The organism is Ruegeria sp. CG11, assembly GCF_056537245.1.
Window position 1 is genome coordinate 164,528 of record NZ_JBQFRE010000003.1, and the last position, 56,363, is coordinate 220,890.

A 56,363-nucleotide genomic window follows, 5' to 3' on the forward strand; every position below is an offset into this window, starting at 1 on the left:
TCCCGATCCTGCTGGGTGCGGCCTTTGTGATCGGCGGCATGTCGAACCCACTCTATTCGCTGCTGATCGCCCACGCGAATGACTTTCTCAACCACGAAGACATGGCTGCCGCCTCGGGTGGTTTGTTGTTCATCAACGGACTTGGCGCCATTGCGGGGCCGCTGATCACCGGTTGGCTGATGGGGGATGCCGTCTTTGGTCCTTCGGGGTTCTTCCTGTTTATCGCCAGCTTGCTGGTCATCATGGCGGCCTATGCGCTCTACCGTACGACACAGCGTGCCGCGATCCCGGTTGATGAGACCGGAACGATGTCGCCGTTCTATCCGACGGCCTCTCCGGTCGCGCTTGAGGTAGCCCAAGAAGTGGCCATCGAAGCCGCCGAAGCCGAGCAGGAAACGCAAGATGTTGCCTAAGACACAAGATTATGACGCAAGTGTTGCAATTTTTTACTGTTACAAATCTGTAAAACGTCCTTAAATGACCTTACGTCCCTGGGGAGGGCAACACGACGGAGTAAGGGCAATGGTAGGGCCTGAAGACGTATTGAGTTTTTGGTTGGATGAGGTCGGCCCCGAGGGGTGGTATCTGCAAGACGACGCCTTGGATGCTAAAATTCGCGAACGGTTTTTGACCACCTGGGAAGCCGCGAATGAAGGCAGGTTTTCTCTTTGGCTGACCTATCCCAGCGGGGCACTGGCTTACATCATTCTGATGGATCAGTTCCCGCGAAACATGTTCCGCGGCAGCGCCAAAGCGTTCTCGTCGGACCGCGCGGCCCTGTCAGCCGCCAAATGCGCGGTGGACAAGGGGTGGGACCTCAAGATCGACGAACCGGCGCGGCAGTTTTTTTACCTGCCGATGATGCACTCAGAAAACCTGTGCGATCAGGAGCGCTGTGTCCGTCTGATGTGTCAGAACATGGCGCACAGCGATCCAAGCAACCTGTTGCACGCACGGGCGCATCGCGAAGTTATCCGCAAATTCGGACGGTTCCCTTATCGCAACGAGGCGCTTGAGCGCCCGATGACCGCGCACGAAGCGGCCTATGTCGACATGGGCGGGTACGGTGTGACGGTGCGGGAACTGCAAGCCGCCGGCTAGGACGACGGCACACATCCCCGAACAGCAATAATTCGGTCGGCAATCACGTCGGCCGATTTTTCTATTGCTGTGTTGACCAGAGTTTCCGGTGCCTCGGTGATTTCCGCGATGCGGGCCTGCGAGTCCTGCATCCGCGCTTCCAGATTGTCCAAGGTGACCAACGCCGTGGAAATCCGAACTTTCTCGGCGATATCTGTCACGGAGCCATCTGTTTGAAGGTTGGTCAGGTCGCTACGCAGGGCGGCAAGCTCCCCCCGAACACCGCGAATTTCGTCCTTAAGAGGGGCAACGATCTGAAGTTTTTCCTCAAAAACCGTGGTGACGCCTTCGACTGTCGATGCCAGCTTCCACCCTAGAAACAAACAGAGTGCCACCAGAATAAGAGTGGCGTTGAGCATAGCAAGCAGTAGATCCTTAAGTGTTTTGGCCATGGTAACCCTTTCTAATGACTTGGGTTAAGGAGAGAGCGGGCAGGCCCGACCCCTATGTTCTAGCCATTGAGACGTGCCCGGTATAGGCTGAATTCCGTAGAAACTGGTGCCGTTGACCCTGCGTCGCTTTTGTCGCGGGAGAGGTGTGTTGATGCGTTGCGGGATTTAGTTTAATGGTAAACTAATTTTCATTCGACCTGTGCCGAGAGGAAAACATGGCTGCACAATCTTTTGATCTGATCGTAATCGGCGCCGGTCCGGGCGGCTATGTGGCGGCTATCCGCGCAGCACAGCTGGGCCTGAAAACAGCCGTGGTTGAGCGGGAGCATCTGGGCGGTATCTGCCTGAACTGGGGCTGTATCCCGACCAAGGCATTGCTGCGGTCCTCCGAAGTGTTCCACCTGATGGAGCGCGCCAAGGATTTCGGTCTGAAAGCGGACAAGATCGGCTATGATCTTGATGCTGTGGTCAAGCGCTCGCGTGGTGTGGCGGCGCAGCTGTCGGGCGGTATCGGCCATCTGCTGAAGAAAAACAAAGTGACCGTGGTGATGGGTGAGGCCACGATCCCCGCCAAGGGCAAGGTTTCGGTCAAGACCGAAAAGGGCACCGAAGAGCTGACCGCCAAGAACATCGTTCTGGCCACTGGCGCGCGGGCGCGGGAACTGCCGGGGCTTGAAGCCGATGGCGATCTGGTCTGGACCTATAAGCACGCGCTGCAGCCGCCCCGGATGCCCAAGAAACTGCTGGTTATCGGCTCGGGCGCGATCGGCATCGAGTTCGCCAGCTTCTACAACACGCTGGGCGCCGATACTACCGTGGTCGAAGTGATGGACCGCGTTCTGCCGGTCGAAGACGCCGAAATCAGCGGTTTGGCCAAGAAGGCGTTCACCAAACAGGGCATGACCATCATGGAAAAGGCGATGGTCAAGCAACTGGACCGTGCCAAGGGCAAAGTCACTGCGCATATTGAGGTCAAAGGCAAGGTCGAGAAACACGACTTTGACACCGTCATCTCGGCCGTTGGCATTGTGGGCAATGTCGAAAACCTGGGGCTTGAAGCACTGGGCGTGAAGATCGACCGCACCCATGTGGTCACCGATGAGTTCTGCCGGACCGGAGTTGAAGGTCTTTACGCGATTGGCGACATCGCCGGTGCGCCGTGGCTGGCCCACAAAGCGAGCCACGAAGGCGTTATGGTCGCCGAACTGATTGCAGGCAAGCACGCGCATCCGGTGAAGCCCGAAAGTATCGCAGGCTGCACCTATTGCCAGCCGCAGGTGGCCTCGGTCGGATACTCAGAAGCGAAAGCCAAAGAGCTGGGTTATGACATCAAAGTGGGCCGCTTCCCCTTCATCGGTAACGGCAAAGCCATTGCTCTGGGTGAGCCTGAAGGTCTGATCAAGACAGTGTTTGACGCCAAGACGGGTGAACTGTTGGGTGCCCACATGATTGGCGCCGAAGTGACTGAATTGATTCAGGGGTACGTGGTCGGACGTCAGTTGGAGACCACGGAGGAAGACCTGATGAACACGGTCTTCCCGCACCCGACTCTGTCGGAAATGATGCACGAAAGCGTTCTGGACGCTTACGGCAAGGTCATTCACATGTGATGACCGCGGTTGGGGGGCTCTGCCCCCCGCCGTCCTTTGGGCGACTGCCCCAAGATACTATTAGCCAGATGAAGCAGGTGATCCGCGCTTCATCTGGCCGAAAATACCTCGGAGCGCGAGGCAGAGCCTCGCAAACCGCTTACTTCTTCGTCAGCGCATCCAGGATGCGGGCCCAAGACCGGATGCCCTTGTGAAAGCTCTTCACGTCGTATTTTTCGTTCGGTGAGTGGATGGCGTCGTCGTCATTGGCAAAGCCGACCAGCATCGAATCCAGTCCGAGTTCTGTGTTGAAATACCCCACGACCGGGATTGATCCGCCCATACCAGTGAACACGGCCTCGCGGCCCCATTCGTCCGACAGCGCACCACGGGCGGCTTCGAACTCGGGCCGATCAAGATTCATGACCGAGGCAGGGGACCCTTCCAGATCATTGTCCCATTCAACATTCGCGTCGGGCGACAGGCGCTCTTCCACATGTTTGCGGATCTTGCCGCGCAGCGCGTCCGGGTCCATGTCGCCGACCAGGCGGCAGGTGATCTTGCAATGCGCCTGCGACGGGATCACCGTTTTCGAGCCAGCGCCGTTATAACCGCCCCACAGGCCATTGACCTCAAGCGTCGGGCGGGCCCATTGCTGTTCCAGTGTCGAGTAGCCCTTTTCGCCGTGCGGCTGAGAATAGCCGACCGAGTTCAGGTACTCAGCCTCGTCGAACCCGCAGTTTTCCCATTGGCGCAGCTGGTCGGCGGGCACTTCGTGGACACCTTCATAGAAGCCTTCGACCGCGACGCGCCCGGTGTCGTCGTCATAGAACGAGGCGACGATCTTGGACAATTCGCGCAGCGGGTTCAGGCCCGGGCCGCCATAATGGCCCGAGTGCAGGTCGATGCGCGGACCGATGACGGTAAATTCGTCCTTGAGCATCCCACGCAGCTGCGAGGCAATCGAGGGCACACCGCGCGACACCATAGAGGTGTCGCAGACCAGTGCCAGATCTGCTTTCAACTCGGCCGCATTCTCGCGCAGGAATGGCACAAGGGACGGAGAGCCCGATTCCTCTTCGCCCTCGAAGAAAAAGGTGATGCGGCAGGGCAGGGTGCCGTTTACCGCTTTCCACGCACGGCAGGCTTCGACAAAGGTCATCAACTGGCCTTTGTCATCCGATGAACCACGGCCGCGAATGACCGGGCCGTTGTCGGTGTCTTCGATGGCCGGGTCGAAGGGATCGCGGTTCCACAGCTCCAAAGGGTCGACAGGTTGCACGTCATAATGCCCGTAGAACAGAACATGCGGCGCGTCGCTGTCTTCTCCGACATGGCCGACAACCATCGGGTGGCCGGTTGTTTTTCGTTTTTCGGCCGCGATGCCAATGCTTTGTAGATCGGCCACCAGCCAGTCGGCTGCCTGATCCACTTGCGTGTTATAGGCCGGGTCGGTGGAAATCGACGGAATGCGCAGCAGTTCCATCAGGCGGTCGATCGAGGTTTGCAGATCGTCGTCAATGCGGTTCAGAACAGCGTCCAGCGACATGGGGGTCTCCTGCTTTTGAGATTTGCCGGAACCCTACCAGCGCCACCGGCGCCGTCCAGTGCGCTTTGAAGGGAATGTGGTATAATATCGGAAACGCTGGCACGGGCCTGCGTCGTTTCCTCGCGTCCGATAGCCGTAACTTTACTTGTCGGAACCCGTGCGACGGGATATTTGATGCAAATCAAATATGTGATCCCAATGTTGTTTATACGTGATGGGCACAAGGGAACGCATCGGCGCTCACTCGGATTCGTCCGATGCAGGCGTCAGAACAGGATGTCCGGTCGATGGCGGCATTGGTCGGGCAGGTAAGGAGACACCGGTGGACTATACTGCTCAGCTCGATTCAGCGATTGCCAAGCTGCATGATGAAGGACGTTACCGGACCTTTATCGATATCGAACGCCGGAATGGCCATTTCCCACATGCGGTGCGGACGCGCCCGGACGGGTCGCAGCAAAACATCACCGTGTGGTGTGGCAACGACTATCTGGGTATGGGGCAAAACCCGGTTGTTCTGAACGCGATGCACGATGCGGTTGACGCAGCCGGTGCGGGGTCGGGCGGTACACGCAATATCTCGGGCACCACGGTCTATCACAAACAGCTTGAGGCCGAACTGGCGGATCTGCACGGCAAAGAGGCGGCGCTGCTGTTCACCAGCGCGTATATTGCCAATGACGCGACGTTGAGCACGTTGCCGAAACTGTTCCCCGGTCTGATCATTTACTCCGACGCGCTGAACCATGCCTCGATGATCGAAGGCGTGCGTCGCAACGGTGGCGCCAAGCGCATCTTCCGTCACAATGACGTTGAACATCTGCGCGAGCTGCTGGAGGCGGACGATCCCAAAGCACCCAAGCTGATCGCGTTTGAATCGGTTTACTCGATGGATGGCGACTTTGGCCCGATCGAGGCGATTTGCGATCTGGCAGACGAATTTGGTGCCCTGACCTATATCGACGAGGTTCACGCGGTTGGCATGTACGGCCCGCGCGGTGGTGGCGTAACCGAGCGTGATAATCTGGCGCATCGCATCGACATCATCAACGGCACGCTGGCCAAGGCTTATGGCGTGATGGGCGGCTATATCGCGGCCAGCGCGAAAATGTGTGATGCCGTGCGCTCTTATGCGCCGGGCTTCATCTTTACCACCTCGCTGCCGCCTGCAGTTGCGGCGGGGGCAGCGGCTTCTGTTGCGCACCTCAAGACAGCGCCAGAACTGCGCGAACAGCACCAGACACAGGCGAAGATTCTCAAGCTGCGGCTCAAGGGTCTGGGCCTGCCTCTGATCGACCACGGCAGCCACATTGTTCCGGTGATCGTGGGGAACCCGGTGCACACCAAAATCCTCAGCGACCGGCTGCTGGATGATTTCGGCATCTACGTACAGCCTATCAATTTCCCGACTGTGCCCCGCGGGACCGAGCGCCTGCGCTTTACCCCTTCACCTGTGCATGGACCGGACGAAATGAACCGTCTGGTGCAAGCGATGGACGAACTTTGGTCACATTGTGCGCTAAATCGCGCCGAACTTGCCGGATAACCTCACACCAAAGTGTGCAATTTGTTTGCCGCGTGTTAAGCTTAGGCTAACAAAATAAGCGGACGAATCGCTAATGGGGCGATTCGCCGTTGGCGCGAAACACGCGCAGGCAGAATGGGGCAGCAGGGATGATTGGGCGCAGATTTCAGCGCGATTCCGAAGGTGATACCGACGTCAGGCCGAAGGGCTATGACGACTATGAGGTACGGCTAGGCGACAGGATGCGCGGCGAACGCGCAACCATGGGCAAGTCTCTTCTGGATGTGCAGCGGGAATTGCGGATCAAGGCCAACTACATTGCTGCCATAGAAGACGCTGATCCAGATGCGTTCGACACACCCGGCTTTATCGCCGGGTATGTGCGTTCTTATGCCCGTTATCTGGGGATGAACCCGGATGAAACCTTTGCCGCCTTTTGCAAGGAAAGTGGGTTCGAGGTTGCGCATGGCATGTCGGCCGAGGCGTCGGTTGTTCGCAAACCTTCGGGCGGCGTAGCCGCGCGGGGGCCGATGGGGCGCGATCCCTTCATCTCGCCCAACACCCCCTTTGTTCCGGGCAAGGAATCCCTTGTCAGTCAGATTGAGCCGCGGGCGATTGGCTCGTCTCTGGTCCTGATCGCCGTGATCTGCGGTATTGGTTATGGCGGCTGGTCGGTTTTGAACAGGATTCAGCAAGTGCAGGTCAGCCCGGTTGAGCAAGCCCCGGTGGTTCTGTCAGACCTTGATCCGCTGGACGCCGCTGGCACCGCCACGACCGTGGTTGCCGTCACCGATACCCCGAGCGCCGAGGCGCTCGACCGCCTGTATCGCCCGCAAGCCCTGGACGTTCCAGTGTTGGTCGCTCGCGACGCGCCGATTTCCACACTTGATCCACGCACGGTTGGAACCTTCCAGCCACAGGAGCTGCCCAAGGTCGAAGTGGTCGAGGTTCACACCGTTGAGCGCCCGGCCTTGCCACAGGTGGTCGAACAGATCGACACAACGCTCAAGATCGTTGCGGTCAACCCGGCTTGGATGCGCGTCACCGCCGCTGATGGCAGTGTGATTTTCGAAGGTACTCTGGGTACGGTCGAGCAGGGCAATGTCTTCGAAGTGCCTCTGACCGAAGAGCCGCCGCTGTTGCGTGCGGGGGCTTCGGGGTCTGTGTTCTTTTCGATGAATGGAGAACACTACGGACCCGCCGGCGCACCGGGAACCGTCGCCAAAGGTGTGGTCCTGTCCAAGGATGCGGTCTCCGAGACCTATGCGGTTGCCGATCTGGAAGCAGACCAGAACAGCGCGCTCAAGCAGTTGGTGGCCGAACTTCAGGCGCAGGCAGACGAAACTCCTGCCGAGTGATCTAGCCATTGCGATGCCCCTTTAGGCGGACTATTTAAAACGCAACTCAGGCTGTCTTGGACCCGTCCCCATGTCGCTCAATCACGTTCGTCCGTGGCGCAATATTTACCGCCGCAAATCCCGTCAGGTCATGGTTGGTGACGTTGCCGTCGGGGGTGATGCCCCGATTGCGGTCCAGACGATGACCAACACGCTGACAACCGACGTGGCGGCGACCGTGGCGCAGGTGCAGGCGGCCGCAGAGGCGGGCGCGGATATCGTGCGGGTCTCGGTCCCGGATGAGGCATCGTCGAAGGCCCTGAAAGAAATCGTCCGCGAAAGCCCGGTCCCGATCGTTGCCGACATCCATTTCCACTACAAACGCGGGATCGAAGCCGCCGAGGCCGGGGCCGCATGTTTGCGGATCAACCCAGGCAATATCGGTGATGAAAAGCGCGTCAAAGAAGTGATCAATGCCGCGCGCGACCACAATTGTTCGATCCGGATTGGTGTGAATGCGGGCTCTCTGGAAAAGCACCTGCTTGAGAAATACGGCGAGCCGTGCCCCGAAGCGATGGTCGAAAGCGGGTTGGAGCATATCCGCATTCTGGAAGACAACGACTTTCACGACTTCAAGATCAGCGTAAAAGCCAGCGACGTGTTCCTATCGGCTGCGGCCTATCAGGGCATTGCCGAGGCCACCGACGCGCCCATCCATCTGGGCATTACCGAGGCTGGTGGGCTGGTGTCCGGCACGATCAAATCGGCCATCGGCCTGGGCAACCTGCTGTGGATGGGGATCGGCGACACGATCCGCGTCAGCCTATCCGCCGATCCGGTCGAAGAGGTCAAGGTCGGTTATGAAATTCTGAAATCCCTGGGCCTGCGCCATCGCGGCGTCAACATCATCTCATGCCCGTCCTGCGCGCGGCAGGGGTTCGACGTGATCAAGACGGTCGAGGCACTGGAACAACGGCTGGAACACATCAAGACGCCGATGAGCCTGTCGATCATCGGCTGCGTGGTGAACGGCCCGGGTGAGGCGCTGATGACCGATGTGGGCTTTACCGGCGGTGGGGCTGGGTCTGGCATGGTCTACTTGGCGGGCAAGGCCAGCCACAAGATGTCTAACGACCAGATGATCGATCACATCGTCGAAGAGGTCGAGAAAAAGGCGGCTGAGCTGGACGCGACGCAGGAAGCGGCCGAATAGGCGCGTGGCGCGCCTGCGGTTCCCCCCCTCGGCGAACAACATTGCAGTGAATTCAGCAGCACCCGCCCAAAGGGCGGGGCTGAAATCCTTACTTGGCGGATGAATGCTTTGCGTGCAGGTCGAACCAGCCGATGACGACCGCAAACAGGTTGTCCGGCGCGCTCTGCGATGCAAAGTTCAAGCCCTTTTGAACCTTCAGTGCATCCTCGTACGAAATCCATTCGCCCGGCAGGTCTTCTCCGAACAGGCCGGATGCGCCCGATGCGAACTAATGATCGGACACTTTCCCATGCGGCGAGTTCGCCGGGATGGTCTGGTACTTGACATATTTCTGGTTGGAAAACTTGAATCTGTCATACCCGTTCTCGTAGAGCGTATGGAGCATCTCCGAGCTTCCGTTCTCGACCGAGATATACGGCGGCCGGGTGTCCAGCGACATGATCTGCGACAGGGCAACGCTGTCAAAGCCTTCATTGTCGATCTTGGCATAGCGGATCTGTTTCGAAACGTCCCGCAGCTCGTCCGAAAGATCAACCGCCTGAACGACGATCTTTTCGGACCCTTCCGCGCGACTTCCGATTTCCTCGTCGACGGAACTCCAGGCGGTGTTGAACTTGTTCACATAGAACGTAACCTCGTCCGTGCTGCCGTCGGTGACAGCGAAGTTCCTGATATCGACGCCATCGACACCCAGTTCGTCAAACTTCTGAGACACCGCGGCACAAAGATCGGGAATGGCCTCAACGGCAATGACGTAGAATCCCCTTTTGCGATAGTAGAACGTGTCCATCCCGTCATTCATGCCGATATCGACGATGATGCCCTGATCCGCGGCGGGAAACGACGGTTCAGCGGCCGTTTCGGATTGGGGCACTTTGCTCAGTGGTACCGTTTTGCGAGCGGTCTTGTTTTTTTCCGCGAAGAGCGCGACCGGACTCACGCACCTTGGCGGCTGCACGGGACAAACCTGATTTTGTGTTATTGCTAATTCGTGCCTCTGGCTTTGGATCAATCACTTTGGTGCGTTCAATGCCCGAGACCAAACTAGCGTTCAACACAAAAAAAGTGAACTTGAAGCTTAGTCAGCAGGCCGTTCAGAAAATGCGCTGATTACTGCTGCTGATGATTATCGCCGGGCACGCGGCCTTGCGGACTTGGTTGCCGAATCCGGAACATGCCATTTGCCAGAGCATTGGCCTTTTGCCCGTCAAACTCGCGCCGCAATTGCGGATCAAGAACACGCTATAATAGACTGGAGTGTTGTATGATTTCATTGAGACGTCGCCTTTACCGTGAAAGACGTAGGCTGGTCGCTATTGCATTAATGATGTTCATCGCGGGGCTTGTTGCCGGTATCAACCAAGACCGTGTTGTGTTTGGAATTCCCTTTCAGTTGGCTTGCGCAGTAGCATTCCTTTTGCTCTTGACGCCTGTGCTGATGGCTATCGCGCTATTGTTCCCGAATGTTCGCACAGCAACAGAGTCCGTGGCATTTTCGTTGCCGGTAATTTGTATATTCTTGGTCATCGAAAAATCGGACAGCAGCTTTTCCGAGTTCTTCTTTTTTGTCGTCGTCATTATGATCTGTCAGTTGACGTTCGCTGTTTACGGTGGCGGTTGGGTCGATCGGTTCTTTCCGACCCGCAGCAGGACATTTTACAGTAAAGTCAGAACTCGTCTCTCACCCGAAGAGCTTTGGCCATTCCTCGTTGTGACACCTGATACAGTGGACACTTACGGAGACGAAAAAACGGTTTCGATCGATTGGGTGGAACCCGGCGCGAGTTTTGTGGAAGTGTCGCAGGTCGACGACCTGACCCGCGTTGAAGAGTTGCAACTATAGAACAGTTTGAACCTGCGGTGAAATTCGGAGTGCGTTTTAAGGCACTGAGCGCCAAAGAGGGTACGAAGGGCTCAAGCGGAACATTGGCACGGGCGTTCGAAGAAACACCTACGGGCACCGATCTGCAGACCACGCGCAGTTTTGACCGCATGTCGCCAATGGCCAGTTTTCGGTTTTGGTTGGATGATGGGTTTGCTCGGTTTGACGACAAATACGTCACCCGAGCCGAACAGATGTCAGGCCTCTGAGAGGGGAAGGGGCGGTCAGACCGCCCCAATTCATCAGCTCTGATCCGCGCGGACACCATTGGCGATCTGCTGCATTTGTGCAGCCGGCAGGAAGCCGCGCAGCATTTCGGTGCCCAGAACAAAGGATGGCGTACCAGAGATCTTCATCCGTTGTGCCAAGGCACGGGTCTGCGCAATTTCCTCGGTGACCTCGTCGCTGTTCATCGCTGTGATGATTGCGTCGCTGTCCAGCCCGAGGCCATCGGAGATGCGGCGCAGGGTGACCTCGGTCGGTTCTCCGGTGAATTCCAGTAGCGCGTCGTGGACCTGTTTATAGGCATCGTCACCGGCGACTTGTTTCGTGGCGACGGCAAAGCGCGACGACATGACCGAGGCTTCGCCCAGAATCGGCAGCTCTTTAATCACCAGACGGATATTGCCATCCTCGGCCAGCAGGCTGGCCACTTCGGGCACGGCCCGGCGACAGTAGCCGCAGCGATAGTCCATGAACTCGACCAAGGTAATGTCACCGTCCGGATTGCCGCCAACCCAGCTGTACCCATCATTGAACAACTCATCGGCATTGGCCTGAACCATTTCCTTGTCGGCCGCGGCTTCGGCAACGGCGTTGCGCTGTTCAAGGACGTCGATCGCCTCAATGATCACCTCGGGGTTTTCCAGCAGATATTCGCGGACCTGTTTGCCGAATTCGGCTTTCTCGGCCTCGCTGAGCGCATTCAGGTCCAGCGCCTGTGCCGGTCCGGTGATCATGGAAAGCCCCAGAAGGGCGGGTGCTGCATGTCTGAGGATCATTTCCGTTTCCTTTTTGCTTTCGTAGCGCGTTCTGAGGCAATCAACACATCTTGTGCCCGTTGCCAACCCGGTGAACCTTCAGGCAGTTGCCTGATGGCGCGTTTTGCGTGGATGCCTGCATCGGCCATCCGGCCCTGCAAGGCATATCGCTCTGCGGTCACGGCCGAGGCCATGCCATTGTTCCCGACCTTTGCGTAGGCGACCCCAAGGTCTTGCATCAGGCGGGCGTTCCGGTAATCTCTGTTTCTTGCTTTTTCAAGTACTTGCAGGGCGCTCTTCGTCTGACCTTGCGCCAGCATGGCCCGTCCATAGCCAGCAAGGATCAAAGCATTGTTCGGGGCCATTTCAACCGCTTGGCCATAGGCCACAACCGCCTCCTGTACCTGCCGATTTTCCAGCAGAATCTGGCCCTTGAGTTCGTAATAGAACGGGTCCTCCGGACGTATGGCCAGCGCAGCGTCTATCGCCGCGCGCGCTTTGGCCAGATCGCGGTTTTGGTGATGGGCTGCGGCCTCGCGCATCAGGCGGATATCCTCTGCGCTTTCTTCCTTTGCCCGACGCAGGGTCCAGCCGGGCGACCGCAAGAAGGCCGACAATTTGCCTTTGACGCGTGCGAACCAGTAATCGGCGTTCGGGTTCGGCTGCGCCTTGTCGGCGAACTGCTCCATAAACGCTTCGGCAGCGCGCAGACGTTCGCGGCTGGTGGGGTGAGACCGCATATATGGGTCCTGATTGATTGTGCTCAGCAATTCCTGACCGGCGAATTTACGGTGCAGGGCCACCATGCCACTGGGCGAGATACCGGCCCATCTGAGATAGCTGGCGGCGCTCTGGTCAGCCGAGGATTCCTCGGCCCGGGTATGCCCCAGAAAGCTGCGCAACGCGGCGCTTTGGGTTCCCGCAGCAATGCCCACTGCGGCCTCGCCGCCGCCGGCAGCCGCTGCGATCAGGGCAAGTGCGGTGCCCAAGCCTGCATTTCGCTGTGCTGCGCGCAGGTTTTCCACCCTTCGGGCCAGGTGACCATTGGCGATATGGGCGGCCTCGTGGGCGATGACGGCCTGCAGCATCTCGGGGCTTTCAACGGTCAGAATCAGGCCGTAATTCACATAGATCGCGCCATAGTCGATCACGAAGGCGTTGAACGTGCTGTCATTGACCACCAGTATCCGGACCCGGTTGGTGTTCAGCCCGGCCGCGCGCAGGACAGGAAAAGCCAGTTCACGCAGCCCATATTCGATATCGGGGTCCCGGATCAGGCTTTGCGCTGTCGATGGCACAGCACTTGAAATCCATGTCGCTGCAACCAGCAACAGGGCCGGGATTGACGCCACCCTGGATAAGCGTTCAAAAGCCATGGCTGCAACATGGGAGATGGGCATGAGAAACTCAACCCGATCCGGGGTCGATCCCTTTATCGTGATGGATGTGATGGAGGCCGCGCGCAAGGCTGAAGAGGCCGGGCGCCACATCATCCATATGGAGGTCGGACAGCCCGGAACCGGTGCACCTAAAGGGGCAACCGACGCGCTGGCCAAGGCGATGGAGCAAGCCCCACTGGGCTATACGGTCGCTCTGGGCCTGCCCGCGCTGCGGCAACGGATCGCACGGCTGTATGGTGAGTGGTACAATGTCGATCTGAACCCCGAACGCGTGGTGATCACGCCGGGCTCGTCAGGCGGGTTTTTGCTGACCTTTACGGCGTTGTTCGACAGCGGAGATCGTGTTGGCATCGGCGCGCCGGGCTATCCGTCATACCGGCAGATCCTCAAGGCGTTGGGTCTGGTGCCGGTCGATCTGCCCACCGCGCCGGAAAACCGCCTTCAGCCCGTGCCTGCAGATTTCGCAGGGCTGGACCTGCAAGGGCTGATGGTTGCCTCGCCCGCCAACCCCACCGGAACGATGCTGAACCACGCCGCAATGGGGTCGTTGATCGAGGCTGCGCACGGGCAAGGTGCCTCGTTCATCAGCGACGAGATTTACCACGGGTTGGAATACGAGGCCAAAGCCGTCACCGCGTTGGAGCTGACGGATGAGTGCTACGTGATCAACTCATTCTCCAAGTATTTCTCGATGACCGGATGGCGCGTAGGTTGGATGGTCGTACCCGAGGATCAGGTGCGCGTGGTCGAGCGTATCGCCCAGAACATGTTCATCTGCGCGCCTCACGCCAGCCAGGTGGCCGCACTGGCGGCAATGGACTGCGAAGAGGAGTTGCAGGCCAATCTGACCGTCTACCGCCGTAACCGTGCGCTGATGCTGGATGGGCTGCCCAAGGCCGGGTTCACCAATATCGCGCCGCCGGACGGGGCCTTTTACGTCTATGCGGACGTGTCCGACCTGACCGATGACAGCCGTGCTTTTGCGGCTGAGATTCTGGACAAGGCCGGGGTCGCTGTCACGCCAGGGCTGGATTTCGACCCGGCGCGCGGGCACCACACCCTGCGGTTCTCTTACGCTCGGTCATCGGAGGATATTGAGGAAGGCCTGTTGCGGCTGCGTCGTTTCATGGCTGAGCGCGGTGCGATCACCGAGCAGGCCTAGGGCGTTCACAAAATTGCGCTGGTCGGGTAGGCTGGCGGTCAAACGATCTCGGGAAAACTTGAGGCCATGAGCAGGATTTTCTACGCCATCGCGCTGATCTGGGCGCTGACCGGTGCTGCGCTTGCGCACGACTTCAGTGCGCTTGCACGCGTGTTGCCGGATCAAAGCCGCATTACCGATGACGGTCGCGCCGGTGTTCGCTTGGACCTTGGCCTCAGCCAGGGGGTGCCGTATCGGGTCTTTACCCTCCGCGATCCCTACCGCATGGTGCTGGATTTTCAGGAGGTCGACTGGACGGGGTTAGACGCAGACGCTTTCCTGCAAACCGACCGGATCAGCGGCGTGCAGTTCGGGGCCTATGTTCCGGGCTGGTCGCGCTTGGTTCTGGAACTCGGCGCGCCTCTGGCCGTCGATACTGCGGATCTGAGGGTGGATCAGGTCACAGGTGAGGCGAGATTGTCGCTGCACCTGCGCGGCACCGATTTCGACAGTTTTACCGCCGGTGCTGGCGCGCCACGTCAACCGGGCTGGGACCTACCCGAGCCTGCTGTGACGCCGGCCAAACCCGGCCGTGATGGCACACGCCCCTTGCTGGTGATGCTGGACCCCGGTCATGGCGGCATTGATCCGGGGGCCGAGGCCGGGGGCACGGATGAGAAAACCCTGATGTTGACCTTCGCGCGCGAACTGCGCGAAACGCTATTGCGGGCAGGAGGTTATCAGGTGGTGTTGACGCGTGTGGATGATCATTTCGTCAGTCTGGAACGCCGCATCGCTCTGGCGCATCGGGCTGGGGCGGATGTTTTTATCTCGCTGCACGCGGATATCCTGTCGGAAGGCCGGGCGCATGGGGCGGCGGTTTATACGCTGTCCGACGATGCCTCAGACGTGGCCAGCCATAAACTGGCTGAGCGGCACGACCGGGGCGACCTGATCTCGGGCGTGGACCTCAGCGGCGCGGAGGATCAGGTAGCGGACGTGCTGCTGGACATCGCCCGGCAGGAAACCCGACCCCGCACCGATGCGCTGGCGCGCGCTCTGGCCGACGGAATGACCCAGCAGGGCGGGCCAATGAACAGCCGACCGATCCGCACGGCGTCGTTTTCGGTTCTCAAGGCCGCAGATATCCCCTCGGTCCTGGTCGAGCTTGGATTTCTGTCCAGTCCCAGAGACTTGAAAAACATCCAAAATCCCGAATGGCGCAAGGGCATGGCGCTTGGTATCCTAAACGGGTTGGAGCAATGGCGGCAGGACGATCTGGTCAAACGATCCCTGATTGGCCAGTGACCCTACGGCACAAACCGGCTATTATCGGCCATCGTGTTTTGACCCTGCGCCGCGTCATCCCTATATAGGCGTCAGCGCGAGTAAAAGGCAGCAACGTGATCCGTTTCATTCTTTCCGTTTTCGGGGCGATCTTCAGCCTCGTCACCTTGGGTATTTTCATGGCCGCGCTGGTGATTGGCGCGGTGTTCTGGATGTATGGGCGCGACCTGCCCAGCCATGAATCGCTGGCGCAGTACAAGCCACCGACGATCAGCCGGATTTACTCGGGCGAAGGCCAGCTGATCGACGAATTCGCGCAGGAACGCCGCCTGTTCACGCCGTCCGAGGAAATCCCCGATCTGGTGAAACAGGCCTTTATCTCGGCCGAGGACAAGAACTTCTACACCCATCAGGGCTATGATCCGCGCGGTATCATCGCGGCCGGGGTCGAGGCGGTGAAGTCCAAGGGTGAAAACGTTCGTGGTGCTTCGACCATTACACAGCAGGTGATGAAAAACTTCCTGCTGTCCGGTGACCGCCGGGCCGAGCGCAAGATCAAAGAGATCATCCTCGCCACTAGGCTTGAGGATACGCTGGACAAGGAACAGATCCTCGAACTCTATATGAACGAGATCTTTCTGGGCCAGAACTCATATGGTGTGACCGCCGCCGCCCAGACTTACTTCAATAAAACGCTGCAAGAGCTTGAGCCGCACGAGGCCGCGACGCTGGCCGCGATGCCCAAGGCGCCGTCGGATTACCACCCGGTTCGGCAAAAAGAACGTCTGCTGAACCGCCGCAACTATGTGCTGCGGGAAATGCGGCAGAACGGCTATATCGATCAGGCGACCTATGACACCGAGGTCGAGATGCCGCTGCGGTCCGTGCAGAACGGTGACTTTGAAAGCTTCCGCACCGCGCTGCCGCCGCGCGATTATTTCACTGACGAAATCCGCCGCCAACTGAGTGAAGACTTCGGTGAAGGTGAGTTCTTTACTGGCGGCTTCACCGTCCGGGCCTCGGTCGATGAGGAAATGCAGGTCGAGGCCGCCAAGGCGCTGCGCACGGCCTTGCAGAAATACGACCGGTCACGCGGAAAATGGCGCGGCACGGGTGAAGTGATCCCCGAAGAAAAATTGGCCGATGAAACGCAGTGGCGCGACGCTCTGGCGATCATGGAAATCCCGCGCGACGTGGTGCTGCCGACGCAGTGGTATCCGGCGGTGGTTCTGAACGTGGGTGAACAATCTCTGACCGTGGGTATTGAGAATGGCCCTGCGGATGGTGTCATCCCGCGCTCGGATATCAAATGGATGCAGGGCGATTTCGCGGCCAACTTCAAACGCGGCGATGTTATTCTGGTGATGGCCGGGGAAGAAGGCCAATGGTCCGCCCGTCAGGTGCCCGAAGTGCAGGGCGGCTTTGTCGCGATGGACGTGAACTCGGGGCGTGTTCTGGCAATGCAGGGCGGGTTCTCATATCAGGACTCGGTGTTCAACCGCGCCACGCAAGCGCAACGCCAGCCGGGCTCGAGCTTTAAGCCTTTCGTCTATGCCGCTGCGCTGGACAGCGGGTATAGCCCCGCGACGATTGTTGTGGACGCACCGATTGAAGTGAACACACCGCAAGGGCTGTGGCGACCCAAGAATTCGACGAACAAGTTTTATGGCCCGACGCCGCTGCGCACCGGAATTGAGCAGTCGCGGAACCTGATGACCATTCGTTTGGCACAAGAGGTCACGATGCCGGTTGTGGCGGGCTACGCGGAACGATTTGGCGTCTATGACCGGATGGGCGCGTTCCTTGCGAACTCATTGGGCTCCGAGGAGACGACGCTCTACAAGATGGTCGCCGCCTACGCGATGTTCGCCAATGGCGGTGAGCGGGTCGAGCCCACGCTGGTCGACCGTATTCAGGACCGGTTCGGCAAAACGATCTATCGCCATGATGACCGTCAGTGTCTGGACTGTAACTCTGCCTGGCTGGAGCCGGATGAATCCCCGACCATTGAGACCAACCGCTCTCAGGTGATGGATGCAATCACCGCGTATCAGTTGACCTCGATGATGAAGGGCGTTGTCGATCGCGGTACAGCATCGCGCGTTGTGAACCTGCCTGTGCCAACTGCGGGCAAGACGGGGACCACCAACGAATCCAAGGACGCGTGGTTCATCGGCTTTACATCGAACATCGTGGCGGGTTGTTATATTGGCTATGACCGCCCGCGCCCGATGGGGCGGGGGGCCTATGGTGGCACCATGTGCGGCCCGGTCTTCCAGAGCTTCATGGAGAAAGCCGTCGAAAAGTACGGTGGCGGACCGTTTGAAGTGCCTGAGGGTGGCCATTTCATCAAGATCGACCGCTTCAGCGGCGCGCGTCTGCCAGCGGATGCGACCGGTGACTACGTCGTGGCCGAGTACTTCCGCGATGGTGTCGACGGCTTTATCGACCGCGTCTACGACGGCGGTTTTGCGATGGGGTCTGACCTGCCGCTGTTTGAAGAGGCCAGCTCGGGCCGTCAGGTGACCACCTCGACCGGCAACACCATCACCGTTGGCCCCAATGCCAGCCAGGGTGATCTGCAGGGCGGCGGCCTTTACTGACAACTGATATGTTTCGGGGCTCCGCTGTCTTGTGGTGCCTCGAACCTCTTGCTATCACGCAAACCTGATTGAGAAAGTTGGGACAAGACCATGCGCGCCGAAACCCAGAACACCGTGGCGGAAATCGAAAAGTCGCTTGAGCTGCTGGCGCAGCGTATGGACTATGAAACCGCCCCGCATCGCCTTGAGGAATTTAACGCGCGCGTCGAGGACCCCAACCTGTGGGACAACCCCGAAAACGCGCAGAAGCTGATGCGCGAGCGTCAGCTGCTGGTCGACGCGATCGAGACCTATGAATCCATCAAGACCGATCTCAGCGACAATATCGAACTGATCGAACTGGGCGAGATGGAAGAGGATGAAGAGGTCGTCAGCGACGCCGAAGCAGCCATCAAAAGCCTGAAATCCAAGGCCGCCAAGAAAGAACTTGAAGCGTTGCTGGACGGCGAGGCCGATGGCAATGACACCTTCCTTGAAATTAACTCGGGCGCGGGCGGCACGGAAAGCTGCGACTGGGCCTCGATGCTGGCACGGATGTATGTCCGTTGGGCCGAGAAAAAGGGCTATACCGTCGAGCTGCAGTCCGAGACAGCGGGCGAAGAGGCGGGGATCAAATCCGCCGCTTACAAGATTTCCGGTCACAATGCCTATGGCTGGCTGAAATCCGAAAGCGGTGTGCACCGGTTGGTGCGGATTTCGCCCTATGACTCGGCGGCCAAGCGGCACACCTCGTTCAGCTCGGTCTGGGTCTATCCGGTGGTCGACGACAATATCGAGATTGAGGTGAACCCGGCCGATATCCGTATCGATACCTACCGGTCTTCGGGTGCGGGTGGTCAGCACGTGAACACCACGGACTCGGCGGTGCGGATCACGCACATTCCGACTGGTATCGTTGTGACCTCGTCCGAGAAATCGCAGCACCAGAACCGCGATATCGCGATGAAAGCCCTGAAGTCCCGTCTGTACCAGCAGGAGCTGGACCGCCGGAACGCCGACATCAACGCGGCGCACGAGGCCAAGGGCGATGCGGGCTGGGGCAACCAGATCCGGTCTTACGTGTTGCAGCCCTATCAGATGGTCAAGGATTTGCGCACCAACCACGAGACCTCGGACACCAAAGGGGTGTTGGACGGCGATCTGGATGGCTTCATGGCAGCAACGCTGGCCTTGAACGTGGCGGGCAAAAGCCGGTCCGAGGCGCAGGGCGACAGCTAACTGTAGACCTGCGGGATACACGTGATGAGCATGATCAAAGGCCACTGGCAACTGATCGTGATTGTCACGATGGTCTTTGCGCTCTGGCATACTCCGGTCGTGCTTCCGCTGAAGATCCTTGTCGTTTTCCTGCACGAGCTTTCGCACGCGATCGTGGTTGTCGTAACCGGCGGATCGGTGGAAAGCTTCTCCATCTCTCCGCGACAGGGTGGGCTTGTAACTGCCCGAGGGGGCAATCGCTTTCTAAGCCTGTCGGCGGGTTACCTCGGATCATTGGCACTTGGCATGGGGCTCTTGTTTGTTGCCTTGCGCACGCATTGGGATCGGGCGTTGCTGGGTGGCTTCGGCGGGGTCATGCTGTTGGTGACCTTATTTTACGTCCGCGAGCCATTTGCGATGCTGTTCTGCGGTGTAGTCGGTGCCGGGATGCTCGCCATGGCGTGGTATCTGAGTCGACCGCTATGCGATCTGTTTCTGCGGATCATGGGGCTGACCAGCATGATCTATGTTCCCTATGATATATTTGACGATACGATCCGCCGCGCGGGCATACGTTCGGATGCGTTTATGTTGGCCGAGGAATTCGGCGGTACGACCATGCTGTGGGGCGGTGCGTGGCTTGTCATCAGCGTCTTGTCGATCCTTCTGTGCCTGAAATACTTCCTTGGGCGCGACAGCAACTTGAGTTTGGGCCAATAGACGTGTTGATCGCCAGTGGCCTTTTCCAAAAGATGTATTCAAACAGTGGGTTTAAATAGAGAAGTGCCCCGGCTAGGCTGACCCCCGAGGAGGGGCGTGCCAGGGATGGATTTGAGCCAGACGACTGCTATCGACTTGTTGAACGCGATTGCCGCTGGGCGGTTGTCAGCTGAAGAGTTGATGCAGGCGACTTTGGAGCGGATCGCCTCACTCAACGGGTCGGCGAATGCCGTCGTTGCCCTGCGTGATCCGGATGAATTACTGGCCGAAGCACGGGCGATAGATGCCGGGCCGAACCGCGGGCCGCTGCACGGGTTGCCGATTGCAGTCAAGGATCTGGTCAACGTTGCCGGGATCGTGTCCTCTCAGGGTTCGCCGATTTTCAAGGATCATGTGCCGCAGAAGGATGACCTGATTGCCGAGCGGATGCGGGCGGCGGGGGCGATCCTGATCGGCAAGACCAACGTGCCGGAATTTGGGTTGGGATCTCATACCTTCAACCCCGTCTATGGGGCGACGCGCAATCCTTATGACCCGACGCGGACCAGCGGCGGGTCGTCGGGTGGCGCGGCCGTCGCGCTGGCGACCGGGATGGTCGCCTTGGCGGACGGGTCCGACATGATGGGCAGTCTGCGCAACCCTGCCGCCTGGAACAATGTCTACGGGTTCCGGCCCAGCTGGGGACGGGTGCCGTCCGAGCCTGCAGGTGACGGGTACCTGCATCAACTCTCGACACTTGGCCCCATGGCACGCAGCCCCGAGGATCTGGGCCTGTTACTGGATGTGATCTCGGGACCGGATCCGCGGCAGCCTTATGGGGATGCCAGCTCGGCGGTGTCACCGGTTCAAGCTGCCGATATGCGCGGCCTGCGTATCGGCTGGCTGGATGATTGGGGCAGCGCCTATCCGTTTCAGGACGGCATTCGCGAATTGTGCCGGGACGCGTTGGATGTGTTTACGCAACTTGGGGCCGAGGTTGCCCCGGTTGCCGCGCCTTTCGCGGCTGATCAGATCTGGGACAGTTGGGTCACGTTGCGCGCGTGGAGCGTGGCCGCCGGCCTTGCTGATCTGTCGGAACAACGGGCGGCGTTGAAGGACGCCGCGCAGTGGGAATTGGACCGGGGGCTGGCTCTGACGGCAATGCAGGTCCATGAGGCCAGCGTTGACCGGTCAGAATGGTTCCGCTGCGCGGCCGCGCTGTTTCAGGAGTATGACGCACTGATCCTGCCGTCGGCACAGGTTTGGCCCTTTGCGATTGAGACACCGTACCCGACAGCGATCGCCGGAACAGCGATGGATACCTACCATCGCTGGATGGAGGTCATGGTGCCGGTCAGCCTGATCGGTCTGCCATGCCTGTCCGTGCCTGTCGGGTTTGGGGCCGAGGGGCTGCCGATGGGGATGCAGGTCTTTGGCCCGCGGGGATCGGACGCGCATATTCTGTCCATCGGTGCGGCCTATCACGCCGCCACCCGGTGGCCACAAAAACGACCGGCCTGATGGAGGGGCCGGCAAGGGAGGAGAGACATAATGGAGAAACCTTTCGGCGTTCCGGATTTGGGGCCTGTGGACATGGGGATGCTGCGCGAAGCATTGCGCAGGGCCTGGGGCGATTTCCGGCGCGCGCCGGTCTTTGGCTTGCTGTTCGCTACGTTCTATGTGCTGGCCGGATGGGCGATCGCCTGGGTCACAGTGCAAACCGGAACCTCGTACTGGCTGGTGCTTGCAGCGATCGGATTTCCCCTGCTGGGCCCGTTCGCGGCGGTCGGTCTGTATGAGGTATCGCATCGGCTGGAGCAGGGAGAGCCGTTGGATTTCAATGCAATTTTCGGCGTAGTCATACAGCAGGGACGGCGTCAGTTGCCCTCGATCTGCGCGATCATTGTGGTAATGTTTCTGTTCTGGTTCTTTCTGGGCCACATGATCTTTGCCCTGTTCATGGGGCTGTCAACGATGACCAATGTCTCGACGTCGTTGGAAGTGTATTTCACCGCCAACGGGTTGACGATGCTGGCTGTGGGAACCGCCGTAGGGGCGGTGTTCGCGACGATCCTGTATATGATCACCGTGCTGTCAATCCCGATGCTGCTGGATCGGGAACTGGACTTCGTGACCGCCATGATCGCCAGCTTTAGCTATGTGCGAGACCATCTGGGTATAATGCTGGTCTGGGGCGGTTTCATCGCGGTCGTGACCTTTGTTGCAATGATCCCGTGGTTTCTGGGCTTGCTGATTGTGCTGCCGTTGTTGGGTCACGCAAGCTGGCATCTGTATCGGCTAATCACACAATCGCCTGATCAGGGCATGGAGTAACTCAGCCTGCAGCTTTCTGAACAGAGCTTTCCGAGCGGCGTGCGGTGCGCGCCGCCGCCAATATTGCCGAGGGGTTTTCGCCCAGATGGCGCAGCAAAATCCGCCGCGTAGTTGTGGCGCTGGCCGTGGTTTTCGACAGGCAGATCGCAACCCCGCGCCATCTGTCCGCGTTCTCGTCCGATCCGCGCGTCACCAGGTAAATCCGGCTGTTTTGCGAGGCTCGGCTCGACATCAGGATATAGATCTGCCGTCCGGCGCAGGCGGCGATCCCCTGAACCTCGCGGTCGTTCGGGGCGGCCCCGGGCATTCCAGGGCGGGGCTCATACCCGCGCACCAGCGTGCATTGCGGCAGCCGACGCGCGTGAAACAGTCTGTGCCGCGATGGCTGCGTTTCGTCCAGTTCGGTTTCGGTGGCATAGTAAAACCCGGCCGGGAACAGGTTCTCGGTCAGCGTTGTGGGGCCAGAGCCCAGAAAATCGGTCAGGGCGGATGCCGCAGGGTGTGTCGGCGTGCGGTCGATTTCATCCAGAGGACGCAGCAGAATACGGGCGTCGACCTCGAAAAAACGGCAGATGCGATCCAGCACGTCAGGCCGGGGAAAGCTCTCGCCGCCCAGATATCTGTTGAACTGTGTGCGGTTAATTCCAAGTTGCCGGCAAAGTTCGGATACCGAGCTGTATTGCCGCGCAAGTCGCCTGAGATTGGCGCCGAACATCTGGCGCAGTTCGTCCGGATTGCGGATGGAGTTGGTCATAGGCGTCCCAGGTTCTCGCGACTTGTTTCGATATACACAACATGATCGACCGACAGGCCGACACTACGTGGAAATCGTACAGATGACACGAACGGGCGCATCCCAACGCCGCGTCTCATCCGAGGCTAGCGTTGATTGCCATAAACGCAATAGGCTTTATTTTATTTTGCGTGATCTTTTTCGGCAATATTGCGCCAGACGCGGCCAGGGCGGCACAAATTCTGCGCAAGAACCGGGCTTGCCAAACCGGAAATCCCCCACCCTCATCGGACCTTCCGACAGGGTGGGGGCAGAACTTACTCGCCGCGCAGCAGGGCCGCGACGCCGGTGCGGGCCACTTCGACCAGACCCAGCGGGCGCATCAGATCGGCAAAAGCATCAATCTTGTCCGGTGCACCGGTGATTTCGAAGATGAAGGAGTTCAGCGTGCTGTCGACCACGTTGGCGCGGAAGATATCGGCCAGACGCAGCGCCTCGACCCGCTTGTCGCCAGCGCCGACAACCTTGATGATGGCCAGCTCGCGTTCCACCGAGTCCCCTTCAACAGTCAGGTCATGCACGTCATGCACCGGAACGATCCGCCCCAGCTGTGCCTTGATCTGCTCGATCACCTGCGGGGTGCCGGTGGTGACGATGGTGATGCGGCTGAGGTGACCGGTATGGTCGACCTCGGCCACGGTCAGGCTTTCGATGTTGTAACCACGGCCCGAGAACAGGCCAATTACGCGGGCCAGAACACCGGGTTCGTTCTCGACCAGAACCGCGATTGTGTGGCGTTCCTGAACGTCCGAGAAGGTGGGCCGTAGGTTATAGGCCGAATGGCGGGTGGAGCCTTTTTTGATATGTAGGGCAGACATTTACGTCCCTTTCATCATCCTTGTGGTGTCGGGCGCGCGGGGCGCCCAACGGTCATTCCTCAAACCAGAACCGAACCTTTGGAGTCGATCACGCCCTGCGTCTCGGCCTCGCCCAGCAGCATCTCGTTATGCGCTTTGCCCGACGGGATCATGGGGAAGCAGTTCTCGTGCTTTTCAACCAGACAGTCAAAGATCACCGGACCGTCATAGTTGATCATCTCCATGATCGCATCGTCCAGATCGGCGGGGTCGGAACACAGGATGCCCTTGGCGCCGAACGCCTCGGCGAGCTTGACGAAATCGGGCAGCGCTTCGGACCAGGAATGCGAGTACCGCTCGCCATGCAGCAGCTCTTGCCACTGGCGGACCATGCCCAGACGTTCGTTGTTCAGGATGAACTGTTTCACCGGCAGGCGGTACTGAACCGCGGTGCCCATTTCCTGCATGTTCATCAGCCACGAGGCCTCACCGGCCACGTTGATCACCAGAGCGTCGGGATGCGCCATCTGCACGCCAATCGAGGCCGGAGTGCCATAGCCCATCGTACCCAGACCACCCGAGGTCATCCAGCGGTTGGGGTCTTCGAACCCAAGATACTGAGCGGCCCACATCTGATGCTGACCAACTTCGGTGGTGACATAGCGGTCGTGATTTTTGGTCAGCTCTTCAAGACGTTGCAGCGCGTATTGCGGCTTGATGGTCTTTTCGCTGTTGGTGTAGGCCAGACAGTTGACCTTGCGCCAGTCGCTGATCTGCGCCTGCCACTGTTTGACAGCCGCTGCATCGGTCTTGCGACCGCGCGCTTTCCAGACCTTAAGGACATCCTCAAGCACATGACCCACGTCGCCGACAATCGGGATGTCAACGCGGATGACCTTGTTGATCGACGAAGGATCAATGTCGATATGCGCCTTTTTCGAGTTCGGCGAGAACGCATCGATCCGCCCGGTGATCCGGTCGTCGAACCGCGCGCCGATATTGATCATCAGGTCGCAGTCGTGCATCGCGAGGTTGGCCTCGTAGAGACCGTGCATCCCCAGCATACCCAGCCAGTTTTCACCCGATGCAGGGTAGGCGCCCAGACCCATCAGGGTCGAGGTGATCGGGAAGCCGGTCGCATCGACCAGTTCGCGCAGCAATTGGCTGGCTGCCGGACCCGAGTTGATGACGCCGCCGCCGGTGTAGAACACGGGCTTTTTCGCCGTCTCAATGGCGGCGACCAGTTCGGTGATCTCTTCCAGATCGCCTTTCAGAACCGGCTGATAATGCGAGGTCGACGGTTTGGGCGGCGAGTATTCGCCCGAGGCAAACTGAACGTCCTTCGGGACGTCGATCAGCACCGGACCGGGGCGACCCGAGGTGGCAACGTGGAATGCCTCGTGCAGCGTTTCGGCCAGTGAGTCCGTGTCTTTCACGAGCCAGTTGTGCTTGGTGCAGGGGCGGGTAATGCCAACGGTGTCGGCCTCTTGGAACGCGTCCGAGCCGATCATGAAGGTCGGAACCTGACCGGTCAGAACCACAATCGGGATCGAATCCAGCAACGCATCCGTCAGGCCGGTCACTGCATTGGTGGCACCGGGGCCAGACGTCACCAAGGCAACGCCGGGCTTGCCGGTCGAGCGGGCATAGCCTTCGGCGGCGTGGATCGCGCCCTGTTCATGCCGCACCAGAATGTGACGGATGTCATTTTGCAGAAAGATCTCATCATAGATCGGTAGCACGGCGCCACCGGGGTATCCGAATACCGTGTCCACGCCCTGATCCTTGAGGGCCTGAACCACCATCTTTGCGCCGGTCATCTCACGTGTCATCTGCTTTGCTCCGTTCGCGACATGTGTCTTGCGTATTGCCAAAAAAAAGCCCCCGAGATTTTCGGAGGCGCATGGGTTCGATTATGGTTTACCGTTACCGGCCCATGCGCGTGTTTCCTACGATTACGACTAGCGTTTTCATCGCCAGAGGCTCCTCTATTAGCGTGGAGGGACATTATGAGCGGTGCGACGGGGCGTCAACAGGCAATCGTACCAATTTTGTAACCCGAGGAGTGGATTTTGCGACATTTTATTGCGCAGATTGCCGCAGGTGAGGAATTTCCGCCAATTGCCTCCTGCTGAAGCGGGGAGAATCTGAATTTGAACTGGTCAGTTTGCGTCAATGCAATGTCTTAAACTGACATGAGGGCCTCTGGCCGCTGCGGCACGCTGATCCTAACGATTGTGTTTAGGGAGGCGGTTCATGTTGGCGGATTTGGTTGATCTTGGGCGGTATCCCATCGATTGCCCGGGCTCGCGCGCATACGACCAGATGATTTCGGATCTACGACGGGAACTGGATGAAGACGGATGCGCGGTTCTACCAGGATTTGTTCATGAGGCGGGGCTTGAGGTGCTGGTCAAGGAGGCCGACGCGGTCGCGCCGCAAGCGCATAGGTCTTTCAACAGGACAAACGCCTATTTCACCAAGGATGATCCGAGCTTTGGGATCGGCCACCCGATACGCCGGTTTTACGACCGCTCGAACGCGTTTGTTCCGGCGGACAACTTTCCGCGAACCGGCCCGCTGCGTCGTATCTATGAATTCGAGGGCTTCATGCCGTTCATCCGCGACGCTCTGAACGAAAGTGAAGACCGGTTCTTTCGTTATGACGACCCGCTGGCCGATGTGATCATCAACGTAGTGGAAGAGGGGCAGGGGTTCCCCTGGCATTTCGACACCAACAACTACACCGTCACTCTGGCTATCCAGAACGGTGAGACCGGGGGCACGTTTGAATACGTCCCGAACCTGAGAACCGCCGAGGACGAAAACTTCAGGGAAGTGGCGTCCATTCTGGACGGAGACATGTCGCGCGTGCGTGACCTGGAGTTGCAGCCGGGCGACCTGCAGATTTTCAAGGGGCGCTATGCACTGCACAGGGTGGCCCCGGTAGAGGGCGCGCGCAGTCGCTATGTCGGGATTTTCTCGTTTGTCGAGGCTGAAGGAATGTGCGGCAGTGTTGAACGCACGCAGCAACTTTATGGACGGGTGTTGCCGCGGCATTACGAAAGGGAAGGGCTGAGAAAGGATCAGTTGCTGGACTGAGATGTGCTAGGCTGTGACCATGTTTTTCAGCGGCCGGAGGGACTGGTGCCTCAGATTTTGCAGCTTACGCCTTTTGTTTTGTGCGCTTCCTTGCAGAAGCAGATTGATTTCTATTGCGACCGGTTGGGATTTTCCTGCGGGTTCCGGCAGGACAACTATGCGTTCCTGTCGTTGGGTTCCGTTGCCATCCGGTTATTGGAATGCCCGCCCCGCGATGATGGTCTGCCGCTGGGAGATGATCAGTCGTTTTACATCGATGTGGATGGGATCGACGACCTGTTTGAGAGACTGCGACCAGTCTTGGCTGACTTGCCCGCGGGACGTGTGCGCCCGCCGTTCGACCAGCCTTACCAGCAACGCGAGTTTCACGTCATCGACGAGGATGGCACGCTGGTTTTTTTCGGTCAGGACATCCGTCCAAGGGGGTAAGCCCTCCCGTCCGTTGTCGATACGCCTGCGGCGCATCTCCGCCGGTTGGGCCGGGCAGCGCGTTCCGCGCTGCGGATGCGCTTAGAAGCCGGGGCTGGTGCCTTGCAGCACCCCGTGTTCGAGCGCATAGCGGGTCAGGCCAGCAGTGGATGAAATCCCCAGCTTGCGTTTGATGTTCTTGCGGTGGGTTTCCACCGTGCGCACCGAGATTTCCAATGCCTGGGCGACCTCTTTGTTCGACTTGCCCTGCGCCAGTTCCAGCAGGATGGTCTGTTCGCGCCCCGTCAGCGCTTCGCGAGCGCTGTCTTTCTTGGGTTCCAGCGATCCGCTTGCCCCGGTGCACAGGTATTGCTCGCCGCGCATCACTGCGTCGATGGCCTGCTTGATCTCATCCGTTGGGACGTCTTTCAGCACATAACCTTTGGCGCCGTGGCTGAGCGCGGTCGAGATATATTCCGGGCTGTCATGCATCGACAGGATCAGGACACGGGTGTCGGGCAGGCGTTCGAGGATCATCTCGGTTGCGCTGAGCCCACCCAGTCCGGGCATGTTCAGGTCCATCAGGATGACATCGGGGGACAGTTCGGTGGCCTGATCGACCGCCTCCTGACCGGTGCCGAGCGTGCCGACCACCGCAATTTCGGGATAGCTCTCCAGGATCGACTGAATCCCTTCGGCCACCATCGGGTGATCGTCTACGATGAGAACTCGGATTGTCATGTACCGGCCTTTCGGTTCGGAGAGGACTCTTCCCGCGGCGGGAGCAGGCGGCTGAGCGGCAGGCTGACCTCGATCACGGTACCACCACGCGGCCCGCGTGATGACAGAATGCGCAGGGTTCCGTCAAGCTGTGCGATCCGTTCTTCCATGTTGCGCAACCCGATCCCGGTGCTGGCCTGATCCTGCCCGCTGGGCAAACCCCGACCGTTGTCGGTGATGCGCATTGTTGCACCTTTTTTGTGGCCGCGCAGGTCAATTGTAACACGCGTGGCGCCAGAGTGGCGTTCGATATTTGTCAGAGCCTCTTGCGCGATCCGATAGAGGGCGATCTTGCTGTCCTGATCCAGCCGGTTTCGGAACACCACCGTTGTGAACTCGGTCTCGATGCCGGTGCGTTCGCGGAAATCGTCGGTCAGCGTTTTCAGGGCAGGGCCGAGGCCCAGATCATCCAATACACCGGGGCGCAGGTCGCGGCTGATGCGGCGGACCTCGGTGATGGCGCTGCCGAGGTGGTCAATCCCCTTGTTTAGCGGGTTGCGGGCGCCTTCGTCGTCCCCACGTTCAAGCCGTCGCCGCGCATTGTCCAATGCGTAACGTACGCCCACAAGAATCTGACTGATCCCGTCATGCAATTCGCGCGCCACGCGGCCGCGCTCTTCCTCTTGCGCATCGAACACGCGCTGGGTCAGTTCCTTGAGTTTGGCATCCGCCAGCCGCCGCTCGCGGACGTTCAGCAACATGCCCGAGGCAAAGACGATCAGCACGGCGGCCAGAGCGATCCCTCCGATATACATGAAGGTGCGCTGCACGCGGGCCTCTACCTCGGCGCGGGCGTTGGCGACGGTTGCCACGATGTCGTCAATGAAAACGCCGGTGCCGACGGCCCATTGCCAATCCTGCAGGCCGACGACATAGGCGATCATCTGCGCCTCTTCCCCGTTCGAAGGTTTTTGCCACATGAAGCTGTGCCACCCGGCGCCTTGCCGGGCGAGGCTGATGAACTCGTCCACAACCGGGGTGCCGTCGCTGTCCGTCAGACCTTCCCAGTTGCGGTTGATGAACTGGGTTTGGCGCGGACTGACCAGATTTGTGCCGTCATAGTCATAGACAAAAAAGAACCCGTCTTTTCCGTAGATCATGGCCGCAAGGATTTGTGTCACGAGGTTCTTTGCGACAGCGTCATCCGGAGACGCACGGCCATAGATATAGGCAAACCCGTTCCGGGCCTGCGTGACATAGTTTTTCAGCTCTTCTTTCTTGGCCTCGATCAGGCGACGTTCCAGTGCCTGTATCTCACTTTCGGCCGTGGCGCGGGATTCATGAGCAACCAGAACCGCAATCGCCGCCACTGCAACGACCAGCGGAATTGCGGCGACCAGCGACAGTTTCTGGCCATAGGTCAGCGAAATCAGGTTGCGAAATCCCCTCATGGTCGAATCGATACGCAAGAGTGCGGGAAAATGCAAAATTTTTGGACATTGGGGTGCAAGGGCTGCCTTAGATGCGAAGGTGAGGCAGGGATTTTCTACGGAAATGACCGGTCGCGCTTTTAAAAACCCAACCCTCTACGTAGTTGTTGGTATTCACATTCAAAATCCGCGGTTTAAGCTGTCGCGCATTGACAACGACCGCGCCCGGATTTTTCCGGGTTTTGAATATGTAGGGGAGGAACACTCATATGGATCGTCGTTCATTTCTGAAAACATCTGCTCTTGGCGGCTCGGCAGCTGCTGCCACCACGCTGGCGGCTCCGGCTTATGCGCAGGGCAAGCGCACGCTGACCATGGTGACCTCGTGGGGTCGTGGTCTGGCCGGTGTTTTCGACAGCGCGCAGCGTTGCGCCGACAGCATCACCGCAATGTCGGACGGCAACCTGACCGTTGAGATCAAGGCCGCCGGCGAACTGGTTGGCGCGTTTGAGGTTTTTGACGCCGTCTCGTCGGGTCAGGCCGACATGTATCACGCGGCTGACTACTACTTTGTCGGTCAGCACCCGGGCTATGCCTTCTTCACCGCCGTTCCCTTCGGCATGACCGCGCAGGAAATGGTGAACTGGTACTACCAGGATGGCGGCATGGAACTGCATGACGAGCTGGGTCAGATCTTTGGCCTCAAGTCGTTCCTGGCCGGTAACACCGGTGCGCAGGCGGGCGGCTGGTACTCGAAAGAGATCAACAGCCCCGATGACTTCAATGGCCTGAAATTCCGTATGCCGGGTCTGGGCGGTAAAGCTCTGGGTAAACTGGGCGCATCGGTACAGAACATTCCGGGCTCGGAAGTGTATCAGGCGCTGTCCTCTGGCGCGATCGACGGTACCGAGTGGATCGGTCCGTGGGCTGACGAAAAGGCCGGTTTCCAGGAAATCACCAAAGTCTACTACACCGCTGGCTTCCACGAGCCGAATGCAGGTCTGTCGCTGGCAACCAACCGCGACGTGTTCGACAGCCTGACGCCCGCTCAGCAGAAGATCATCGAGATCGCAGCAGGCGAAGCGCACCAGTGGAACCTGGCGCAATTCCTGGCCAACAACGGTGCAGCCCTGCAGCGCCTGCAGTCGGGGGGCGTCAAGGTCATGGAATTCCCGGACAGCGTCTGGGACGCGTTCGGTGCGGCCAGCCAAGAAGTGCTGGACGAGAACATGGGCGACGAGCTGTTCAAGAAAATCCACGACAGCGCAGTGGCGTCCTCGAACTCGTCGGCCGGCTGGCTGGACCTGTCGTCGGGTGTCTACACCACGCAGCGTAACCGCGTACGCGGCTAATCGTAGAAACTATGCTAGACTGGTTTCCCCGCAATAGCGGGGAAACCTTTCCCGTTGCACATGCGCGGTTCGGACAAAGCCGCACATAACAGCAGTGCAACCGATACGACCTGGGGACAACATGCAGGACGAAAACGGTATCTCGTTCTTCGGCGCCCTGTGGAACGGACTGGTGTGGTTCGTTCAGAACATTGCCGAAGCCTTCTATAATTTCGGATACGCCATCACGCATCCGCAACTCTGGCTGAACTGGTCGGACAAAGAAGCGATCATGCGCTTTGTCTATTATGGCGGATCGGTCGAGTTCTTCTTTGTGGTATTCACCCTGTTTCTGGTGCTGACAGCCATCGGGCTGTACTACCGGAGCTTCATGTGGGGGATGGTGCGAGTCCTTGAAGGGTTCGCCAACACGACCGGGCGTTTCTTTGCCTGGGCGGGCCTGCTGATGGTGATCCAGCAAATCGTTATCGTCTTCATGCAACGGGTGTTTGCGCGGCCTGACATGTCCTTTGGTCTGGGCATCCCATTCAGCCAGGACATCAGCTGGTACGCGGAAGAGCTGAAGCTTTATAACGCGATGGTCGTGTGCCTGTGCTGCACCTACACCTTTGTGCAGGGCGGTCATGTGCGGGTCGATCTGATCTATGCCGGGATCAGTCACCGGGCCAAGCGCGTGGTCGACATGCTGGGGTCGTTGCTGTTCATGATGCCCATCGCCGTGCTGACATGGATGTATGGCTGGTACTTCATGTGGCGGCATCTGATCGTGCCGAAACCCTCGGCCAGTGATGCGCTGGATCGATTGGTCATGAAGGCCCGCGCGCTGCGCTGGAACGTGGAAACCATCGGGTTCAGCCCCAACGGGTTCAACGCCTACTTCCTGTTCAAGATCCTGCTGGTCTGCTTTGCGGCCATGGTGTTCCTGCACGCGATCGCCTTCCTGTACCGGTCGTATCTGGAATATGTGGAAGGACCGGATAGCGTTGGAAAATACCTCGACAAGGACAGCCTTGGCGAGGGCGAAGAAGCCTACGAAGGCGCACATTAAGGACGGAGACCAAGACAATGCTATTCGGACTTGATGGCGTCGAGATAGGCCTCATTATCGTATTCTTCTGCCTTTTCGGGGGCATCCTCTCGGGCTTTCCGGTGGCTTTTGCCATCGGCGGGGCAGGTATCATCTCGTTCGGGATCATCGCGGCGCTGGACAGTGCCGGGCTGCTGATCCACCAGGCGATTGATACCGGATCACAAGCCTATCGGGATCTGGTCAATTCAGGGGTCAAACCTGACACAGTGTCCACGTTCCGATACCCGGACTTACCCAGGATCGCCGAACCGGTCTTTGTGCAGGGCTGGGAAACCGCGCTGGACCGCAACGTCTCGTTCATCGTGAATCGTATCAACGAACGCGTTCTGGCCGGTCAATCCATCGAGACCCTGCTGGCCGTGCTGATGTTCGTGCTGATGGGGATCACGTTGGAACGCTCGAAGATCGCCAACGATCTGCTGACCACGATGGCGCGCGTCTTTGGCCCGCTGCCGGGTGGTCTGGCCGTGTCGATCGTGGTTGTGGGGGCGTTTCTGGCGGCCTCGACCGGGATCGTCGGCGCGACCGTTGTCACCATGGGCCTGCTGGCGCTACCGACCATGCTGCGGAACAACTATTCGCCCGAACTGGCGACCGGTGTGATTGCGGCCTCGGGCACGTTGGGGCAGATCATTCCGCCCTCAATCGTGATCGTTCTGCTGGGCACGCTGGCCGGTGATCTGTATTCCACCGCGCAGGAAACCCGCGCGGTTGACGCCGGGTGTACCGACGCGCTGACCTATCTGGGTGAGCCTGCAGTGGTCTCGGTGGGCACGCTGTTCCAGGCGGCGCTGCTGCCGGGGATCATGCTGGCCTTGCTTTATGCGCTCTATGCCTTTGGCTATGCGCTGCTGAACCCCGAAAAAGCCCCGGCGGTCGAGATGTCGGGCGGCGGCGGTGAGCCGATCACTCGCGCCGAAGGTCTGACCTGGCTGCTCGGCGCGCCGGTTGCTTTGATCGTGGGCGTGGTTCTGCTGGGCAGTGCGGGTGTGATTGGCAGCCAGAACATCAACGTGTCCGCCTTCTCGGATATCGGTGCCGGAGCCTCGCTGCGGACCAACGTGTCGGCGGAGTGCAAAGCGTCGATGATCGAGCTGCACGGTCAGTCCGCGTGGGATCAGGCCGTGGCCGAGCAAGAGGCCATTGACGCCGCTGGTGGAACTGCGGCTTCCACGCGCCTGAGCGAGGAAGAGCTGGCTGCGGCGCAGGAAGCCAAGATCGCGGCGGCTGCTCCGATCGGAAACGGTGTTGCGGTGATTGTGGTGCTGCTGGGTCTGACGCTGTTGATGGGGCGCGGTATCGCACCGTCGAAATCGCCGCAGCCGCTGATCCTCGGGACCATTGGCCTGTTGCTGATGCTGCTGGTGGACCTAGTGCTGATCGCGCCGACAACCTCATCCGGGGCCACGTTCTTGTTGCTGGCGCTGCCGTTTGCGCTGGCCATCTACGGGGCTAAGGAGGCCGCGATCCGGTGTTCCAGCAACGATCTGATCCGGGTGGTCTTCCCGCCGCTGGTTCTGATCATCGCGGTGCTTGGTTCGATCCTTGGGGGCGTTACCAACCCGACACCGGCGGCTGCTCTGGGCGCAGGCGGTGCGATTATGTTGGCGGCCTATCGTAAGCTGCAGGATCAGGAACGCTCGGGCAAGGTGATCATCTGGTCGACCTTTGCCGTCATCATCTGTCTGGTGCTGGGGGTGAACTTCGACCTGCGGGTCAATCAGGGTAACGTCACAGTCGAGACCTGGATCGCCTTTGTTCTGGCCTATGCCGCATACCTGTATGCTCTGTTCGGTCTGATCTACGGCTGCTGGGTTCTGTTCTCCAGCGGGGTCCTGACCCCGGTGGTGCGCGAGACGGCCAAGGTGACCTCGATGGTCTTTACCATTCTGATCGGGTCACAGTTGTTGAACCTCGTGGTGATCTCGTTCGGCGGTGAGCACTATATCCAGCAGTTCCTCAAGAGCTTTGACAACGAATTCACGGTCTTCCTGATCGTGATGCTGGTGCTGTTCTTCTTGGGCTTTGTGCTGGACTTCCTCGAGATCATCTACATCGTAATCCCCATTGTGGGTCCGGTGATCTATGGCGGGTCATTCGATCCGAAATGGGTGACGATCATGGTGGCCGTGAACCTGCAGACCTCGTTCCTGACGCCACCGTTTGGTTTTGCGCTATTCTACCTGCGCGGGGTCGCGCCGAAAGAGGTGACGACGGGCCACATCTATCGCGGCATCGTACCCTTCGTGATCATTCAGGTGGTGGGGATCGCGATCCTGTGGTTCTTCCCGTCGATTGTGACCATCGTGCCGGATCTGATCCCGAATTGATCTGTTGCAGAGACCAAACGGAAAAGGGGGTCTTATGGCCCCCTTTGCTTTGGTGTTGTGGAAAGGGGCCAGCCCCTTCTTGGCCTGCGGCCAATTCAACCCCGAGATATTTTTGGCCAGATGAAGGGCGGATCAGGTGAACTGGATCAGGTCCCAGCGGTTGCCGAACGGGTCGCGCCAGACGGCGACCGTACCGTAGGGTTCGTGCCTTGGGTCTTCTTCGAAATGGACGCCTTTGGCGCGCATAGCAGTGTGGTCGCGGGCGAAGTCATCTGTTTGCAGGAAGAAACCCACGCGGCCTCCGGTCTGGTTGCCGACGGCGGCGATCTGGTTCGGACCGTCGGCCTTAGCCAGCAACAAGGACCCGCCTGTCGCTCTAGGAGGCGTCACCAGCACCCAGCGCTTGCCGCCGCCCAGATCAATGTCTTGGGCCAGGGTGAAGTTCAGCGTTCGGGTATAAAACGAAATGGCGGCATCGTAGTCCGGCACCACGAGGGTGACGGCGTGGAGGTTTTGACGCATGAAGGATCAGCCTTTTGTCGGGTGGCGGTCGGGCAGCTGGATGCCCGCGACCTGTTCCGCGATCGGGGCTGTGGACAAGGGGTGGTGGCTGGCCTGTGCCAGAGCGGTCGGATTGTCGACGCGCCTCCAATCACTCTGCATATAGGCTTCGAGCCCCGAGAACCGTGCTTTGTAGCCCATCTTGGGGCTGCCGGGCACCCAGTACCCGAGATAGACATAGGGCAGTCCAGCCTCGCGCGCGATATCAATATGGTCGAGGATCATGTAGGTGCCCAACGAGCTTTGCGGCTGTTCCGGGTCATAGAAGGAATAGACCATGCTCAGCCCGTCATCGAGAACGTCGGTCAGGCTGACGGCAATCAGCGCGCCGGTCTCGGGGTCGGCATACTCCACAACGCGGCTGCGGATCGGGGTTTCCTCGATCATCGCGGCGAATTCGAACACGTCCATGTCGGCCATGCCGCCATCGGCGTGGCGGGTATCCAAATAACGGCGGAACAGCTCGTATTGCTCATCCGTTGCCCAGGGCGAATTCGCCCGACGCCGCAGGTGTGCGTTGCGCTTGACGGCGCGTTTCTGGCTTTTGCTGGGGCGAAAGGCCGAGACGTCGATCCGGGCCGACAAACAGGCGGCGCAATCGGTGCAGGAAGGGCGGTAGAGCACGTTCTGCGACCGACGAAACCCTTGCTGCGACAGCGAGTTGTTCAGCTGATCGGCGCCTTCGCCCTGCAGGGCGGTGAACAGCTTACGCTCCATCCTGCCCTCAAGATAAGGGCAGGGCTGGGGTGCCGTCACATAGAATTGCGGCGCAATTGGCAGCGTGTGTCGCATGAAGGTCCCGTGTCTCCTGAGACAGGATGATAACAACGGTTCCCTGAGCCGCCAAGTGATTCAGTCGGCTGATTTTTATGCCCGCTGGTTGATCATCACCGTCCCAAGGAACGTGTCGGTCAGGCCCTGACAACGCGCGCTAGTCAGCATCATAATGACCGAGACGATCTGAACCACAAAGAAGGCCATGCTGATGAAATAGCCGGCGGTGTGGGCCACGGCCTTGCCCATGTCCATGCGGGCGCCAAAGGCGTCGCGCAACTCGATGCCCATGAAGCGCATCCCCAGCGTCGCCGATCCGTTGGCAATCGTGACGACGCGGTAGACGAAACTGATGACGCCATAGATCAGCGGCAGAAAGAACAGGCCCGCGCCGAAGGTCAGGAAAACCGGCACGATGCACAGCAGCGAGATCAAGGCGATATCAAAGAGCCACGCAACAAAGCGCTTGGTTGCCACCGATTGATAGAATTCGGGTTGGCTTTCTGGATCGGGCAGGTGGGTCATTCAGTGTAATCCGCGTCGTTGATTGGGGCTACCCTGTCCCGAAAGGCTGGACAGGGCAAGGTTGGATCAGGCGCGCTCGCCGTTTTCGGCCTCATCGCGGTTTTCGCGGGCACGTTCGTCCATGAACTGGTCGAACTCGGCCTTGTCCTTGGCTTCGCGCAGGCGGCGCAGGAAGGCCTCGAAGTCCTGCTGCTCGCGCTCCAGCCGGGCCAGGGTGTCGGCCTTGTAGGCGTCAAACGCGCTGTTGCCCGAGGGCTTCATGGCGCTCATGTGGCTGTGCCAGGATTTGCGGCGGCTGCAGGATTTGCTGAACATGCGTTTGCTCCAGATCATGTAGGCCAGAAGGGCGAAGCCGACGGGCCAGAAAAAGATGAACCCAAGGACCATGGCGGCGATCCAGGCCCCTTTGCCCTTGTCATCCATCCAGGCTTCGGCACGGTAGAACCATCCCGGGTTTTCAGGGACGGCGTGGTTGGAAAGTGCAGTCATTTGTGGTCTCCGGGGTTGATGTAAATCGTTTTCACATTGTTAAGATGGGGAGCGTGCGGCCTGTTGCAAGGGGTCGATGTGAAAAAGATTTACATTGGCTGTGCCGGCGCGTTCTCTGGTTGACCTCACCCCGGATCAGGCGCAGGTTTCGCACATGCAAAATACTGACTACACGACCCCTCCGGCGCTGGACGAAATTCTCACTTTGGAAAAGCAGGTCTGGGCTGCGCTGGTCGACGGCAATGCCTCGGCCGATCGGGCGCTGCTGAGCGCGGATTTTCTGGGGGTGTACCCCACCGGATTTGCCAATCGCGACGATCATGTCGGCCAGTTTGCCGATGCCCCGACTATGGCCAGGTATGAGTTGAGCGAGACGAAACTGCGGGTGCTGACCCCAGACATCGTGTTGCTGACCTATCGTGCGGATTATCAGCGCCCCGGATCAGAGGCGTGGGAGTCGATGTTGATCTCGTCCCTCTGGGAGCGCCGGATGGACGTCTGGGTCAACAGTTTCAGTCAGGATACCCCGTTGGAGGCAAAATGACCGGCCCGCTGACCATCCATCGCGTTCCGCGCGCCTTTGATGCCGCTTTGGGTGAGGAGGCGCTGGATGCCGTCTCTGATGTAACGCCCGAACAGGGGGAACTGATCGCAGGGGCGGCCGGGTCCAGCCCCTATCTGAAAGGTCTGATCGAACGGGAACGTGAGTGGTTGCCGCAGGCCTTGCAGCAACCGGATCAGGCACTGGCCGATGTCATGGCGGCGGCAAAAGCTCTGCCGCCGGATCAGTTGAAGCCGGGATTGCGGCAGGCAAAACGGCAAATGGCGCTGTTGACCGCGCTGGCCGATCTGGCCGGTGCGTGGCCGTTGTTGAAAGTCACAGCGGCGCTGACCGATTTCGGCGCGCTGGCGGCGGATGTGGCCGCCAAGGCCGAGATCGCGGCACTGATCCGGCGTGGGAAGCTGCCCGGCATGGGGCCGGATGACGTCGAGACCGCCGCCGGGATGATCATTTTGGCGATGGGTAAGATGGGCGCGCATGAGCTGAACTACAGCTCGGATATCGACCTGATCGTGCTGTTCGACGAAACCCGCTTTGACCCGGATGATTTCTACGACGCACGGCACGGCATGGTGCGGGCGACGCGCAACTTCTGCGCCACTCTAAGCGACAAGACCGCCGATGGCTATGTGTTCCGCACCGACCTGCGCTTGCGCCCCGATCCGGCGGTGACCCCGGTCTGCATGGCGGCTGAGGCGGCCGAACGGTATTACGAAAGCCTTGGCCGCACATGGGAGCGTGCCGCCTATATTAAGGCGCGCCCCTGTGCCGGTGATTTGGCTGCCGGGCAGCGTTTCCTTGACACTCTGCGCCCCTTTGTCTGGCGCAGGCATCTGGATTTTGCAGCCATTCAGGACGCCCACGACATGCGCCTGCGCATTCGTGAGAACAAGGGCACAGGCGGTACGCTGGCCATTCCGGGCCATGACATGAAGCTGGGGCAGGGCGGCATCCGTGAGATCGAATTCTTCACTCAGACCCGCCAGCTGATCGCCGGGGGCCGCGATCCCGATCTGCGGGTGCGGGGTACAGTGCCCGGTCTGGCCGCGCTGGCCGAAAAAGGCTGGGTCCCGCAGGAGGTCGCCGACAAGCTGACTGACCATTACCGCGCCCACCGCGAGGTCGAGCATCGTATCCAAATGGTCCACGACTCGCAGACCCACAAGGTGCCTCAATCGCAGGACGGGATCGACCGCGTTGCCTGTCTGATGGGCATCGACAGCGCTGAGTTGGCCGCCGACCTGACCCGCCGCCTGACTGAGGTGCATGAGTTGACCGAAGGGTTCTTTGCTCCTGGCTCCTCGACCCCGGCACCGGGCAAAGAGGCCGACTTCGACCAAAGCGTTCTGGCCCGCTGGCCGACCTATCCTGCGTTGCGCTCGCAACGGGGCGCGCGGATATTCGAGCGGCTCAAGCCCGAGCTGCTCTCGCGCCTGTCGAAAACCGCAAAACCGGATGAGGCGCTGCAGGCGCTGGACGGTTTCCTTTCCGGCCTGCCTGCCGGGGTGCAACTGTTTTCCCTGTTCGAGGCCAACCCGCATCTGATCGACCTGCTGGTGGATATCGTGGGGACCTCGCATGCGCTGGCGGGACACCTGTCACGCAATGCAGCCGTGTTCGATGCGGTGATCGGTGGCAGTTTCTTTGACGACTGGCCGGGGCAGGCGGCGCTGCAGGCCGAACTGTCTCAGGCGCTGGAGCAGGAGGCGGACTATGAAACGCAGCTCGACTACGCCCGTCGCTGGTGCAAGGAATGGCATTTCCGCATCGGCGTTCACCACCTGCGCGGGTTGATCGACGGGGCGCAGGCCGGGCAGCAATATGCCGAGCTGGCCAGCGCGGTGATCGCCGCGATCCTGCCCTGCGTGACCGAACATTTCGCCAAGAAACACGGCCCCGCGCCAGGACGTGGCGCAGCGGTATTGGGTATGGGCTCGATCGGGGCAGGGCGGATCAACTCGCAATCCGATCTCGACATGATCGTTATCTACGACCCGCAGGATCAGGACATGTCCGACGGTCCGCGCCCTCTGGCCACGCGAACCTATTACGCCCGGTTCACGCAGGCGCTGATCACAGCGCTGTCGGCGCCAATGTCTCAAGGGCGGCTCTACGAGGTCGACATGCGCCTGCGCCCGTCGGGCAATCAGGGGCCTGTGGCGACCAGTTGGGCGAGCTTCACCAACTATCAGCAGAACGAAGCCTGGGTATGGGAGCATCTGGCCCTGACCCGCGCCCGCGTGGTGGCGGGAGTCGCAGAGTTGGCGCAGGATATCGAGGCCTTCCGCGCCGATTTCCTGAAACAGCCCGTGGACCGCGAAAAGGTCCTGCGTGAAGTGGCCGAGATGCGCGCCCGTCTGGCGGCGGCCAAAGCTCCAGCCGGGATTTGGGATGCCAAGAACGGCCCGGGCCGGATGATGGATATCGAACTGGTGGCCGAAACCGGCGCGCTTTTGACGGGTGTTGCGCAGCGAGACGTAAAGTCCGGGCTGGAAGGTGCTGTCGTTGCCGGATTACTGGACGTCGCTCAGGCACAGACGCTCAAGGACTGCTACGATTTATTCTGGTCGGTGCAATGCGCGGCCCGGTTGCTGTCGGGCAAGGTGATCGAGGCCGACAAGATCGGTGATGCCGGTGCGGCCTTCCTGTGCCGCGCCACTGGGTTCGAACAGGTCGAACAGCTTCAGGCCGCCTTGCAAGAGAGTTATACCACCGCCGCCGTGATCATCGGCAGCGTGATCAAGGAGGGGAAAGATGCCGCGCAGTGACGATCCGAATGATCACAAGGGCCTGATCCGAGAGGCCTATCGCATCGAAGGCATTACGCTGCCCGAATGCCGCAGCATCTTTCTGGACTGGGCGCTGAGCCTGCCGGCAGAGCGCGACCAAAAGCAGGCCCTGACCGAGTTGCACGCCGTCTATGCTGCGCAAGAAGCCGATCATCCGATGACGCAGGTTCTGGCCGAAGGGCTGCAATCGGCGCAGGCCCCAAAACGGCGCGGCGGCTGGCGATCCCGGCCCCGCTAGGGCTTTCCCCCCGGCGCGTTCGCCTCTAATAGGGCGTTATGACCCAAGCCACCGACCGCCCCCGTATCCGCCTGAAACCCAAAGCCAATGCGCGCGGCCTGCGCCATGGCTTCCCGTGGGTCTATGCCAACGACATCGTCACCGACCGCCGGACCCGTAAAATTCCAGCGGGTGCCTTGGCGGTGCTCGAGGATGAAAAGCGCGCGCCCATCGCTCTGGTCGCAGTGAACCCCGAGTCCAAGATCATGTGCCGTGTTCTGGATCGCGATCTGGACGCCGAATTGAACGCCGAATGGTTCGAAACCCGCTTGCGCCGCGCGCTGGACATGCGTGAACGCCTGTTCGACGCGCCGTATTACCGCCTGATCCACGCCGAAGCGGACGGCTTTCCCGGTGTGATCATTGACCGGTTCGGGGATGCCTGCGTGATCCAACCCAACGCCGCTTGGGCCGAGGCGCATCTGGATACGCTGACCGATGCTCTGGTCCGGGTTACCGGCGTGACGACGGTGTTGAAAAACGCCTCGGGACGTACCCGAGGGTTGGAGGGGTTGGACGACGAAAACCAAACCCTGCGCGGCACCGCGCCCGATGCACCGCTGCCGGTTCCTATGAATGGCGCCACCTATATGGCCGACCTGACAGGAGGTCAGAAAACCGGCCTGTTCTACGACCAGCGTCCCAACCATGCCTTCGCCGCGCGGCTGGTAGAGCCGGGCGCGCAGGTGCTGGACGTATTCAGCCATGTCGGCGGGTTTGGTTTGGCAATGCTGGCCGGAGGGGCGGCGCAAGCCCTGTCCGTTGACGGATCCGCCGCAGCACTTGATCTGGCCACACAGGGCGCGCAGGCCTCGGGCTGCGCCGATCGCTTTCAAACCCGACAGGGCGACGCCTTTGACGTGCTGACCCAACTGGGAGATGAGGGCGCGCAATTCGATGTGGTCATCTGCGATCCACCCGCTTTTGCGCCCTCGAAACAGGCGCTGGACGCGGGGCTTCGCGCTTATGAGCGCGTGGCGCGGCTGGCGGCTCCTTTGGTAAAGCCCGGCGGTTATCTCGGTCTGTGTTCCTGTTCCCACGCGGCTGATCTCGGCCGTTTCCGCGATGCCTCATCGCGCGGCATTGGCCGGGCAGGGCGGCAGGCGCAACTGATCCACACCGGATTTGCCGGGCCCGATCACCCGCAACTGCCACAACTGGCCGAAAGCGGCTACCTCAAAGCTGTGTTCTACCGGTTGTGAAAGCGGTTCTGGATACCTGCGTTATTTACCCCACGGTGATGCGAGAGATGCTGTTGGGCGCGGCCAAGCGCGGCCATTTTCAGCCTCTTTGGTCGGCTCGTATCCTCGAGGAATGGGCCCGTGCAGCCCGAAAACTGGGGCCGGATGGCGAGGCACAAGCCCGCGCCGAAATCGCCCTGACTCAAGCGCATTGGCCAGATGCAGAACGCGCGGCCAAGCCGGGCGTCGAACAGCGCCTCTGGTTGCCGGACAGCGCTGATATTCATGTTCTCGCCACGGCCATTGAGGCCTCGGCAGACGTCATCGTCACTGTCAACGCCAAAGACTTTCCAAGAAATATACTGTCCGAAGAAGGGCTTGAACGCCGCGATCCCGACAGCCTGCTACACGACTTCTGGCAGAATGACCCCGATGATATGGCTGAAACAGCCAACCGGGTCCTGGCCGAAGCCAACCGCCTGTCCGGAGGTCAATGGACCCTTCGCGCGCTGATGAAAAAAGCCCGCCTGCCACGTCTGGGCAAAGCCCTCACCACGTAACCCCGGATTCTTCATCTGGCTAAAAATACGTCGGGGAGCCGCCCTTGGACACGCCATTGGTTCGAGCGCCCATGGCGGCGGGCTGATCCCTCGCTGCGCAACCTATCCGCCCGAGCTCCAACGCCGCTCAAGCGCTTCCAGCGCTGCAATCCGCTCATCGGTGTTCGGATGGCTCATCAACCATGCTGGCACAACTCCGGCGCGTTGTTGGGTCAGGCCTTCCAGCTTGTGAAACAGGGATTTCTGCGGCCCGATCCCGATGCCTGCCTTGGTCAGTAAAGCGGCAGCGTATTCATCGGCCTCATACTCATCCCCTCGCGACAAGCGCGATGCCAGCAGGTGCGTCAGCATATTGGCAATCCACGCGCCGATGAACGGGATGAACCTGTTCAACAGCATCATCAACGCGGCCCGCAATGCGTTCTGGCCGGAGAAATCGATCATCCGCCGCCGCGCGTGACCCAGCGCCACATGCCCCAACTCATGCGCGATGACACTGGCCATTTCCTCGGCCGAGACCTCTCCGTTCCGAAACTTGCGATAAAACCCGCGCGTGATGAATATTCGCCCGTCGGGGGCGGCCAGCCCGTTCACCGGATCGATCTCATAGATATAGACGGGCACCCGGTCGATCTCTAGCGCGGCCGCCAGCCGGTCGGTCATGCGTTTCAGCGCCGGATCGGCCAGTTCGGTCGATTTTGCGTCCAGTTCCCTGTGTGTACGCCACACGGAAATGCGGTACATAACAATGGCATAGGCAATAGCCAGCAGGATTGGGGTGAAACGCAGCATGACATAGATATGGGCAACACTGTGGAGTGAGGCAAGCCGTAAGTCTAATGACTTACCCATTTGCTGGTCGTGAATATAGCGCCTCGTTCGTTGCTATCGTTCGTTTGTAGTCGGCAGATTCAAATTCCCGTGTAGTTCAGCAAGCGCATCAGGGGTCAGAACTGACCCTTTTGACGCGTCAAAGAAGGCTCGTTCTGCCTGTTTTTGGGCCACTGTCGTATCAACGTGCAGGTCTTTAACATTTGCACGAAGATCATCGCGGGCGTCTTCGTAGGCCTCCGCAACGCGAAGTTCTTTTTCTAACCTGTCTAGATTGTCATCATAGTTTGGATCACTTGGATCTAGATCAGCTATGTCATCTGCAATCTCATCACTGCTGCGCCCGTCATAACGCTCGTTCAGGTCTCGCAGTTCGCGCCGGGCGTCGTACAGGTCCGAACGCAAATCATAGTAGTCGGCCGCTGCTTCTTGATAAGTTGCGATTTTACCAACATTGCTATTGGCGGCGGCATTGCTGAACGCTGGGGCGGCTGCGTTTGAGGCGCTTAGATTACGCAGTTTGTCCGAGCCATATGGATCGGTGATCGCAGCTACGAGCGGATCGCGGTAATGGCGTTTACCGCGTTTCTTATTGTCGGAGTAGGCGTCATCGTCGTCCAGTTGATATCTGGTTTCATTCGGTGGGTTTTTGTGGTCCTTGGAGTAGTCGGGCTCGTTTATGCCATAGGGTTCGGGCTGAATTTTCACATCATCTGGGTAGCGATCTTTTGGTTGCGGCAAACCCAGGTTCGAATGAAAATCGCCAAGGGTGCTGCGGGTCAAGGTGCGCCCTTTGGATGCATCGAAGAAAGCAGCTTCTGCCTCGTGCAATGCGTCACCGGTTTCAGACCTTAGATCCTTGATATCTCCGCGCAGGTGATCTCTGGTTTCTTCATATGTTTCCGCATCTCGAAGTTCGTTTTCCAACGCGCCGAGCTTTTCGTCATAGTCTGGATCATTTGGATCGAGATCGGCAATATCGTCAGCAATCTCGTGACTGGTGCGTCCATCGTAGCTTTTATTCAGGTCCCTCAGGTCCCGTCGGGCGTCATACAACTCGGACTGTAGGTCATAGTAATTGTTTGCTGCTTCCTGATAAGTTGCGATTTTACCTACGTTACTGTTACTTGAGGCATTCCTGAGCGCTGGCGCCGCTGCGTTTGAGGCATTCAAATTACGCAGTTTGTCCGATCCATATGGATCGGTGATCGCAGCTACGAGCGGGTCGCGGTAGTGGCGTTTCCCGCGTTTCTTTCCGTCATAAGAAGTGTATTGATTGTCTTTGCGCGTAACGGGGCGAAGAGATTTTTCGATCGGCGCGACTGAAGTTTTTCTGGAGGTATTGTAGGTGGAATTGGCAATTTTGCGTTTGGATTTTGTACCCGAGCGCGGGGTTCTCGAACGTTTGCCGAAAAGCTCTTCGACGTCCCGTTTAAACTCACGCCCAAAACCGGATAGAGACGTCCTCTGAAGTTTTCCATTCTTACCTTTGTTCGCTTTTGTGCTGCGTAGTGTTTTGTTTGCACGCGCGAACTTGTGCTCTTTGTGAGATTTCCCAATTTTGGACTTAGATTTGTCGGCGTTGGCTCCTTTTCCGGCCTTATCGTTACCTCCCTTGCTTTTCCCGTTTCCCTTCCCCTTGCCGTTACCGTTACCCTTGCCATTACCCTTGCCTTTGTCACCTTTCGCAAACGCGGAATCAGGTGTTAGAACAATTGTGGCTACTGCAACGGAGGCAAAAACCAATGATGCCGACGCCACAGTAGAAATAAGAAATGCACGCAGTTTGAACTTGGTCATAATAGCCCCCCAGCATTCAACCAGTGTCAAACATATCACAAAAATTGGATGAGTGGGGGGTTCGGGCCAATTGTTTCCAAATTGCGGTCAAAGGTACAGGGAATTTCTGGAAATTCGGCCTTTTGTTTCCGAAGGGTATTAAATTGCCCTCTGGCCAGCAGTGTAATTGAACACTAACGCGTCAGTTCCCGCATCCCCTGTTCCAGCCCGGCCAGCGTCATAGGGACCATGCGGTCCTCGAAAATCTCCTGAACCATGCCGATCGAGTGGGTGTAGCTCCAGTATTTCTCGGGCACCGGGTTGATCCACAGGTTTGACGGCCACTGGTCTCGCGCACGTTGCAGCCAGACCTGACCGGCTTCCTTATTCCAGTGCTCGTTGGCACCGCCGGGGTAGGCGATCTCGTAAGGGCTCATCGAGGCGTCGCCGACGAAAATGCACTTGTAATCTGAGCCGTAGGTCCGCAGCACCTCATGCGTCGGGGTCTGCTGATCCCAGCGGCGGCGGTTGTCGCGCCAGACGCCTTCGTACAGGCAATTGTGGAAGTAATAATACTCCAGGTGCTTGAATTCGGTCCGGGCGGCCGAGAACAGCTCTTCAACCACCTTGATATGCGGGTCCATTGATCCGCCTACGTCCAGAAACAGCAGCACTTTGACTGCGTTGTGACGCTCGGGACGGGTTTTGACGTCCAGATAGCCATGCTCGGCGGTGGCGCGGATGGTGCCGTCCAGATCCAGTTCCTCGGCAGCACCTTCACGCGCCCAGCGGCGCAGGCGTTTCAGGGCCACCTTGATGTTGCGGGTGCCCAATTCGACCGTGTCGTCCAGGTTCTTGAATTCGCGCTTGTCCCAGACTTTTACCGCACGCTGATGGCGGCTTTCCTTCTGGCCGATACGCACGCCTTCGGGGTTGTAGCCGTAGGCCCCGAACGGAGAGGTCCCGGCGGTGCCGATCCACTTGTTGCCGCCCTGATGGCGGCCTTGCTGGTCTTTCAGACGCTCGCGCAGCGTCTCCATCAGCTTTTCAAAACCGCCAAGCGCCTCGATCTCGGCTTTTTCTTCCTCGGACAGGTGTTTTTCGGCCATCTTGGCCAGCCAGTCTGCGGGGATGTCAACGGCCTCGAGCACCTGATCAAAGCTGATCTCGTTCAGTCCTTCAAAGCTGGCGGCAAAGGCGCGATCGAACTTGTCTATGTTGCGTTCGTCTTTCACCATCGAGACGCGGGCGAGGTAGTAGAACGCCTCGACATCATAGGTGGCCAGACCCTTTTTCATGCCCTCCAGAAAGGTCAGGTATTCGCGCAAGGATACGGGAATGCCAGCTTTGCGGAGGTTTTCGAAAAAGGGCAGGAACATCACTCACCCCACGAACCTGACAAGGACCAAGGATAGCACCAGCCCGGCAAGCGCAAAGGCGATGCCGTAACCGGCAGCGTATTGGGCCACGTCGGCACCGTTGCCATTGCGTTTGCGTGCCGTCAGCGCCCCAAGGATTGCCCCCAGTACCGCCATTCCCAAAACCACAACCATGCGTTATCCGCCCCTGTTTTTGTTGGGGGATCCTTCCGCAACATCCTGCATCAGCGACCGGACCACCGTTTCCGAGCCGAATCCGTAGCGTGCCCATGCCAGACTGTCCAGCCTGACGGAACGTGCCTGCGCGGTCCGGCCCGCCTGATTGAGCGCCTCGGATTTCAGCAAAAGCAACGTGGCCAGCTGCGAGGCATTTTCGGCGCGTGTCATCACGTCGATGGCCTTGTCCAGTTCGGGCAGAACCTCGGGGCCTTTGCCTTGCGCCAGCGCATAGGAGGCGGTCTGGGTGGTGATATAGGCCTGATGAACCTCGGTGTTGGGTGTGGCGCGCAGGAACTGCAGGGCGGTCTGGTAGTTGCGCAGCGCCTCCTGCGGGTTGTCGAACTGTTCCATGCGGCCCATCACGTAGTAGGGATAGGCGCGGCGGTGATCGGTCCAGCCTTGCTCCTGCCCGATCCGGGCGGCCAGTTGGGCGTCTCTTTTACGCCTTTGCGCCCCACGTGTCGGTCGCAGGGATTTCTGGATCGCGTTGATCCATTCACGCGGGGTCTCGGAAACCGGTTGCGCGGGCAGGGTATCTCCGCGCGGATTCAGGCGGCTGAGAATGCCGGGCAAGGCAGCATTGACCTGTTCGCGGGTCATTCCGCTGCGCAGTTCGGGCGCATAGGTCGCGCGCAGGATCAGCATGTCGAACCCGGTTAGAACGGTATGGATATTGTCGTCGTTGAACACCGAATCCGGCAGGTGGTAGAGGTCGTTCAATGGCCCCAGCGCCTGCGCGATTTCTTCATGCAGGCAGTCGCGTTTTTCCTGCGGGCTGACGTCGTAGGGGATGAATACGCCCAGACGCTCACGGCTGCGCAGGCGCGACCAGCTGCTTTTCTGCTTGCGCCGATCTCGGCGATATTCCTCAAAGCTCGAGGCGTTGGGCACCACGAAACAGGCCGCTTGTGGCAGGATGGCATGGATGTCTTCCTGACTGACGGCCTCGACTGTGATATTGGCCGCACCGTCCGAAACTTGGCGGATGTTGATCCCGGCCTCGTTGCGCAGGCGGTTCAGCAGGCGGGACAGGTCACGCTGCATCGACGGGGTGGGCGCACCGGTCAGGCGCACGGTGATCGGGGTTTCGAACCGCGTGAACACCGGAAGTTGGGCGCCACCTTCCAGCGCGAAGTGCAAGGATACGAAATCAGCGGCGATATTTGCATTCGACCGGCTTGCCGGCGTCGGGGACGAACGGGCGAAGGCTTTGGCCGGAGGCAGTTTTTCCTCGATGGCCTGAACACGGGTCGGGACCTCGACCGGCTCTACCGCTGCGCAGCCCGCCAAAGCCAAACCGGCAAGGATTGCGGCCCATCGCATCACGGGCGCTGATACCTGATGAACGGGGTCTGTTTGCCAATGCGGTCGTACAGCTTGCGGGCCGTGTGGTTGAAGTCTTGCGTCAGCCAGTAGACGGACGGGGCGCCTTGCCGGTCGGCCTCGTCATACACCGCCTGGATCAGGGCACGACCTACGCCGGTACCGCGCGCTTCGGGGCGGGCAAACAAGTCCTGCAGATAGCAGACGCTTTCCACCTTCCAGATGTTGCGGTGAAACAGGTAATGGGTCAGTCCCAACAATTGCCCATTTCTCTCCGCGACAAAGCACGAGAAATCATTCGGATCGTCTCCCAGCAGGCGGGCAAACGTGGACTCGTAGGTCTCATCCGGCACAGTCGTTTCATAAAACGCCAGATAGTCCCGCCACATGTCGGACCATTCATCGCGGTCTTCGGGCCGCAATGCGCGGATGGTCAGAGTGTCAGCCATTCAGAATGTCCCGTTTTGTTCGGTCATACATAGCCCGGATGCAACGGGCCGCCAGCTGCAATGCTGACAGGCTGCTCTGCTCAAGGCAAGCGGCGATCCCCTGCGGGTCTATAGGTTCAGCGTTTTCCCCGCGCCATGAACGCCAGACGTTCAAACAGATGAACGTCCTGTTCGTTCTTCAGCAGAGCACCGTGCAGCTTGGGAAGGGCATTGGCGCCATCTCGTTTGAGGTCCTCGGACGTCAGGTCCTCGGCCAGCAGCAGTTTCAGCCAGTCCAGAACTTCGGATGTCGAGGGCTTCTTCTTAAGTCCTTGCGTCTCGCGGATCTCATAAAACTGCGTCAATGCAGTGGTTAGCAGCGCATCCTTGATGCCGGGGTGATGCACCTCGACGATCCGGCGCATGGTCGCCTCATCCGGGAAGCGGATGTAGTGAAAGAAACAGCGGCGCAGGAAGGCGTCGGGCAGTTCTTTTTCGTTGTTCGAGGTGATGATGACGATGGGACGGTGTCTGGCCCGGATCGTCTCACCGGTCTCGTAGACGTGGAACTCCATCTTATCGAGTTCCTGCAGCAGGTCGTTGGGAAACTCGATATCGGCCTTGTCGATCTCATCGATCAGCAAAACGACCTTTTCGTCGGCCTCGAACGCCTGCCACAGTTTGCCCTTGCGGATATAGTTCGACACGTCATGCACGCGCTCGTCGCCCAACTGGCTGTCACGCAGGCGGCTGACCGCATCATATTCATACAGACCCTGTTGCGCACGGGTGGTGGATTTCACGTTCCACTCGATCATCGTCAGTCCCAGCGCGCCGGCCACCTGTCTGGCCAGTTCTGTCTTGCCGGTGCCCGGTTCACCCTTAACCAGCAGCGGACGTTCCAGCGTCACGGCAGCGTTTACCGCAATGGTCAGGTCATCGGTGGCAACATATTCTGCGGTGCCTTGGAAACGTGCGGTCATGGGCCCCTCGTGTGGTTTCGCGCAATCTGTGGTGCTCGGGTTACAGAGAGGCAGAGATTTTGACAAGCGGGCCGCGGCGTCCGGCACCGCAAATTTCGCTGCGACTCCAATCTGTTTGGCGTGATTCGACCGAAAGCGAATGACCCTTTGGTTGTGGTTTGCCGCAAAAATGCCCAAAGTTTTCCGCAGAAAAACAAGGTTTTGTTGTTACATGTCTCATATTTAGACAAGTCAGGAACGTGACGTATCAAGACGACGTTTGTGTAGTGACATTCTTACGCGCGTCGGATACACGCTCCGCAGAAGGGAGAGCCAAATGTCAGGTGAAACAACAGCAACCGACGTTTCTGGCCATACCGAGGGAGCAAAGATGAAGCAGGAAGTTTTTCTGCCGGAAGATTATCGCCCGGCCGAAGATGAGCCTTTCATGAATGACCGTCAGCTTGAGTATTTCCGTCGCAAGCTGCTGGATTGGAAGAACGAACTTTTGGCGGGCAGCCGCGACACGATCGAAGGGCTGCAGGACAACACCCGTAACATTCCGGACGTTGCTGACCGCGCGAGCGAGGAAACCGACCGCGCGCTCGAGCTGCGCACCCGCGACCGTCAGCGCAAGCTGGTGGCCAAGATCGACTCGGCCCTGCGCCGCATCGACGAGGGTGAGTACGGTTATTGCGAGATGACGGGCGACCCGATCTCGCTGAAGCGTCTGGATGCGCGTCCGATCGCCACCATGACGCTTGAGGCGCAGGAGCGTCACGAGCGCCGCGAGAAGGTCCACCGCGACGATTGATCGCTGGGAAATTCGGGAAAACTCGAACGCCGGGGCCTGTGGCTTCGGCGTTTTTGCGTTAAGGCGATGCCATGAATATCGACGGTCTGAAATTCAGTGTCATCGGCGGCGGCATCGGCGGCCTGGCGGCCGCTCTGGCGCTGCGGCAGCGCGGGGCGCAAGTTACGGTTCTGGAACAGGCTCCGGCCCTGACCGAGGTTGGCGCTGGGTTGCAAATCAGTGCCAACGGCATAGCGGTTCTGCGGGCGCTTGGGGTGGTTGGGAAGGTGCCCGAGGACGGGCAGCTGTCTCACGGAACGATACTGCGCGATTACCGTAAGGGGCGTGTGATCAGCCGGGTTCCCGCACCCGCCGCCGGTCCGACCTATTACTATCACCGTGCCGATCTTCTGGACCTATTGCACCGGGCGGCGCGGGATGCTGGTGTTGAAATCCGGCTGGATGCGCGGGTGACGAAGGTTGTCAAACATCCAAGCGAGGCCGAGGTCGTGCTGGACGGAGGTGAGCGATTGCGCTCGGATTGCGTCATTGCTGCAGACGGCGGGCGCAGTGAGATCAGGCCGATACTAAACGGCACCGAGGCACCTCAGTTCACCCATCAGATCGCCTGGCGCGCAACGATCCCCTGGTCGCAGCGCGAAGAGATGCCGCGCGCGTCGCTGACCATGGGGCCGGGCCGTCATGTTGTCACTTATCCGCTGCGTGACCAACGTCTGATGAATGTGGTTGCGATCGAAGAGCGTTCGGACTGGCAGGAAGAAGGTTGGCGTCTGCAAGGCGACCCGGACGATTTGCGCGCGCGCTTTGCCGACTTCGGCGGCCCGGTGCGTGATATTCTGGCCGAAGTGACCGAGACCCACCTATGGGCCCTGTTCCTGCGCCCCGTTGCGCAAAGCTGGCAGAATGGACGTCTGGCGCTGTTGGGAGACGCGGCGCATCCGACGCTGCCCTTCATGGCGCAGGGCGCATGTCTGGCGCTTGAGGATGCGTGGATTCTGGCCCGCGCTTTCGAAGGGCAATCGGGTGTGGCGCGGGCTCTTTCTGCCTATGAAACCCAGCGCCGCTCAAGGGCAAAACAAGTGGTTGCCGCTGCCGGAGCCAATGCGCGAAATTTCCACCTGCGCGGTCCAATGCGGCTGGCGGCGCAGATGGCGCTGATGGCCGTTGGAGCGCAACTGGCAAAGAAATACGAGTGGATCTACAGCTACGATGCGACCGCGTGAACGGTCACAAGTCGAGATCGACCCAGACCGGCACGTGATCTGATGGCTTTTCGTGCCCGCGCACCGCTGAATCAATCTGGCAGTCACGCATCAGGTCAGCGACTTGCGGCGTCAGTAGAAAATGATCGATGCGGATGCCGTTATTCTTGTTCCATGCTCCGGCCTGATAGTCCCAAAAGGAATAATGCCCCGGACCCTGCGTGCGCGCGCGGAAGGCCTCAGTGAACCCGAGGTTCAAGACCTTGCGAAACGCAGCCCGGCTTTCGGGCCGGAACAGCGCGTCTTCGCGCCAGGCATCCGGGCGGGCCGCATCTTCGGCTTGTGGGATGATATTGTAGTCACCCGCCATCAGCGCTGGTTCTTCACTGGCCATCAAGTCGCGCGCGCGATGATACAGCCGCTCCATCCACGCCAGTTTGTAATCGTACTTCGGTCCGGGCACCGGGTTCCCATTCGGTAGGTAAAGTCCGCAGACGCGCAGCGCCTGCTTGCCAACCACCGTGGCCTCAATCCAGCGCGCCTGTTCGTCCTCGTCATCGCCGGGTAAGCCGCGAGAGACGTCTTCCAGTGGTAGCTTGGACAATATCGCCACCCCGTTGAAACTCTTTTGACCGTGGGTTTCGACGTTATAGCCCCGCTCTTCAAACATCTCGCGGGGGAAGTTCTCGTCGACCGACTTGATCTCTTGCAGAAGCACGATGTCCGGCTGCGCTTCGTCCAGCCATCGGGGCAGGGCCTCGGCCCGCGCTTTGATGCCGTTGATGTTGAACGTGGCGATTTTCATGCGCGATCCTCCGGTGGCTTAAGGAAACCTATCGCCTAGAACCAATCTGACGGCAAGACGGATGACTGGGTTGCGAGGCTCTGCCTCGCGCTCCGGGATATCTTTGGCCAGATGAAGAAACGGATTCTTAACCAATTTTGTAGAAAAGAGTTTTGCGGTACAGGCGGGGACGCCGATGACCGCGCCAGGTGAAGCTCTCCGATGGACGGTCGGAGAGCGGATCCCTGCTTCATCTGGCTATAAATATCCTGGGGGTGTGGAGGCAAAGCCCCCACCAACAATTACATCGAAAAAGATGTGCCGCAGCCACAGGAAGAGGTGGCGTTTGGATTTTCGATCACAAAGCGCGCGCCGATCAGTTCCTGCGTGAAGTCGATTACCGCGTTTTCCAGAAACGGCAGGGAAATCGAGTCGACGATGACTTTCTGACCTTTGCCTTCCAGCACAAGATCGTCCTCTTTCGGCTCGTCCAGCGCAATTTCGTATTGAAAACCGGAACATCCGCCGCCTTCCACCGCGACGCGCAGGGCCTGGCCCTGATCCGCTGCGCCGATCTCGGCCAGACGATCAAAGGCGCGTTCTGTCACTGTTGGGGGCAGATTCATGCCGGACTCCAAAGGTTTATTTCCTTACCGCAGTACAATATATGAAACCTAAGGACAGGCGACAAGGACAAGACCTTTGGACAGAGCGGGTTTTGCCTCGGACCCAGGCCGCGCAAGGGGGCGGCTTGTGCCTGAGGAGGAGAGCAGTTTCCGGTCATGCTTTCAGCGTGATCGCGACCGTATCATTCATGCCAGCGCGTTTCGGCGCCTTAAACACAAGACGCAAGTGTTTGTTGAGCATGAGGGTGATAGCTATCGCACCCGTCTGACCCATTCCATCGAAGTGGCACAAGTGGCGCGTACGATTGCCGGGGCTTTGGGGTTGAACCCAGAGCTGACCGAAGCGGTTGCGCTGGCCCATGATCTGGGGCACACGCCGTTTGGCCATACCGGGGAAGATGCCTTGCACGCGTTGATGGAGCCCTATGGGGGGTTCGACCACAACGCGCAAGCTATTCGGATCGTCACCAAGCTGGAGCGCCACTACGCGGAATTCGACGGCTGCAACCTGACTTGGGAGTGTCTTGAGGGCATTGCCAAGCATAACGGGCCGGTCGAGGGGGAATTGCCTTGGGCTCTGGCCGAGTGCAACGAAGGCTTCGATCTGGAATTGCACACCCATGCCAGTGCCGAGGCGCAGGTGGCCGCGCTTTCGGACGACATTGCCTACAACAACCACGATCTGCTTGATGGGTTGCGGGCGAGCCTGTTCACGGATGACGAAATCCAGCAATTGCCGATTGTGGGCGACTGTTATGCTGAGGTTGATCGCAAATACCCCGGTCTCGATCCCTATCGTCGCAGGCATGAGGCGCTGCGGCGGGTGTTTGGGGTCATGGTATCCGACGTGATCGATACCTCGCGCGCACTGATCGCCGCGTCAGGGGCGCATACGGTCGAAGACATCCGGCACCTGGGCTATCCAGTGGTTCAGTTCTCAGACGGCCTCTGGGTGCAGCTGAAGGAAATTCGCGCATTCCTGTTCACGCGGATGTACCGCGCACCCAGCGTGATGGAGGTGCGTGCCGAGGTCAGCGCGGTGGTGCAGGAGTTGTTTCCGGTATACCTCAGCGATCCCAAACAGATGCCTGCGCGCTGGCATCAGGATATCGAGGCGGCGCAGGACGAAACTGCGCTCGCCCGAATTGTGTCGGACTATATCGCCGGGATGACGGACCGGTTTGCCCTGCAGGACCACAAAAGACTGACGGGCGGGTAGTTACTCGACCCCGATATAGGCCAGCGCCCACACCTGTTGCCCGGCCTGTTTCTGCGCCAGTTCCGCATCGTCGGTTGGGGGGAAGACGATCATGGTGGGGCCATACCCACCAATCCCCATAGGAGCACCATCCGCATGGGTTGCAACAATCGGTTGATGCGCAGTGACGCTTTCCCAAGCGATTTCAGACTGATAGCCGTCCAATGCCATGGGCTTTGCGGTTTTGCCCGCGGCGCCTGCCATCGTCATCACGTCCGACAGCAGCGGGCCGGAAAATGCGATGTCCCTCTGATTGTCTTCGGGGCCGTAGGTGATCGTGATCTCGACCTGTTCCAGACCATCCAGCAGGGCGGCATCAAACCCGGCAGCCCCGTCGTGCTGAACCTCTAGATACCCCAGAAGGCCACCGTCATTCTCGCCCCGGGCTGGCAGGTTGGTCTCAGTGACCGCTCCGCCAAGTGTCAACAGAACGTGGCCCTGAGGCGCAGGCATATCGGCCCAGGCCGGCAGCGATGTGGTCAGGGCGAGGGCAAGAGGCAGGGCTAGGCGCATGAAGCGGTCTCCGGGTTGGGAATTTCCTGTGAACTTAGCTCCGTTTACGGTTAATCCAAGCGGAAACTGATCGCTTGCATTGACCTTGCCGCTTTGCGTGGTAAACCGCCGGGCAAGCAAAAGGACATCCGAAATGAACCTGTTTTCCGAGATCCGCGGCCTCGTACTGGACGCGCTGGCACAGATGCAGTCCGAAGGCGCGCTGCCCGAGGGGCTGAGCTTTGACAACGTGGCGGTCGAACCGCCGCGCGACGCCGCACATGGCGACATGGCGACCAACGCGGCGATGGTGCTGGCGAAACCGGCCAAGATGAAGCCGCGCGACATTGCTGATGTACTGGCTGGAAAACTGGCCGCCGATGATCGGATCACCAGTGCCGAGGTGGCCGGGCCGGGCTTTTTGAACCTGCGTCTTACGCCGTCGGTTTGGCAGGGTGTGCTGGCGGCGGTGTTGGAGAAGGGCACCGACTATGGCCGCTCGACCATGGGTCATGGCCAGAAGGTCAACGTGGAATACGTCTCGGCCAACCCTACCGGCCCGCTGCATGTCGGCCATACGCGGGGCGCCGTGTTCGGCGACGCGCTGGCAAGTTTGCTGGCCTATTCCGGCCATGACGTGACCCGCGAGTACTACATCAACGATGGCGGCGCGCAGGTGGATGTGCTGGCGCGCTCTGCCTATGAGCGCTATCGCGAGGCCAACGGTCTGAGCCCCGAGATTGCAGAAGGGCTCTACCCGGGCGATTATCTGATCCCGATTGGCGAAGCGCTGAAAGAAAAATACGGCGACAGCCTGATCGACAAGCCGGAAAGCGAATGGCTTGAGGATCTGCGCAACTTTGCCACCGACGCGATGATGGATCTGATCCGCGCTGACCTGAAGGCGCTGGGCGTTGAGATGGACGTCTTCTTCTCGGAGAAGTCGCTCTATGGCACCGGCCGGATCGAGGCCGCGCTGGAGGCGCTGACTGAGAAGGGCCTGATCTACGAAGGCGTGTTGGAGCCGCCGAAGGGCAAGAAGCCCGAGGATTGGGAGCCCCGCGAGCAGACTCTGTTCAAGTCGACCGAGCACGGTGATGACGTCGACCGCCCGGTCAAGAAATCGGACGGCAGCTGGACCTATTTCGCCCCGGATATCGCCTATCACTATGACAAGGTGACCCGTGGCTATGACGCTCTGATCGACGTGTTCGGCGCGGACCATGGTGGCTATGTTAAACGTATGAAGGCTGCCGTGTCGGCTCTGTCTGATGGCAAGGTGCCGCTGGATATCAAGCTGACCCAATTGGTGAAGCTGTGGAAGAATGGCGAGCCGTTCAAGATGTCCAAGCGGGCAGGGAACTTTGTCACCCTGCGCGATGTGGTCGATCAGGTGGGTCCGGATGTGACTCGTTTCGTGATGCTGACCCGCAAGAACGATGCGCCGCTGGATTTCGATTTCGACAAGGTGCTGGAGCAGAGCCGCGAGAACCCCGTGTTCTACGTGCAATACGCCCATGCCCGCGTCATGAGCGTGCTGCGTCGCGCTGCCGAAGCCGGGATTGCCGCTGACGACGCGACCCTTGGCACAGCGGATCTGAGCAAGAACGACCACGCCTCGGAACTGACCGTGGCCAAGAAGCTGGCCGAATGGCCGCGTCTGGTCGAGATTGCCGCGCGCACCAACGAACCGCACCGCGTTGCCTTCTACCTGTATGAACTCGCAGGGGACTTCCACGCGCTGTGGAACAAGGGCAATGATGAAACCCAACTGCGGTTCATCCAGGATGGCGATGTTGCCACAAGCCAGTCAAAAATCGCATTGGCCCGGGCTGTTTCTGTTGTGATTTCAGCGGGCTTGGGTATTCTTGGCGTCACTCCGGCGCAGGAGATGCGGTAACAAACACCGCCCGAAGCACCGGTACGAGGTAGGCAAGAAATGACCCGCGCGCCACGTTTTAAGGCGCAATCGGGCGGTGAGGCGGACATGGCACGTTACGATTACTCGGGGCAGATGCGCCCCGAGCAGATGCATTACACGAATCAACCGCATCCTCAGGATGGGTACGAGTATTCCGACGACATGCACGGTTATGAAGAAGCACCGCGCGCAGCGGGGCTGAGCCGTATCGTCAACGCGATGGGCGCGGTTGCGTCTCTGGCTCTGGTCGCCGGGATTGGCGTCTGGGGTTATCAGCTTGTGATGCGCGATGTGTCCGGTGTGCCGGTCGTGCGCGCCATCGAAGGCCCGATGCGCA

The 56,363-nt window shown here is 59.6% G+C and carries 54 protein-coding genes (2 of these 54 running past the window's edge); 30 read left to right on the forward strand and 24 right to left on the reverse strand.

Going from position 1 to position 56,363, the window contains the following annotated elements; all coding sequences use genetic code 11:
- Positions 1-413: the 3' portion of an MFS transporter gene (locus ACR0KW_RS10170; RefSeq protein WP_170399744.1), read on the forward strand. 859 nt of this gene lie to the left of the window's left edge; only the last 413 of its 1,272 coding nucleotides appear in the window; the start codon falls outside the window, past its left edge; the stop codon is at positions 411-413.
- A gap of 109 nt (positions 414-522) precedes the next feature.
- Entirely contained in the window at positions 523-1,101 is a 579-nt protein-coding gene (locus tag ACR0KW_RS10175; RefSeq protein WP_480804870.1) for a DUF924 family protein, read from the forward strand.
- Here the strand turns inward: ACR0KW_RS10175 and ACR0KW_RS10180 are convergent.
- The gene (locus tag ACR0KW_RS10180) at positions 1,098-1,532 is read right to left on the reverse strand and encodes a hypothetical protein (protein WP_480804871.1); all 435 of its coding nucleotides are present in this window, start codon (positions 1,530-1,532) and stop codon (positions 1,098-1,100) included. The two genes, ACR0KW_RS10175 and ACR0KW_RS10180, sit on opposite strands and share 4 nt — an antisense overlap.
- Positions 1,533-1,747: 215 nt before the next feature.
- Between ACR0KW_RS10180 and lpdA the strand changes: the two genes are divergently transcribed.
- Entirely contained in the window at positions 1,748-3,142 is a 1,395-nt protein-coding gene (gene lpdA / locus ACR0KW_RS10185) for a dihydrolipoyl dehydrogenase (RefSeq protein ID WP_480804872.1), read from the forward strand.
- 139 nt (positions 3,143-3,281) lie between these two features.
- Here lpdA and ACR0KW_RS10190 read toward each other — a convergent pair whose 3' ends face one another.
- Positions 3,282-4,670: a M20/M25/M40 family metallo-hydrolase gene (locus ACR0KW_RS10190; protein ID WP_480804873.1), complete on the reverse strand. Its 1,389-nt coding sequence runs from the start codon at positions 4,668-4,670 to the stop codon at positions 3,282-3,284.
- Between the two features lie 322 nt (positions 4,671-4,992).
- On the opposite strand from ACR0KW_RS10190, the gene hemA reads away from it, so the two are divergent.
- The 3 genes from hemA to ispG all read left to right on the forward strand — a co-directional run bounded on the left by hemA (position 4,993) and on the right by ispG (position 8,745).
- On the forward strand, positions 4,993-6,216 hold the full coding sequence (gene hemA / locus ACR0KW_RS10195) for a 5-aminolevulinate synthase (RefSeq protein WP_170325260.1): 1,224 nt from the start codon (positions 4,993-4,995) through the stop codon (positions 6,214-6,216).
- Positions 6,217-6,344: 128 nt separating this feature from the next.
- Complete coding sequence (locus tag ACR0KW_RS10200) at positions 6,345-7,553, forward strand: helix-turn-helix domain-containing protein (protein WP_480804874.1); 1,209 nt, start codon at positions 6,345-6,347, stop codon at positions 7,551-7,553.
- A 70-nt stretch (positions 7,554-7,623) separates the two neighbouring features.
- Positions 7,624-8,745 carry a flavodoxin-dependent (E)-4-hydroxy-3-methylbut-2-enyl-diphosphate synthase gene (ispG, locus tag ACR0KW_RS10205; protein ID WP_480804875.1) on the forward strand — a complete coding sequence of 374 codons (1,122 nt, stop codon included), beginning with the start codon at positions 7,624-7,626 and terminating at the stop codon, positions 8,743-8,745.
- A gap of 268 nt (positions 8,746-9,013) precedes the next feature.
- Here the strand turns inward: ispG and ACR0KW_RS10210 are convergent, their stop codons facing one another.
- Positions 9,014-9,619, reverse strand: a complete 606-nt coding sequence (locus ACR0KW_RS10210; protein WP_480804876.1) for an FkbM family methyltransferase — start codon at positions 9,617-9,619, stop codon at positions 9,014-9,016.
- Between the two features lie 390 nt (positions 9,620-10,009).
- Between ACR0KW_RS10210 and ACR0KW_RS10215 the strand changes: the two genes are divergently transcribed.
- Both ACR0KW_RS10215 and ACR0KW_RS10220 read left to right on the forward strand, forming a co-directional pair.
- Positions 10,010-10,588: a hypothetical protein gene (locus tag ACR0KW_RS10215; RefSeq protein WP_480804877.1), complete on the forward strand. Its 579-nt coding sequence runs from the start codon at positions 10,010-10,012 to the stop codon at positions 10,586-10,588.
- Positions 10,589-10,617: 29 nt separating this feature from the next.
- Positions 10,618-10,836, forward strand: coding sequence for a hypothetical protein (locus ACR0KW_RS10220; protein ID WP_480804878.1), 219 nt, complete (start codon positions 10,618-10,620; stop codon positions 10,834-10,836).
- Positions 10,837-10,869: 33 nt separating this feature from the next.
- On the opposite strand, the gene ACR0KW_RS10225 is transcribed toward ACR0KW_RS10220, so the two are convergent.
- Positions 10,870-11,628 carry a DsbA family protein gene (locus ACR0KW_RS10225; protein WP_480804879.1) on the reverse strand — a complete coding sequence of 253 codons (759 nt, stop codon included), beginning with the start codon at positions 11,626-11,628 and terminating at the stop codon, positions 10,870-10,872.
- Positions 11,625-13,007, reverse strand: a complete 1,383-nt coding sequence (locus ACR0KW_RS10230; protein ID WP_480804880.1) for a M48 family metalloprotease — start codon at positions 13,005-13,007, stop codon at positions 11,625-11,627. The genes ACR0KW_RS10225 and ACR0KW_RS10230 overlap by 4 nt, the downstream gene beginning before the upstream one ends.
- Between ACR0KW_RS10230 and ACR0KW_RS10235 the strand changes: the two genes are divergently transcribed.
- From ACR0KW_RS10235 to ACR0KW_RS10265, 7 genes are all read left to right on the forward strand, one after another.
- Positions 13,006-14,169, forward strand: coding sequence for a pyridoxal phosphate-dependent aminotransferase (locus ACR0KW_RS10235; protein WP_480804881.1), 1,164 nt, complete (start codon positions 13,006-13,008; stop codon positions 14,167-14,169). The genes ACR0KW_RS10230 and ACR0KW_RS10235 overlap by 2 nt on opposite strands.
- Before the next feature lie 66 nt (positions 14,170-14,235).
- A complete protein-coding gene (locus ACR0KW_RS10240; RefSeq protein WP_480804882.1) occupies positions 14,236-15,456 on the forward strand; it encodes an N-acetylmuramoyl-L-alanine amidase in 1,221 nt (406 codons plus the stop codon).
- Positions 15,457-15,551: 95 nt separating this feature from the next.
- Positions 15,552-18,038, forward strand: coding sequence for a penicillin-binding protein 1A (locus ACR0KW_RS10245; protein WP_480804883.1), 2,487 nt, complete (start codon positions 15,552-15,554; stop codon positions 18,036-18,038).
- Positions 18,039-18,128: 90 nt separating this feature from the next.
- Positions 18,129-19,256: a peptide chain release factor 2 gene (gene prfB / locus ACR0KW_RS10250; protein WP_480804884.1), complete on the forward strand. Its 1,128-nt coding sequence runs from the start codon at positions 18,129-18,131 to the stop codon at positions 19,254-19,256.
- A 24-nt stretch (positions 19,257-19,280) separates the two neighbouring features.
- Complete coding sequence (locus tag ACR0KW_RS10255; RefSeq protein ID WP_480804885.1) at positions 19,281-19,955, forward strand: M50 family metallopeptidase; 675 nt, start codon at positions 19,281-19,283, stop codon at positions 19,953-19,955.
- A gap of 105 nt (positions 19,956-20,060) precedes the next feature.
- A complete protein-coding gene (locus ACR0KW_RS10260) occupies positions 20,061-21,455 on the forward strand; it encodes an amidase (RefSeq protein ID WP_480804886.1) in 1,395 nt (464 codons plus the stop codon).
- 30 nt (positions 21,456-21,485) lie between these two features.
- On the forward strand, positions 21,486-22,268 hold the full coding sequence (locus tag ACR0KW_RS10265) for a DUF2189 domain-containing protein (RefSeq protein ID WP_480804887.1): 783 nt from the start codon (positions 21,486-21,488) through the stop codon (positions 22,266-22,268).
- 1 nt (position 22,269) lies between these two features.
- Here the strand turns inward: ACR0KW_RS10265 and ACR0KW_RS10270 are convergent, their stop codons facing one another.
- From ACR0KW_RS10270 to ACR0KW_RS10280, 3 genes are all read right to left on the reverse strand, one after another.
- Positions 22,270-23,022, reverse strand: a complete 753-nt coding sequence (locus ACR0KW_RS10270; protein WP_480804888.1) for a helix-turn-helix domain-containing protein — start codon at positions 23,020-23,022, stop codon at positions 22,270-22,272.
- A gap of 296 nt (positions 23,023-23,318) precedes the next feature.
- Positions 23,319-23,879, reverse strand: coding sequence for an acetolactate synthase small subunit (gene ilvN, locus ACR0KW_RS10275; protein ID WP_170325247.1), 561 nt, complete (start codon positions 23,877-23,879; stop codon positions 23,319-23,321).
- 59 nt (positions 23,880-23,938) lie between these two features.
- Positions 23,939-25,690 (reverse strand): acetolactate synthase 3 large subunit, encoded by a 1,752-nt coding sequence (locus tag ACR0KW_RS10280; RefSeq protein WP_480804889.1) that lies wholly within the window; start codon positions 25,688-25,690, stop codon positions 23,939-23,941.
- Between the two features lie 424 nt (positions 25,691-26,114).
- Here ACR0KW_RS10280 and ACR0KW_RS10285 point away from each other — a divergent pair, with 424 nt between their 5' ends.
- Together ACR0KW_RS10285 and ACR0KW_RS10290 are read left to right on the forward strand one after the other, a co-directional pair.
- Entirely contained in the window at positions 26,115-26,960 is an 846-nt protein-coding gene (locus ACR0KW_RS10285; RefSeq protein WP_480804890.1) for a HalD/BesD family halogenase, read from the forward strand.
- A gap of 45 nt (positions 26,961-27,005) precedes the next feature.
- The gene (locus ACR0KW_RS10290) at positions 27,006-27,389 is read left to right on the forward strand and encodes a bleomycin resistance protein (RefSeq protein ID WP_480804891.1); all 384 of its coding nucleotides are present in this window, start codon (positions 27,006-27,008) and stop codon (positions 27,387-27,389) included.
- An 81-nt stretch (positions 27,390-27,470) separates the two neighbouring features.
- Here the strand turns inward: ACR0KW_RS10290 and ACR0KW_RS10295 are convergent, their stop codons facing one another.
- Positions 27,471-28,109: a response regulator transcription factor gene (locus ACR0KW_RS10295; protein ID WP_480804892.1), complete on the reverse strand. Its 639-nt coding sequence runs from the start codon at positions 28,107-28,109 to the stop codon at positions 27,471-27,473.
- A complete protein-coding gene (locus ACR0KW_RS10300) occupies positions 28,106-29,539 on the reverse strand; it encodes a cache domain-containing protein (protein ID WP_480804893.1) in 1,434 nt (477 codons plus the stop codon). Before ACR0KW_RS10300 ends, ACR0KW_RS10295 begins: the two co-directional genes overlap by 4 nt.
- A gap of 248 nt (positions 29,540-29,787) precedes the next feature.
- Here ACR0KW_RS10300 and ACR0KW_RS10305 point away from each other — a divergent pair, with 248 nt between their 5' ends.
- From ACR0KW_RS10305 to ACR0KW_RS10315, 3 genes are all read left to right on the forward strand, one after another.
- Positions 29,788-30,870, forward strand: coding sequence for a TRAP transporter substrate-binding protein (locus tag ACR0KW_RS10305; RefSeq protein WP_170325241.1), 1,083 nt, complete (start codon positions 29,788-29,790; stop codon positions 30,868-30,870).
- Positions 30,871-30,991: 121 nt separating this feature from the next.
- Positions 30,992-31,918, forward strand: coding sequence for a TRAP transporter small permease subunit (locus ACR0KW_RS10310; RefSeq protein WP_480804894.1), 927 nt, complete (start codon positions 30,992-30,994; stop codon positions 31,916-31,918).
- Positions 31,919-31,935: 17 nt separating this feature from the next.
- The gene (locus ACR0KW_RS10315; RefSeq protein ID WP_480804895.1) at positions 31,936-34,290 is read left to right on the forward strand and encodes a TRAP transporter large permease subunit; all 2,355 of its coding nucleotides are present in this window, start codon (positions 31,936-31,938) and stop codon (positions 34,288-34,290) included.
- A 132-nt stretch (positions 34,291-34,422) separates the two neighbouring features.
- On the opposite strand, the gene ACR0KW_RS10320 is transcribed toward ACR0KW_RS10315, so the two are convergent.
- The 4 genes from ACR0KW_RS10320 to ACR0KW_RS10335 all read right to left on the reverse strand — a co-directional run bounded on the left by ACR0KW_RS10320 (position 34,423) and on the right by ACR0KW_RS10335 (position 36,639).
- The gene (locus ACR0KW_RS10320) at positions 34,423-34,812 is read right to left on the reverse strand and encodes a VOC family protein (RefSeq protein ID WP_480804896.1); all 390 of its coding nucleotides are present in this window, start codon (positions 34,810-34,812) and stop codon (positions 34,423-34,425) included.
- Between the two features lie 6 nt (positions 34,813-34,818).
- On the reverse strand, positions 34,819-35,643 hold the full coding sequence (locus ACR0KW_RS10325) for an arginyltransferase (protein ID WP_480804897.1): 825 nt from the start codon (positions 35,641-35,643) through the stop codon (positions 34,819-34,821).
- 75 nt (positions 35,644-35,718) lie between these two features.
- The gene (locus ACR0KW_RS10330; protein ID WP_480804898.1) at positions 35,719-36,150 is read right to left on the reverse strand and encodes an RDD family protein; all 432 of its coding nucleotides are present in this window, start codon (positions 36,148-36,150) and stop codon (positions 35,719-35,721) included.
- 66 nt (positions 36,151-36,216) lie between these two features.
- Positions 36,217-36,639, reverse strand: coding sequence for a DUF2852 domain-containing protein (locus ACR0KW_RS10335; RefSeq protein ID WP_480804899.1), 423 nt, complete (start codon positions 36,637-36,639; stop codon positions 36,217-36,219).
- A gap of 154 nt (positions 36,640-36,793) precedes the next feature.
- On the opposite strand from ACR0KW_RS10335, the gene ACR0KW_RS10340 reads away from it, so the two are divergent.
- From ACR0KW_RS10340 to ACR0KW_RS10360, 5 genes are read left to right on the forward strand one after another with little or no spacing between them, the layout of a single operon-like run.
- The gene (locus tag ACR0KW_RS10340; RefSeq protein ID WP_480804900.1) at positions 36,794-37,183 is read left to right on the forward strand and encodes a DUF4440 domain-containing protein; all 390 of its coding nucleotides are present in this window, start codon (positions 36,794-36,796) and stop codon (positions 37,181-37,183) included.
- Positions 37,180-39,969 carry a [protein-PII] uridylyltransferase family protein gene (locus ACR0KW_RS10345; RefSeq protein WP_480804901.1) on the forward strand — a complete coding sequence of 930 codons (2,790 nt, stop codon included), beginning with the start codon at positions 37,180-37,182 and terminating at the stop codon, positions 39,967-39,969. The genes ACR0KW_RS10340 and ACR0KW_RS10345 overlap by 4 nt, the downstream gene beginning before the upstream one ends.
- Positions 39,956-40,228, forward strand: a complete 273-nt coding sequence (locus ACR0KW_RS10350) for a hypothetical protein (protein WP_480804902.1) — start codon at positions 39,956-39,958, stop codon at positions 40,226-40,228. Before ACR0KW_RS10345 ends, ACR0KW_RS10350 begins: the two co-directional genes overlap by 14 nt.
- 38 nt (positions 40,229-40,266) lie before the next feature.
- Positions 40,267-41,469, forward strand: coding sequence for an RSP_2647 family RNA methyltransferase (locus ACR0KW_RS10355; protein ID WP_480804903.1), 1,203 nt, complete (start codon positions 40,267-40,269; stop codon positions 41,467-41,469).
- Positions 41,466-42,008 (forward strand): RSP_2648 family PIN domain-containing protein, encoded by a 543-nt coding sequence (locus tag ACR0KW_RS10360; RefSeq protein WP_480804904.1) that lies wholly within the window; start codon positions 41,466-41,468, stop codon positions 42,006-42,008. Before ACR0KW_RS10355 ends, ACR0KW_RS10360 begins: the two co-directional genes overlap by 4 nt.
- A gap of 102 nt (positions 42,009-42,110) precedes the next feature.
- Here the strand turns inward: ACR0KW_RS10360 and ACR0KW_RS10365 are convergent, their stop codons facing one another.
- The 7 genes from ACR0KW_RS10365 to ACR0KW_RS10395 all read right to left on the reverse strand — a co-directional run bounded on the left by ACR0KW_RS10365 (position 42,111) and on the right by ACR0KW_RS10395 (position 48,950).
- Entirely contained in the window at positions 42,111-42,800 is a 690-nt protein-coding gene (locus ACR0KW_RS10365) for a M48 family metallopeptidase (protein ID WP_480805063.1), read from the reverse strand.
- A 93-nt stretch (positions 42,801-42,893) separates the two neighbouring features.
- Positions 42,894-44,639, reverse strand: coding sequence for a hypothetical protein (locus ACR0KW_RS10370; RefSeq protein WP_480804905.1), 1,746 nt, complete (start codon positions 44,637-44,639; stop codon positions 42,894-42,896).
- A gap of 173 nt (positions 44,640-44,812) precedes the next feature.
- Complete coding sequence (locus ACR0KW_RS10375) at positions 44,813-45,997, reverse strand: vWA domain-containing protein (RefSeq protein WP_480804906.1); 1,185 nt, start codon at positions 45,995-45,997, stop codon at positions 44,813-44,815.
- A 3-nt stretch (positions 45,998-46,000) separates the two neighbouring features.
- The gene (locus ACR0KW_RS10380; RefSeq protein ID WP_480804907.1) at positions 46,001-46,171 is read right to left on the reverse strand and encodes a hypothetical protein; all 171 of its coding nucleotides are present in this window, start codon (positions 46,169-46,171) and stop codon (positions 46,001-46,003) included.
- A 3-nt stretch (positions 46,172-46,174) separates the two neighbouring features.
- Positions 46,175-47,539, reverse strand: coding sequence for a DUF2927 domain-containing protein (locus ACR0KW_RS10385; protein WP_480804908.1), 1,365 nt, complete (start codon positions 47,537-47,539; stop codon positions 46,175-46,177).
- Positions 47,539-47,988, reverse strand: coding sequence for an N-acetyltransferase family protein (locus ACR0KW_RS10390; RefSeq protein WP_480804909.1), 450 nt, complete (start codon positions 47,986-47,988; stop codon positions 47,539-47,541). The genes ACR0KW_RS10385 and ACR0KW_RS10390 overlap by 1 nt, the downstream gene beginning before the upstream one ends.
- Positions 47,989-48,104: 116 nt before the next feature.
- Positions 48,105-48,950, reverse strand: a complete 846-nt coding sequence (locus ACR0KW_RS10395) for an AAA family ATPase (protein WP_480804910.1) — start codon at positions 48,948-48,950, stop codon at positions 48,105-48,107.
- Between the two features lie 370 nt (positions 48,951-49,320).
- Between ACR0KW_RS10395 and dksA the strand changes: the two genes are divergently transcribed.
- Positions 49,321-49,743: an RNA polymerase-binding protein DksA gene (dksA, locus tag ACR0KW_RS10400; protein ID WP_039531267.1), complete on the forward strand. Its 423-nt coding sequence runs from the start codon at positions 49,321-49,323 to the stop codon at positions 49,741-49,743.
- A 71-nt stretch (positions 49,744-49,814) separates the two neighbouring features.
- Complete coding sequence (locus tag ACR0KW_RS10405; protein WP_480804911.1) at positions 49,815-50,966, forward strand: FAD-dependent monooxygenase; 1,152 nt, start codon at positions 49,815-49,817, stop codon at positions 50,964-50,966.
- Between the two features lie 4 nt (positions 50,967-50,970).
- Here ACR0KW_RS10405 and xth read toward each other — a convergent pair whose 3' ends face one another.
- On the reverse strand, positions 50,971-51,750 hold the full coding sequence (gene xth, locus ACR0KW_RS10410; protein WP_480804912.1) for an exodeoxyribonuclease III: 780 nt from the start codon (positions 51,748-51,750) through the stop codon (positions 50,971-50,973).
- 281 nt (positions 51,751-52,031) lie between these two features.
- Complete coding sequence (locus tag ACR0KW_RS10415) at positions 52,032-52,355, reverse strand: HesB/IscA family protein (protein WP_170325221.1); 324 nt, start codon at positions 52,353-52,355, stop codon at positions 52,032-52,034.
- Positions 52,356-52,431: 76 nt separating this feature from the next.
- Here ACR0KW_RS10415 and ACR0KW_RS10420 point away from each other — a divergent pair, with 76 nt between their 5' ends.
- Positions 52,432-53,574, forward strand: coding sequence for a deoxyguanosinetriphosphate triphosphohydrolase (locus ACR0KW_RS10420; RefSeq protein ID WP_480804913.1), 1,143 nt, complete (start codon positions 52,432-52,434; stop codon positions 53,572-53,574).
- Here the strand turns inward: ACR0KW_RS10420 and ACR0KW_RS10425 are convergent, their stop codons facing one another.
- Entirely contained in the window at positions 53,575-54,126 is a 552-nt protein-coding gene (locus tag ACR0KW_RS10425) for a putative pterin-binding protein (RefSeq protein ID WP_480804914.1), read from the reverse strand.
- Between the two features lie 133 nt (positions 54,127-54,259).
- Between ACR0KW_RS10425 and argS the strand changes: the two genes are divergently transcribed.
- Both argS and ACR0KW_RS10435 read left to right on the forward strand, forming a co-directional pair.
- Entirely contained in the window at positions 54,260-56,005 is a 1,746-nt protein-coding gene (gene argS, locus ACR0KW_RS10430; RefSeq protein WP_480804915.1) for an arginine--tRNA ligase, read from the forward strand.
- A 39-nt stretch (positions 56,006-56,044) separates the two neighbouring features.
- Positions 56,045-56,363: the 5' end (the start) of an SPOR domain-containing protein gene (locus tag ACR0KW_RS10435; RefSeq protein WP_480804916.1), read on the forward strand. 794 nt of this gene lie beyond the right edge of the window; the window shows 319 of its 1,113 coding nt (coding positions 1-319); the start codon lies at positions 56,045-56,047; the stop codon falls past the right edge of the window.

Excerpts from the sequence above, each read along its gene's own strand:
- ACR0KW_RS10300 (WP_480804893.1), bottom strand. The coding sequence starts at position 29,539 with ATGAGGGGATTTCGCAACCTGATTTCGCTGACCTATGGCCAGAAACTG.
- ACR0KW_RS10260 (WP_480804886.1), top strand. The coding sequence starts at position 20,061 with ATGGATTTGAGCCAGACGACTGCTATCGACTTGTTGAACGCGATTGCC.
- ACR0KW_RS10305 (WP_170325241.1), top strand. The coding sequence starts at position 29,788 with ATGGATCGTCGTTCATTTCTGAAAACATCTGCTCTTGGCGGCTCGGCA.
- ACR0KW_RS10315 (WP_480804895.1), top strand. The coding sequence starts at position 31,936 with ATGCTATTCGGACTTGATGGCGTCGAGATAGGCCTCATTATCGTATTC.
- ACR0KW_RS10330 (WP_480804898.1), bottom strand. The coding sequence starts at position 36,150 with ATGACCCACCTGCCCGATCCAGAAAGCCAACCCGAATTCTATCAATCG.
- ACR0KW_RS10180 (WP_480804871.1), bottom strand. The coding sequence starts at position 1,532 with ATGGCCAAAACACTTAAGGATCTACTGCTTGCTATGCTCAACGCCACT.
- ACR0KW_RS10325 (WP_480804897.1), bottom strand. The coding sequence starts at position 35,643 with ATGCGACACACGCTGCCAATTGCGCCGCAATTCTATGTGACGGCACCC.
- ACR0KW_RS10425 (WP_480804914.1), bottom strand. The coding sequence starts at position 54,126 with ATGCGCCTAGCCCTGCCTCTTGCCCTCGCCCTGACCACATCGCTGCCG.
- ACR0KW_RS10340 (WP_480804900.1), top strand. The coding sequence starts at position 36,794 with ATGCAAAATACTGACTACACGACCCCTCCGGCGCTGGACGAAATTCTC.
- prfB (WP_480804884.1), top strand. The coding sequence starts at position 18,129 with ATGCGCGCCGAAACCCAGAACACCGTGGCGGAAATCGAAAAGTCGCTT.
- ACR0KW_RS10230 (WP_480804880.1), bottom strand. The coding sequence starts at position 13,007 with ATGCCCATCTCCCATGTTGCAGCCATGGCTTTTGAACGCTTATCCAGG.
- ACR0KW_RS10395 (WP_480804910.1), bottom strand. The coding sequence starts at position 48,950 with ATGACCGCACGTTTCCAAGGCACCGCAGAATATGTTGCCACCGATGAC.
- ACR0KW_RS10385 (WP_480804908.1), bottom strand. The coding sequence starts at position 47,539 with ATGCGATGGGCCGCAATCCTTGCCGGTTTGGCTTTGGCGGGCTGCGCA.
- ACR0KW_RS10255 (WP_480804885.1), top strand. The coding sequence starts at position 19,281 with ATGAGCATGATCAAAGGCCACTGGCAACTGATCGTGATTGTCACGATG.
- ACR0KW_RS10350 (WP_480804902.1), top strand. The coding sequence starts at position 39,956 with ATGCCGCGCAGTGACGATCCGAATGATCACAAGGGCCTGATCCGAGAG.
- ACR0KW_RS10270 (WP_480804888.1), bottom strand. The coding sequence starts at position 23,022 with ATGACCAACTCCATCCGCAATCCGGACGAACTGCGCCAGATGTTCGGC.
- ACR0KW_RS10265 (WP_480804887.1), top strand. The coding sequence starts at position 21,486 with ATGGAGAAACCTTTCGGCGTTCCGGATTTGGGGCCTGTGGACATGGGG.
- ACR0KW_RS10390 (WP_480804909.1), bottom strand. The coding sequence starts at position 47,988 with ATGGCTGACACTCTGACCATCCGCGCATTGCGGCCCGAAGACCGCGAT.
- ACR0KW_RS10280 (WP_480804889.1), bottom strand. The coding sequence starts at position 25,690 with ATGACACGTGAGATGACCGGCGCAAAGATGGTGGTTCAGGCCCTCAAG.
- ACR0KW_RS10240 (WP_480804882.1), top strand. The coding sequence starts at position 14,236 with ATGAGCAGGATTTTCTACGCCATCGCGCTGATCTGGGCGCTGACCGGT.
- ACR0KW_RS10415 (WP_170325221.1), bottom strand. The coding sequence starts at position 52,355 with ATGAATCTGCCCCCAACAGTGACAGAACGCGCCTTTGATCGTCTGGCC.
- ilvN (WP_170325247.1), bottom strand. The coding sequence starts at position 23,879 with ATGTCTGCCCTACATATCAAAAAAGGCTCCACCCGCCATTCGGCCTAT.
- ACR0KW_RS10380 (WP_480804907.1), bottom strand. The coding sequence starts at position 46,171 with ATGGTTGTGGTTTTGGGAATGGCGGTACTGGGGGCAATCCTTGGGGCG.
- ACR0KW_RS10370 (WP_480804905.1), bottom strand. The coding sequence starts at position 44,639 with ATGACCAAGTTCAAACTGCGTGCATTTCTTATTTCTACTGTGGCGTCG.
- ACR0KW_RS10225 (WP_480804879.1), bottom strand. The coding sequence starts at position 11,628 with ATGATCCTCAGACATGCAGCACCCGCCCTTCTGGGGCTTTCCATGATC.
- xth (WP_480804912.1), bottom strand. The coding sequence starts at position 51,750 with ATGAAAATCGCCACGTTCAACATCAACGGCATCAAAGCGCGGGCCGAG.
- ACR0KW_RS10345 (WP_480804901.1), top strand. The coding sequence starts at position 37,180 with ATGACCGGCCCGCTGACCATCCATCGCGTTCCGCGCGCCTTTGATGCC.
- ACR0KW_RS10355 (WP_480804903.1), top strand. The coding sequence starts at position 40,267 with ATGACCCAAGCCACCGACCGCCCCCGTATCCGCCTGAAACCCAAAGCC.
- ACR0KW_RS10285 (WP_480804890.1), top strand. The coding sequence starts at position 26,115 with ATGTTGGCGGATTTGGTTGATCTTGGGCGGTATCCCATCGATTGCCCG.
- lpdA (WP_480804872.1), top strand. The coding sequence starts at position 1,748 with ATGGCTGCACAATCTTTTGATCTGATCGTAATCGGCGCCGGTCCGGGC.
- ACR0KW_RS10335 (WP_480804899.1), bottom strand. The coding sequence starts at position 36,639 with ATGACTGCACTTTCCAACCACGCCGTCCCTGAAAACCCGGGATGGTTC.
- ACR0KW_RS10190 (WP_480804873.1), bottom strand. The coding sequence starts at position 4,670 with ATGTCGCTGGACGCTGTTCTGAACCGCATTGACGACGATCTGCAAACC.
- dksA (WP_039531267.1), top strand. The coding sequence starts at position 49,321 with ATGAAGCAGGAAGTTTTTCTGCCGGAAGATTATCGCCCGGCCGAAGAT.
- ACR0KW_RS10235 (WP_480804881.1), top strand. The coding sequence starts at position 13,006 with ATGAGAAACTCAACCCGATCCGGGGTCGATCCCTTTATCGTGATGGAT.
- ACR0KW_RS10405 (WP_480804911.1), top strand. The coding sequence starts at position 49,815 with ATGAATATCGACGGTCTGAAATTCAGTGTCATCGGCGGCGGCATCGGC.
- argS (WP_480804915.1), top strand. The coding sequence starts at position 54,260 with ATGAACCTGTTTTCCGAGATCCGCGGCCTCGTACTGGACGCGCTGGCA.
- ACR0KW_RS10175 (WP_480804870.1), top strand. The coding sequence starts at position 523 with ATGGTAGGGCCTGAAGACGTATTGAGTTTTTGGTTGGATGAGGTCGGC.
- ACR0KW_RS10310 (WP_480804894.1), top strand. The coding sequence starts at position 30,992 with ATGCAGGACGAAAACGGTATCTCGTTCTTCGGCGCCCTGTGGAACGGA.
- ACR0KW_RS10320 (WP_480804896.1), bottom strand. The coding sequence starts at position 34,812 with ATGCGTCAAAACCTCCACGCCGTCACCCTCGTGGTGCCGGACTACGAT.
- ACR0KW_RS10375 (WP_480804906.1), bottom strand. The coding sequence starts at position 45,997 with ATGTTCCTGCCCTTTTTCGAAAACCTCCGCAAAGCTGGCATTCCCGTA.
- ACR0KW_RS10215 (WP_480804877.1), top strand. The coding sequence starts at position 10,010 with ATGATTTCATTGAGACGTCGCCTTTACCGTGAAAGACGTAGGCTGGTC.
- ACR0KW_RS10365 (WP_480805063.1), bottom strand. The coding sequence starts at position 42,800 with ATGCTGCGTTTCACCCCAATCCTGCTGGCTATTGCCTATGCCATTGTT.
- ispG (WP_480804875.1), top strand. The coding sequence starts at position 7,624 with ATGTCGCTCAATCACGTTCGTCCGTGGCGCAATATTTACCGCCGCAAA.
- ACR0KW_RS10295 (WP_480804892.1), bottom strand. The coding sequence starts at position 28,109 with ATGACAATCCGAGTTCTCATCGTAGACGATCACCCGATGGTGGCCGAA.
- ACR0KW_RS10200 (WP_480804874.1), top strand. The coding sequence starts at position 6,345 with ATGATTGGGCGCAGATTTCAGCGCGATTCCGAAGGTGATACCGACGTC.